The sequence below is a fragment of the Pseudoalteromonas sp. SR41-8 genome (genome assembly GCF_014163915.1).
In the GTDB taxonomy this organism is placed as follows: domain Bacteria; phylum Pseudomonadota; class Gammaproteobacteria; order Enterobacterales; family Alteromonadaceae; genus Pseudoalteromonas; species Pseudoalteromonas rhizosphaerae.
The window spans coordinates 230686-288356 of the sequence record NZ_JACJEE010000002.1 but is presented as its reverse complement, the minus strand read 5'-3'; the positions used below and the strand labels follow the sequence as shown (position 1 = coordinate 288356).

Sequence of the window (57671 nt, the reverse complement as noted above, 5' to 3'; positions counted from 1 at the left end):
AGACAAAAAATTAGAAAACTACGCAATTAAGATGAAAGAGATTGCCATAGAAACTGAAACTTTATTGCATAAATCAGAACCCTGATCACCTAAACTATCTATCTGTAAAAGCTACACTCTAGTCAGAAATCTTTTCTCCAGCCAAACTGAACGAGCGTTTAAATAGCGCTCATTGGTGTACTTTGTATGCTATAAAAGACTATAACTGGCTGTTTTAAAGCCAAATTAATCATGGCACGCACCATGCAATATTAAAAGTAATCGGTAATTTAAAGGTTATATTTTTTATTTTGTAAAGGAGCTATTAAATGATTAAATCAATTTCACTTTCTGCTATCTCATTAGCATTGTTAGGTTTTAATACTGCAGCTAGCGCAGAGACAACAAACATGGATTACCCTCGCGTATATACCGGTATTGGTTACGGCCAATACTCATTCCAATTTGAAGATTCTGAAAACGACATCGATTTTGACGACGACTCACAGATGCTCAAAGGCTATGTTGGTTCACAATTTAATAAGTATTTGAGTTTAGAACTGGCCTATCAAAACTTTGATGAAGTAAGTGATATAGATAGTTACGCTGAGGTAGATGGTATCTCCCTTGCTGCACGATTAGCAGCACCAATAACAGAAAGCTTTTCTGTCTACGCTAAAGGTGGTTGGTTAGAATGGGACGCCGAGGTCACCAGTGATATTCCAGCCCTTGGTGAAATATCAGCCGATCAAAGTGGTGGCGATATATTCTACGGTGCAGGTATTGAATATGCATTTACCAGTAATATGCAAATACGCTTTGAGTACGAGCGTTACGAATTAGAAGACGATATTGATCCAGATATGGACGTGGCATCAGTATCTGTACAATATATGTTTTAAGGAATGCTTAACCTGTTCTGAGGTTATTTAGCAGTAAAAGGCAGCTTCGAGCTGCCTTTTTTGTTGTTAGCGGTTAGAATATCGTATCTTTAACAGTAATTGAGTTTCATGAGCGATTTTCAACTAACGGCTATTGGCCATATTCAATCTCCTTATAAACAAAAGTTCGCCATTCCTCGCCAACCGCGTTTAGTTCCACAAGCAAAAGCTAAGTTGGTATTTGTTGCTGATTTTAACCGTGAAGAATTTGTTCGTGGTTTAGATGAATTTAGCCATATTTGGTTATTGTTTCGCTTTCATGAAACTGCTGATAAAGGCTACTCAGCCATGGTTAGACCACCGCGTTTAGGCGGTAATGAGCGCAAAGGCGTATTTGCCACACGCGCGACCTTTAGACCCAATGCCATAGGCATGAGTGCCGTCAAGCTTGAAGGCATAGAGTATAAAAATGGCCAGCTGTGTTTATTATTGGCAGGCATAGATTTACTTGATGGCACCCCGATTTTAGACATCAAACCATATTTACCTTATTCAGATGCCATGGTTGATGCCACTGCAGGCTTTGCTGACACGCGCCCAGAAACGCAAATGACCGTTGAGTTTAGCCCGCAAGTGCAGGCGTTTATTGAACAGCAAACCAACTTCCCAGAGTTGCATGACTTTATTAGTAATGTACTTAAGCAAGATCCTCGCCCTGCCTATAAAAAGCAAAAAGAGGGTGAACAAAGTTATGGAATGACCTTGTATGATTTTAATATCCGTTGGCAAGTAAACGACGAGCATAACTATGTCACTAGCATAGAAAAAAGTTAGAAAAACACACTTAGCGCTTTAGTGTAAAAGCAACCGCTGCTAAACTGAGTGCCCAATTGAAATAATAATTTTATAACTATCGGAATAAACATGCGTACCAGTCAATATATACTCGCAACACTTAAAGAAACGCCATCAGATGCTGAAATTGTATCGCATCAATTAATGTTAAGAGCGGGCATGATCCGTCGCGTCGCGTCGGGCCTATATACTTGGTTACCCTCTGGATTACGCGTGTTACGAAAAGTCGAAAACATTGTGCGTGAAGAAATGGACAAATCAGGTGCAATCGAAATGTTGATGCCTGTTATTCAACCTGCGGATCTATGGGAAGAGTCTGGCCGTTGGGAGCAGTTTGGCCCAGAACTTATGCGTTTTACTGACCGTCACAATCGTACTTTCGCGTTAGGACCAACCCATGAAGAAGTGATCACCGACTTTGTTCGTAAAGAAGTAAGTTCGTATAAACAATTACCGCTTACTTTGTATCAAGTACAAACAAAAGTGCGCGACGAACGTCGTCCTCGTTTTGGGGTTATGCGCGCGCGTGAATTTACTATGAAAGATGCCTATTCATTTCATTTAAGTGAAGAATGTTTAGATGCAACTTATCAAGTAATGCACAAAGCATACTGTAATATATTCGATCGCTTAGGCCTTGATTACCGTCCTGTTATTGCTGATACCGGCTCTATCGGTGGTAGTGTATCTCATGAATTTCATGTGTTAGCTGAATCAGGTGAAGATGCTATCGCCTTTAGTGATAAAAGTGACTATGCAGCAAACATCGAAAAAGCAGAAGCATTAGCGCCAAGTGAAGCGCGCCCTGCTGCCGCAAAAGAATTAAAAGTATTCCCAACACCTGATGCGAAAACTATCGACGAGCTAAAGAAACACTATGGTGTAAAACCTCATCGCAGTGTTAAAACACTGATTGTTTACGGCGCGCCAAATGAAGATGGTCAACGTGGTTTAGTTGCATTAGTAATACGTGGCGATCATGAGCTTAACGAACTTAAAGCTGAAAAACATCCATTAGTAGATTCTCCACTGGAAATGGCAAACGAGGCTGACATAATTGCAGCCATTGGTGCTAAACCGGGTTCATTAGGCCCTGTTGGCTTAACAATGCCAATTTTAGTAGACCGTACAGCCAACGTAATGGCTGATTTTGTAGCTGGTGCTAACAAAGATGACGAGCATTACAGCGGTATTAACTGGGATCGCGATGTAACTGAGTATGAAGTTGCTGATCTACGTAATATTGTCGAAGGTGATCCTAGTCCATGTGGTAATGGTACTTTACATATTAAACGCGGTATCGAAGTTGGCCATATCTTCCAGCTTGGTACTAAGTACTCAGAAGCGATGAAAGCGGGAGTATTAAACGAAAGCGGTAAGAACCAAATAATGACTATGGGTTGTTATGGTATTGGTGTATCGCGTATTGTCGCAGCGGCTATTGAGCAAAATAATGATCAATACGGCATTATTTGGCCACAGCCAATCGCCCCGTTCGATTTAGCCATTGTGCCAATGAATATGCATAAATCGCATCGTATACCGGATATCGCTAATAACCTTTACGACGGTTTAAAAGCCGCAGGCTTAGACGTGTTATTTGATGACCGTAAAGAGCGCCCAGGTGTGATGTTTAACGACATGGAATTACTCGGTGTACCTTTCACGTTGGTAATTGGTGAGCGTAATCTTGATGAAAACAAGGTTGAGTTGAAAAATCGCCGTACTGGTGAAAAATTAATGATAGATATTGATACCGCTGTTGAAGCAATCAAAGCGGCCATGAACGCTTAATCATCAGCACCCTCTGTAACAAAAAACCGCGTAATGCGGTTTTTTTGTTTTTGCACGATTATTAATTGTCATAGATGTTTCGTCAAACAGTCTTATAAACGTCATTCAAGTTGCTTAACTTTGTTGTTATTACACCGTGAGTAACCTCCTATGCACGACATCGAAAAAAGTGATAAAAAGTACTACCCAGCTGTTTGGATCTCCGATGTACATTTAGGCTATAAAGATTGTCGAGCAGATTACCTACTCGACTTTTTAAATAGTATTGAGTGCGATACCCTTTATCTAGTGGGTGACATCGTCGATTTATGGTCTATGAAGCGAAATTTTTATTGGCACCCTAGTCACTATCAAGTATTAGCTTGTATTCAAGCCAAAGCAGTTCAAGGTACTCGAGTGATTTATATTCCCGGCAATCACGATGAAACATTCCGACACTACGTCAATAACAGCCTATTTGGTATTGAAGTCCACCAGCAGTTTATTCACACAACCAAAGCCAACAAACGATTTCTTCTGGTTCACGGTGATGATTTTGACTCAGCAACTAGGTATAACAAACTGATCAGTATTGCCGGTGATACAGGTTATGACTTTTTACTGTTTTTAAATCGCTGGACTAATCGTATTCGACGCCTATATGGTGGTAACTATTGGTCACTTGCTGCTTGGATAAAAGCCCGCGTTCATAAAGCGCGTGAAGCAATAGAGGCATTTGAAAATGCTGCTATTCATGAGGCTAAAAAGCAAGGCGTAGACGGTATTATTTGCGGTCATATTCATCACCCACAACTCAAAGTCGTTGATGGGATTGTTTACTGTAATGATGGCGATTGGATAGAAAGTTGTACCGCAGTAGTAGAGCAAGAAAATGGTCGTATCGAATTGCTACACTGGTCTGACACTCAAACAGTGATTAATTCTGCTGATATTACCAAACTTAATCAAAATCTTGGTGGACCAAAGGCTAAACCTGAAAAATCAGTAGCTTAAAATTTAGACTGTGTGGTTTATTTTAACCACATAGCTAATTTATCTTTCAAAACTTTTGGCTTTATGGGTTTGGTAATATAATCATTCATACCAGCTGTAATACAACGCTCTCTGTCACCTGCCATAGCGCTGGCTGTCATAGCGATAATAGGCACTTTTGCATAGTCAGCACCAGCTTTGCTGCTGCGAATTGCAGAGGTTGTGTCATAGCCATTGAGGCTTGGCATTTGGCAATCCATTAAAAGCAGATCAAATAAAGGTGTGTGCTCTGTATTTAATATTTCTAGCGCATCTAGGCCATCGCTGGCACATACAATAGTGACACCGGTATTTTTTAATATTGCTTTGGCAACTTCAAGGTTGATCATATTATCATCAACCAATAATACCTTAAAGTTTGATAAATCGTATTCAACATATTCTGTTTGCTCACTACCTTGGCTAGCAACCAAAAAACTATTATTAACACCAAACAAACTTGCTAACTTATAGCTAAATTGATCTTGAGTAAGCGGCTTATTTAGCACATGGCAATTTTCAGGTACCTGCTCTTTGGCTTTTTTACTAAGCAGTAAATCACGCAAGATTAATACATATTTTTTATTCTGCTTATTACATAAATTAATCAGTGTTTGTAAGTATGGGTGATCATTATCAACAACCAGTAAATCAACTTTTAACTCTTGATATTGTGCTTGGTAGTCAAATCGTTGAATATTATTGGCCGCTACTTGGCAATTTTTAATCAATAAATTAGTGACATTGTTATATACACTGTCGCTATCTATCAGCACGCCAACCTGAATATCTTTTGCCAACTCAACGGCAGTATTAAGTCTTTTCTCAGCTGCAATATGTAATTGCACTTGCGCTGTAAAACAGCTTCCCTTGCCCTTTTCACTGGTTACACTAATATCACCGCCCATCAATTGTGCCAGCTTACGACAAATTGATAAACCAAGCCCTGTGCCTCCAAAGTGGCGAGTGGTACTGGTGTCCTCTTGAGTAAAGGCCTCAAACAGCTTATTGATATTTTTTTCAGCAATGCCGATGCCTGAGTCTTCAATAACAAAGCTCATTAATAACTTTTCTTCAGTAAGATACTGACACCCAACAGTCAAACTGACTTCACCTTGATGAGTAAATTTGAATGCATTATTAAGTAAGTTTATTAATATTTGTTTTAATCGGTGGCTATCTCCGACTAACATACGGTCAATAACTTTATCAGTATACAAAAACACTTCTAAGCCTTTACGCTGTGCTTGCAGTGCCATTGAGGTGATCATATCACTGCATACAGTAATCACATCAAAACTGTGATTATCAATATCAAGTTTACCAGCTTCGATTTTTGAAAAATCCAAGATGTCATTAATCAATGTCATTAATGAGTTAGCGCTGCTATTGGCCAGATCTAAATATTGCTGTTGCTGCTGCGTTAGCGTGTCCTCTTTGAGCATTTCCAGCATCCCTAATACACCATTCATAGGCGTACGTATTTCATGGGAAATATTAGCAATAAAATCACTTTTAGTTTTACTGGCTGCCAAAGCTTGTTCAATCGCACTTTCAAGTTCAGTTGTGCGTTGTTGCACTTTTTGCTCTAACGTACTATTGAGTTTTTCAAGCTCAACTTGGGTCTGTTTAAGTGAATTAATGTTTCGTAAAATCGCTGCTACTTGGTAGCGCTGGGTAAAGATATCAAACACGCTAGTAAGTGTAATTGAGAAAAAGTGTTGTTGATCTTGCGGGCCAATAAATACGCCTTCAAATGATGGTTTTGATCCCTGTGCTATTGTTTCATCAATACATGACTTATCACCTTCTGCTAGCGAAAATAATTGCGTAAACTGGGTGTGATCAATAATGATATCAAAGCACTGTAATGCTGTTTTATTAGCATTACTGATAAGGCCATCCTCTTGTACTGTTAAAATTGCATCGAGAGAATTTTCAATAATCTTGTTATTACGCTCCTTCAAGGTGTGAAGCTCTAATTTGCGGTTTATATACCTTTGGTATAACCACACTAATAACCACAAAGCAGTGAAAAGTGAAATAATTACCAACACAAAATGATCACGGCGCTTAGCAACGTCTGTTAACAAAATATCGGTATTAATTGATACCGCAAGTTCAAGGGGCAACATGCTAATGTTATTTTCTAAACTAATACGTTGTTTTAAATAATAATGACTTGGTAAATCATGAAAAGGTAAAGTCGCTTGGCTGCTCATATCTTGGCTTTGACTAAATACACTTGACCAAGTAATGTCTTGACCAAACTCAAAACCAAATCGTAGTTTAGGATCTGGGTGAAATAAAAACTGCTGCTGATCATTTAACAGATAAACATCAACCCCAGCAGATGAACTAAAAGTAACACTATTAAATAACTCGTCAGCAAAATAATTTGTTACTAATACAGCAAATATTGCTCCTTGTTCATTAAATACCGGCTTCGCAACTCGGTAGGTGCTCACGTATGGTATCTGAATTTGACCATGCTCTCGATTATAGTTAATCGGTGATATATAGACAGATTCACTATCTAACCTGCTGGCATTAAGCATGTAATCCCGTTGCCCTTTTTGTTGTAATAAGTCTCCCTCGAGGCGCACCACAACATCATTGATCCTATCAACACGGACAATTTCTTGACCATTATCAGCAAGGGTAATATATCTGGCTTGTAATAGCTGCTGGTCAGTGCGCATAAAGCCACTAAATATTTCAGCTAAGCGCGTTTGCCATATTGCGATGGGCGTATTTAATAGTGGATCAATAAGGTTATTTGCAGCGGCTCGACTAATACCACTGATAGGCGGCGTGACATTTAAAAAGTTGATTGACGAGACACTGTCTTTTAAATGCCCTTTTAATATTTGTGCTTTTGTATCAAGCTCTTGCTGTAGTGTGGTTTGGGCAATCTGGTAAACATCTTTGCGTGCTTTTTGCTCATAAATATATAAAGCAGGAGTTGCGAAGATGAAAAAAAACAGCAAAGCTAATAAAGAAAGTTTATTACTGCGAAATAAATTAGAAAATGTCAGAGGGTAGCGCATCAAAATTGCCAGTTTGCTTTCAAAACAAACTATATTATAGAGCAATTAAAAAAGTTATCTTTGAGCTTTTTATCGATTCTTAGTTTTAACCATGAAACTATAAATAAGTAATAAAAAATGACGAGCTAGCCCGTCATTTTTTATTATTTAACTGAGAGTATTGTAACAACTACGCCCAGCCTACTTCTTTACAACTTGTTACCTAAATAAGACTTCTTCTTTATTAAACCATTTAACACAAAATGCTAATAGTGCACCGGCAACAATCACGGTCGCTAAAAAGATTAGTCCAAGTAACGTGTAATCAATCGTACCTTTGATAATTTCTTTAATCGCTAAAGCCACATTAGTAACCGGAATAAATGCAGTTTTAGCTGTTAGCTCAACATTCGGTAATAAAGCAACAATGATAGGAAATATCACCCCCATGCTCAGTGGTGTCATATAATTTTGTGCTTCTTTAAAACTACGCGCATAAATCGATATTGCTAACGCAAGAGAAGAAAAAATCGCCGCTACGGGTAATAAAATAATAAAAATGAGTGCCAGATCTAATACGCGTAATGAACTAAATGCTGTTTTTATAACATCCAAATCAATGAAAGAAATCGCGATACTGATCCATACGCCCATACTCAACACGGTTATCGTTGTGGTGGCGATTGACGCTGCAAGTAAAGTAATAAATTTACCTAATACAAGTTGCGTACGGGTGATTGGTGTCAGTAATAACGTTTCTAATGTGCCGCGTTCTTTCTCACCTGCACCTAAATCAATTGCTGGGTATGTTGCTCCCATCAATACTAATGGGATCAGTAAGTAAGGAATAAAGCCGCCTATTTTCTCACCTAAATTTTCTCGTTTATCAGCGGTATCAACTTTTACAACTTTGATTGGATCAATAATCGCACTTTGTTGCTCAACTGAAACACCATAACTCAATAGTTTTTCAGCTCTTAGCTTATTACCAAATTCTTTAGCAAGCTCTTTTACTCTGTCGAATAAAAAGTTAATCGCTTTGGCATCGTTATAAACCACTTGCCACTGGCTCTGTTTTGCGTCATCAAGGTTTTGTTTGGCATCTGCGGGTAAGAAAATACCCATATCAATGGTGCCAGCTTTAACGGCCTCAGTAAGCTCTGCAACTGTATTAAAGGTGTGTTCACCTTTGTATAATTGAAAACTTTTATGGTAAAAAACTTTATCTGTGAATGATTGCGCATATTCGCCATTGATAATGGCATAGGTATGAACTTTTTGTTCGGCTTCAAGTGTTGCTTGAGAACTAATAAATGCCATCACCGCAAATAATAATGGAAAGATAGCAACTGGCAATGCGACAATAAAAATGAGTGTTTTTTTATCACGTAATAGCTCTTTTAATTCCTTTTTAAATACTTCAAACATTATTTTTCTCCGTCAAAATATTCATAAACGCTTGATTTAGTTCGTCGCTTTTACCCACTTTTTTAAATTCGTCAAGACTGCCGTCAAAACAACTGATACCTTCGTTGATCACCGCAACGCGGTCACACAGTAGCGCTACTTCATCTAAATGATGGGTTGAAAATATAACAGGAGTCCCTTGCGCTTTAAGCCGTTTGATAAACTCGATCACCGTTTGAGTGGTCATTATGTCTAATCCAGTGGTCGGCTCATCAAGTACTACGACTGCCGGGTGGTGCACAACTGCGCGGGCTATATTGGCTTTTTGTTTCATACCCGTTGATAAATTATCAGCACGTTTATCAATAAAGCTATGCATGTCGAGTAAATCAAATAACTCTTCACACCGTGACCTAATCGCGTCTTTACTCATACCGTGCAGTTTTGCAAAATATTCGATATTTTCTTTTACCGTTAAACGGCCATATAAACCGGTACTGCCAGATAGAAAACCAATAGACTTACGACCAAATAGTGGTTTTTTTATGATGTCTTCACCAGCAATAATTATTTGCCCTTCATCGGGTTTTAACGCTGTCGAGATCATTCTTAGCGTGGTGGTTTTTCCTGCACCATTAGGGCCGAGTAAGCCCAGCACTTCGCCTTTATTACAATGAAAGCTGACATCTCGCACCGAATGAAAATAATCTTTATCTTCACGGGGATCTATTTTATCGACTTTGTTTTTTTTATGGTCTTTAGTTAGCTTAAATTTCTTTTTAAGCCCCGTAACTTCTATCATGTTCGTGTCCTTCGTTTTGGTCTAAAGTAATCTGTATTACTATAAAACTCGGGGTTATTATTATCATACCAGCCTGGTACGCCTAGCAGTGGTAATGGTGAGAGCTGGCTATTGTCCCTTAAACAGTTATCGACGCTAATCATCTCATAAAGGGTTTGATCAATATACTGATACTGCTGGGCTAAATCTTTACAAAATATGTCACTCGGTACTTTTACAAATAATGCTTTACCTGTCAGACCAATATACGGCTTTGTTAGCATTTCATAATTAGCGTGGCCGAACATAAATGGCGCAATGGTTTTCCCCCACAACGCTCTTTGCTCAATAAATGCCTGCTGCCATTGATGATTTTTAAGTAACGCAGGCCAAACATCATCACTTACAGCAAGTACAACCCCACATTCATCAAACAAGGTTAAGGCATTGCGGTGTTTTGAGCGTACTTTAGTGCCGTGAAGTGTGATCTCTTCAACATGGCGTTGATTGATTAATGCTTTAGTTTTAGGAAATAAACACCAGATAAGTCCACCAAATAAGTCATGCCAATTTTGTTGTCGCGTTGGTACTTTACCGGTATCAAAAATGATTTGCTCATAATAGCGCTCTTCCTCACTAAAGCAGGCGTCATCAACAAAGCGAATTGTTTGCTGATTTGCATTTTTAGCATCTAAAAATGATGAAAACCACGCACATTGCGGCCAGTCGGATAAACCATTTAAAGAAAACAGTGTATTTAAATGGCTAAATGCACCATTTTCTAAACTGGGGCTATGCCATTGTTCGTAAGGGGTAAAACGCTTCATGAGTATCTTTAGCTTTACAATTATTATGGTTGGAGTTTACCGCAAAAACTGGTTCTCTTTAATAGAAGTTCTTATACTGAGCTCACTTAAAACAAAAAAAGAGCGACTATGAAACGTTATTTTTCTCTGACACTCCTTGCAACTGCGGTACTTGCAGGATGTGCAACAACAAGTCTCACCTCTGATGATGTTAGCAAAGGGTATTATTCAATCAATGCCCAACAACTCGCAGAGCATGTCAAAGTGCTTGCCTCCGATGAATTTGGAGGCCGCGCTCCATCTTCAAAAGGTGAAGAACTCACACTAGCTTACCTTACTGAAGAATTTAAAAAACTAGGTTATCAACCAGGTAATGGCGACAGCTTCTTACAAGAAGTTCCGTTGGTGTCTCTTGAAGCAGATCCAAACATGGTGTTAACTATCGGCGGCAAAGATTACCAGTATAAAAAAGACATGGTAATGGGCAGCAGTCGCATTAGCGAACGCCAAAGTATTAAAGACTCTGAACTGGTATTTGTTGGTTATGGTGTTAATGCCCCAGAATATAATTGGAATGATTACGCAGGTTTAGATGTTAAGGGTAAAACTGTGGTGATCTTAGTCAACGACCCTGGTTTTGCCACTAAAGATCCTGCTTTGTTTACCGGTGATGCCATGACTTACTATGGCCGTTGGACTTACAAATACGAAGAAGCCAGCCGTCAAGGTGCTGCTGGGGCTATCATCGTTCATGAAACTGCACCGGCCTCCTACCCTTGGTCTGTGGTTGAAAACTCATGGAGCGGCGAGCAGTTTGGTTTTCAAAAAGAAAACAATAATATGGACAGAGTCGCTGTTGAAGGTTGGGTAACCACAGAGGTTGCTAACGAGCTTTTCACTAAAGCAGGTTTAGATTTTGCCAGTGCGAAAGCCAATGCAGCAAAAGGCGCTTATCATGTTGATATGGGCGATTTAACAGCGTCTGTTGCGGTTAAAAACACCATCAAAAAATCAATTTCATATAACTTCATTGCGACTTTACCCGGTAGTGAAAAACCAGATGAGCATATTATATACTCAGCACACTGGGATCACTTAGGTACTGATAAAAACCGTAAAGGCGACCAAATCTACAATGGAGCACATGATAACGCGACAGGCACTGCAGGCTTAATTGAAGTAGCTGAAGCGTTTGCAAGCTTACCAAAGCACCCTAGCCGCTCAATGACTTTTTTGGCAGTGACAGCTGAAGAGCAAGGTTTATTAGGATCTAAGTATTATGCTGCACACCCAGTGATAGCAGCAAATAAGACAGTCGCTAATATTAATATGGATAGCTTGAACTTGTTAGGCAAAGTAAAAGATATCAGCGTGGTTGGTATTGGTAAATCAGAAATGGACTCGCTATTAGCACAGGCAGCTAATGCACAAGGACGCACTGTCTCGGGCGATCCTAAACCATCTTCAGGCGGGTACTATCGCTCTGATCATTTTGCTTTCGCCAACATGGGTATTCCAGCGATGTATGCTGGTGGTGGCAGTGAAGCACTTGACGAAGATACGGCTAATTATCGTAAACGAATGAGCTTAGTGCTACGTGGTTGTTACCATCAACCATGTGACAGATACCGTGACGAATGGGATCTATCGGGAGCTGTACAAGACTTACAACTGTTTTATCAAGTAGGTTTTGACATTTCTGAGCAACCACAATGGCCAAAATGGAATGCGAACTCAGAATTCCAAAGAAAATAATACAAATGATATTGATTTTCATTTAATTTAAATCTAAAGTGCAACTTAGATAGTTTTTAGGTTGCACTTATGTTTTCACTTTCACTGCCCAAAATTAGTTTTCCAGCGTCCACACATTTTATTACCAGTAATAAACGGCTGATATTACCGCTATTGTTGTTGTGTTGTTTAGCTTATGCTCCTTTGCGAGCAATGACATTGACGGCAATGAGTGATGCGTTTTTTCAAGTTAGTATATTTGTTGCCGCCACTTTATTTATCTATTACTACGCCATCGATCGGTTGCCTCACTTAGAGCTTGGCTATTTAAGTCAAAAATCACCCTTGTTAGAAATTAGTTTTGCTTCATTACTCGGTGCTTTACCTGGCTGCGGAGGCGCCATCATAGTAGTGACACAATTTACCAAAGGACAAGCGAGCTTTGGCTCTATCGTTGCTGTATTAACAGCGACCATGGGTGATGCTGCATTTTTACTATTAGCAACTAAGCCGCTCGAAGGCTTACTTATTATGATTATTGGCCTGAGCGTTGGTATTATCAGCGGCTCCTTAGTCAATGCATTTCATAAGCAAGATTATCTTCGCCCAGCAAAAAATGATTATGCTGATGAGTGCTTAAATCAGCCTAGTAAGGCAATTATAGTCAGTAAATCAATTTGGCAAATTATTATGATGCCCAGTCTTATTGTGGCAATAATGATTGCTTTCAATACTGACTTTTCAGCCTTTGACGCTCTACTTGCTGAATCAATAACCTTATTTGGCGCTATTATGGCGCTATTGGCTGTTACCACTTGGGCGCTGTCGTCTAAAGGTCAAAGCTATCAACAAGTAACTTCAGAAGAAGAAACTATAACGCCCCCTTCAAAGCTATATAAAGTTTTGCAAGACACCCACTTTGTCACCGCATGGGTAGTTGCCTCGTTTATGCTATTTGAGTTATTAGTAACATTTGCCGGTGTGGATTTAAAAGCCTGGTTTACTCACTATGCATACTTAGCGCCTTTAATTGCCGTTTTGATTGGTTTTTTACCTGGCTGTGGACCACAAATAGTGGTAACTACATTATATATTCAAGGCATCATTCCCTTTAGTGCCTTAGCTGCGAATGCAATATCAAATGACGGCGATGCCCTTTTCCCTGCAATCGCAATGGCACCACGTGCCGCATTTGTGGCAACAATATATTCGGCAATTCCCGCTTTACTCGTTGGCTATGGCTTATATTTATTTGAGGTGTAAGTCACTGATATAAAAAAGCTCAGCGACTGCTGAGCTTTTCATTATACCAATCGTGTTAAGTTACTGACCATTTATAGCGACAGATAAATACAGTGATAACAAGGCATAAATTTTGACATGTAGTTGTTCTACTTGAAAAATTATAACGCAGTTAGCGCTTTATTTAGCTCGCTAGAATGGTTAAATATTTAAGTCAATTGGTATTATTCATTATTTAATTAAACAGTAGCGGATTCTAGAGCAACTTCTTTTGGATTTGGGCCATGATCGTTCTCCCCTTCTTGCGAATTTTGTGCATAGAAAACAATTAAAACAATCCAACCGATTACTGGTACTAACCAAAGTAACTGCCACCAACCTGAACGATTCGTATCATGAAGACGACGAGCACCAGCACTTAGACCTGGGATCAATAGCGCGAGGCTATAGATAGTGCCAATAAACATTGTACCTAATAAGCTATCAACTGCATTACATACAATTGAGAAAATCGTATTAAATAATACGAACATCCAGTAAGCTTTACGACGGCTACGACCTGAAAAATCCGCGTAGCTGCGCAACGCATTCATATAATGTTCCATTGTATTTCCTTAGTGTTATTTTTTATATTCCCTAATAGGGCCTTTATTACTTTTCAGTAACCCTTGTATATTAATTAAAAACAACTATTTGTAAAAGAAAAACCAGCATTAAGCTGGTTTTAAAATAGGTAATATTTTAAAAGTAATTAAAAAGTATTAACTCATTGCCATCATCATTTTGGCTGGGTTTTCTAAATACGATTTCCACAAGTTATTGAATCGCGCTATCGTAGCGCCATCAATCACTCGGTGATCGCCTGACCAACTAACTTGCATAATTGCAGCAGACACCACTTGCCCTTTGGCATCAAAACGCGGTAGATGTTGTAATTTACCCAATGCCACAATCGCCACTTCTGGTTTGTTGATAATTGGCGTCGCAACTGTTCCGCCAATCGCGCCAATATTAGAAATGCTAATTGTGCCGCCTTTGAGATCGTCAGGGCTAACACGTCCTTCACGGGCAGCATCCGTCAATCGCGTTACTTCATTGGCTACATCAACAATACTCTTTGTTTGACATTGTTTGATATTTGGCACTAACAAACCAATTTTAGAGTCAACTGCCATACCGATATTGTGATCATCAAAGTAGCTAAGCTCAGTGCATTCATCATTTATTTTCGAGTTTAATACCGGAAATTCTTTCATAGCCAGCGATAAGGCCTTGATGAAAAATGGCATCATTGTCAATTTAACGCCTTGTTGCTTATATTGCTCTTTTAAATCACTGCGCAAAGCAATCAAAGTTGTTAAATCAATCTCATCACAAAATGTAAAATGTGGGATCGTCGTTACCGAAGCAACCATTTGTTTAGCCATTGCTGCTTTGATGCCTTTAATTGGCTCAATGCGCATGCCGCCAGTGTCGCTAGCTGTGGTTTTCGTAACGTCAGGCTTCGTTTGCAGTGGTGATGTATCAATACTATTTGGCACTTCCCCTTTCACAAACTGTTCAATGTCCTCTTTGTAAATACGGCCATTCTTACCACTGCCTGGGACTGTGGTTAGATCAACATCAAGTTCACGTGCTTTGCGTCTTACTGCCGGTGATGCGACCGCCTTTTTATTAATTACAGGGGCTGTCACTGACTTTTCAACTACTGCTGGTTTTTGCTCTACCGCTTTGGTTTGTGCTTTCACTAATGCATCATTGATATCGACAACGTTTGCTTGAGTGCCTGCAATCGACATTTGAAAAAGTGGACTGTGTACTTGTGCAACATCCCCTTTAGCATAATAAAGTTTTACCACTGTGCCGGTATATTTAGCTGGAATTTGTACGAGTGCTTTATCTGTCATTACATCACAAACGGCTTGGTCTTCTTCTATCAAATCGCCTTCGCTGACTAACCACTCAACAATTTCACACTCAACAATTCCTTCACCAATATCGGGAAGGATAAAATCCTCAACGACTTCAGAGTGAGTATTTGTTTGCGTGTGCTCTATTACGCTGGTTGTTTCTGGTTGAGTATGATCGGCTGTAGTCTCACCAGCTACATCCATTGCAAACAGCGGGGCATGCACTAAAGCAATATCCCCTTTAGCATAATAGAGCTTACTGATCACACCATCATGAACCGCAGGAATTTGCACCAGTGCTTTGTCTGTCATTACATCACAAATCGGTTGATCTTCAGCTACGGTGTCGCCTTCGGCTACTAACCATTCAACAACTTCACATTCAACGATGCCTTCACCGATATCCGGTAAAATAAAATCTTTTGCCATGATGACTCCTAAAATTCGACCGATTGCTTGATTGCTGCGAGCACTTTCAACGCATCAGGTACATATTCTTTTTCAAGCGCTAATGGATACGGAGTATCTAAGCCGCAAACACGTAAGATAGGTGATTCTAAATGCAAAAAACATTCTTGTTGGATTGTCGCCGCAATTTCTGCACCAAAACCATTAGTGATTGGTGCTTCATGGCTAACAATAAGTCGCCCTGTTTTTGTCACTGAGTTAACAATCGTTTCCATATCCCATGGTAAAATACTGCGTAGATCAATCACTTCACAACTAATACCCTGCTCACTTGCACGTTTTGCAGCATCTTCGATGATTTCCATCTGTGCGCCCCAAGCAAGTAGTGTTACATCCGTACCTTCACTAACTATTTCAGCTTTACCAAGTTCAATGCTGTAATCTTGTTCAGGAACTTCACCCGTCGATGCACGATATAAACGTTTAGGCTCAAAGAAAATAACTGGATTATCATCTTTAATTGCAGCACGTAATAAGCCCTTTGCTTGGTAAGGGTTGCGAGGGACAACAATCTTAAGTCCCGGGGTATGTGCAAAATAAGCTTCAGGTGATTGCGAATGATATAAACCACCGGCAATACCACCACCGTAAGGAGTACGGATAGTCAGGTTGCCAACATTAAACTCGTTACCGCTACGATAACGAAATTTAGCAGACTCATTTACTATTTGGTCAAAGGCTGGAAAGATATAATCGGCAAATTGAATTTCAGCAAGTGCTGGTGCGCCAAACGCTGCTAAGCCATTAGCAAAACCCATGATCCCTTGTTCGGTTAATGGTGTATTAAATACACGGTGCTGACCATATTTCTCTTGTAGTCCAGACGTTGCGCGAAATACGCCGCCAAAATAGCCAACATCTTCACCAAAGATACACGCTTGCGGATGTTCAGCCATGGTTATATCAAGGGCTGAATTAATCGCATGTAACATATTCATTTTAGCCATTACTTAATTCTCCCTGCAGTCACTGGGTAAGCATCGGGGTGTTGCTTGATATGCGTTTTCAATTGCTCGTATTGACGTTGCAAAGAAGGGATCGGTGTATCATATACATCCGACACCAACTCTTCTAACGCCGGTTTTGAAATCACTTCAGCGCGTTTTAATGCGGCTAGGATATCTTCACGAATTTGCTCTTTGGCTTTATTGTCTTCTTCTTCATTAAGCCAGTTTTGCTTAATTAACCATTTGCGAAAACGTTCGATTGGACAAGATTGATAATTTGCTTCTTCGTCTTTTGAACGATAGCCACTAGGATCATCTGATGTAGAATGCGCGCCAAGGCGATATGCAATCGATTCAATTAAAATCGGCTCACCTGTTTTAGTGGCAAGTTCACGGGCTTTTTTAGTTGCGGCATAAACAGCAAGTGCATCAGCACCATCAACACGAATCGTTTTAATACCGTAACCTACGCCACGAGAAGCGATGCCGTCGCCCTTAAATTGCTCATCCGCAGGAGTTGAAATCGCATAGCCGTTATTGCGAGCAAAAAATATAACCGGTGACTTATGCACTGCGGCCATATTTAAACCAGCATGGAAGTCTCCTTCTGAAGCAGCTCCTTCGCCAAAGTAGCAGATAGTTATGTTATCTATCGTTGAGCTTAGTTCACCTGATTTTGCATCTATGTGTTTAATTTTCTGGCCGTACGCGTAACCTGTTGCTTGCGGTATTTGAGTGCCTAGCGGCGATGAGATAGTCATGTAATTAAGTGCACTTGAACCGTAGTGAATTGGCATTTGGCGACCTTTACCTAAATCCAACTCATTTGAAAACATTTGATTCATAAACTGATCAAGTGTGAAGCCACGATAATGAAGTGCAGCCTGCTCACGGTATTGCGCCATGATCATATCGTCTTGATCAAGTGCCGCAGCAGACGCTGTCACTGCCGCCTCTTCGCCTAAACATTGCATGTAAAAGCTTACCCGGCCTTGGCGTTGAGCAGCTTGCATACGCTCATCAAGTGCACGAATAAAACGCATTGTTTCATATAACCGCAGCGCAGTACTTTCATCAATATCGGGGGCTGTTGCACCGTCGTGGATATCGCCATCCTCGTTTAAAATACTCAAGGTCGGAATATTTAAGGCATGACCGTCAATAAATGAGAGATCATGACTAATATTCAGCGATACGTTATTTGGATTGCTCATAACCTACCTTCTTTTGTTGTCGTAAACAGTACAAGTCAGTTGTTATTATTGGCTGTGCTCTGCAGGATAAACTTTGCAGAAACTGTACTGTATTTAAATTAAAGCTGCTAACACTTTACGTTAACGTAAAGTGTTATTCAACTAATCATAGACGAAACAAAGTTAATTGGCGACAGTGGCATTGGAAAGTTAACTATACAAAAGCATAAAGTATATACAATCATATAGTTAATGATTTGAGCTGACCTGCAAAGCAACAAATTAAATAATATTATCAGTCAGTTGTAATGGTATTACCGTTAATAATGCACGTTGTCCAAGGGCAACATCGGCATTAGGAAATATAATTGCTTCGCCTTCAACATCTGCGTAATAACAGGTCTGACCATCCGTTGCGAGTAAATCACCTTTGCTAAACCCGGTAAAATTCTCGGCATCATCCGAAAAAGGAAACGAAAAATCGTGTTCAGTGCGATTGATTGATCGGTGCACAGCAAATAACTCAAAGTCACTTGCATCAAATTCTTTATATATCACTTCTTTTTGGCTAATTAATGCGATTAGGGTCGCTTTGGTTTTCGCAAAACGACTCATATCATTTTCACCAAACGGTTTTACTTGACCAAGTTCAACGGTAAATGAATCTGCACCATGAACAAAAGAAGAATAGTAACTAAAAGTGGTGGCTGGTGATTTCATCATTAGCACCGTATTTACTCCACAGCTTAATAAAAACTGTAGTTGCGACTTTTTCCACGGTTTACCATGTAAAAAGGGATACACAGCAAATTTATCATTTTTTGAACCACGAATAGCAGTATGCAAATCGTAATGACAGCGCTCTCGCTGCTGACCGCCGCGTTGATAAAAGTCACTAACATATTGTTCAAGCTTGGCCGCTCGTGTGCGCTCATTATTCATCTTTACACCTTCGACAGTGTGATGACCATTAAATAAACGGTTTAGATTTTCTTCTACAAAACGCTTATCAATATTAATTGATTGCGGGTTACCAAAAATAAACAGTACACGCTGTGCTAGTTGTAAATCGCCTAAGATAATACGCTTAATTAATTCATCGCAAATTTCAATAGGTGCTGTTTCATTACCATGGATCGCACTTGAAAGTACCACATCGATTGTAGTTGCGCATTTTGGTTGAAACTCTATAACGCCAGTGTCATGAATAGTTACAGTGGTACCATTACTTAAAGTAAAAGCACTCGGTGCTAAGTGCCATTCATTATTACGGCTGAGAGTTAAAAAATCGCCTTGCTGTTGTAATTCGTTTAAATACTCTGAGTTGGCTGTCATAATCCAAATGCCTTCATATTATTATGCAAATGAGAAACAAAAACGGCTGAATAAATCAGCCGTTATAAAATTGTCTAAGCGTTATTAACTAATCACTGAATCAACCAACTTCTTGGCTTCTTTTTCTAATAGCGCTAAATGTTCTTCACCTTTGAATGATTCAAGGTAAATTTTATAAATGTCTTCAGTCCCTGATGGACGCGCTGCAAACCAGCCGTTTTCAGTAACTACTTTTAAACCACCAATAGCGGCATTATTACCAGGCGCATGAGTTAGCTTTTGTAAAATAGGCTCGCCCGCAAGTGTATCTGCCGTAACATCTTTCGCACTTAGCCCTTTAAGTCGCTCTTTTTGGGCAGAACTTGCAGGTGCATCTATACGTTTGTATATAGGCGCACCAAATTCGAGCTCAAGCTCTTTATAAAGTGCTGATGGAGTTTTTCCTGTTACAGCTAAAATTTCCGCGGCTAATAAACCCATGATGAAACCGTCTTTGTCGGTATTCCATACTGTACCGTCAAAACGAAGGAATGATGCCCCGGCACTTTCTTCACCGCCAAACGCGAGTGTTCCAGTACTTAGCCCTTCGACAAACCATTTAAAACCAACAGGTACTTCTTGCACTTGACGATTATTACGGGCAACTACTCGGTCAATCATCGCACTTGAAACAAGTGTCTTGCCAATTTCAACGTCTTTGGACCAATCACGATGATTTAATAAGTAATCAATGGCAACCGCTAAAAAGTGATTAGGATTCATTAAGCCGTCAGGAGTTACAATACCATGGCGATCATAGTCTGGATCATTGCCAATGCTTATATCAAAATCATCTTTAAGGGCGATTAAGTTTGCCATCGCATAAGGTGATGAGCAATCCATACGAATTTTGCCATCTTTATCAAGTGGCATAAATGCAAAGCGCGGATCGACACTTTCATTGACGATTGTTAAATCTAAAGCAAATTTTTCGGCGATAATAGGCCAAAAGTTGATCCCTGAACCACCGAGCGGATCAATACCCACTTTAATATTTGCATTTGCAATCGCTTTTACATCAACAACATTAATCAAATCTTCAATATAAGGAGTCATTAAATCTTGGTATTTAATAAAACCTGAACGGGCAGCTTTTGCAAATGGGAATAGCTCAACCTCAACTAAATCTTCTAGTAGTAGTTGATTTGCTCTGTCTTCTATCCACTTAGTAACGTCAGTATCTGCCGGCCCGCCATTAGGTGGGTTATATTTAAAACCGCCGTCTTCTGGAGGATTATGTGAAGGTGTAACAACAATACCGTCAGCTAATTCATGAGGATGTAATTTGTTATGACACACGACCGCGTGGCTAATCACCGGTGTAGGTGTAAAATCGTCGTTTTCTTGCGTGATCACTTGTACTTCGTTAGCAACAAGCACTTCAATCGCTGAATTGTAAGCCGCCTCACTTAACGCGTGCGTATCCTTACCTAAGAATAGCGGTCCAAAAATATTATTTTGTTTTCGGTAATCACAAATTGCTTGAGTAATGGCGAGAATGTGAGATTCATTGAATTTCACATCATATGAACAACCTCGGTGCCCTGAAGTACCAAAAGCAACACAATGTTCAAGGTTTTGCTCTAGATCGGGTTCATTTAAATAATAAGCAGACACTAATTTTGGTACATTTACTAAATCTGATTGTGTTGCAGGTTTCCCTGCACCGGAATGAATCGCCATTACATTTCCTTTATAAGTAGTCTCGAATTTTTTCAGCTTGTTCAGCACTATAGCCTAAGCCAAGTGCCACTTCGTGTAGCATCATTTTCTTACGGGTAGTATTTGAGTTGGTCATTACCCAGTATTCACTGTCGGTAATGTTTTTTGGATTCATACTGCTGCCACTGTTTACTAACGCTTCTTTGCTGGTTGCGAAGTAAACGCGATCACGCCCTTGCACATCCAATACCGCTGAAAAATCAGTTTTATGAGTTCTATGTAAAGCAGATAAAATAAACAAAAAGCGCCCTACTACGCCTTTTTGCATGGCCAACTCTTCTTTATTGAGTATATTAAAAACACTGGCATGCGCTTGTGTCAATGGTGTGACAGCGGCTGACTTTTTATTCTCGGTCGATGAGGTGTGTTCAGTTGTTTGAGTCGTCTTTGCAACCTCATGCGTGACGGGCTGTTCTGGTTTTTCTTGCGCGGCTAAATCATTTTCGCCGTGAATATTTAATAAACGACGTAAAATAGTTGAGGCGCTTTCGCCTATACTTTGAGTGTTACTTGCAATGTATTGATATAACTCGTCGTCTATGTCAATTTTTTTCATGTTATTCCTGTCGTTACGGGTCACATTTTTTTCATCCATGCTGATTATACCCAAACCTGATTTAATTCTCTATGTTTTGCAATTTGTTATTTCACTAGGCAAACTAGGCACACTTTTATGAGATTGTTTTTGGAAACTGTGATGCTGTTAAATTACAAACAAACTGGCCAAGGGCCGCATGTAATTTTGATCCATGGATTGTTTGGTTCACTGGAAAATTTAAATGTTATAGCCAATGCATTGGCAGAAAATTTTACAGTAACGAATCTTGATTTACGTAACCATGGCCGTTCACCACACAGTGATATTATGGATTACCCGGCAATGGCTGACGACGTACTCGCCTTAATGGACCATTTAAGTATTGATAAAGCCCATTTAGTCGGTCATTCTATGGGCGGGAAAGTTGCTATGCAAATAGCACATATTAATCCAAGCTCAGTAAATAAGCTCGTAGTATTAGATATCGCTCCTGTTGCATATCAAAGTCGTCATGATGATATCATTGCGGCATTAAAGCTGGTAAAAAGCCATGCTATTAATGACCGCAAAGAAGCGGATAAATTAATGACGCAGCTAATACCTGAATTAGGTGTTCGCCAGTTTTTGCTAAAAAGCTATGCGAAAAACGAACTTGGTGAACTGCAGTGGCGCTTTAATTTGACTACCCTAAGTGAAAAATATCGCAATATTTTAGCAAATATTAAAGCAAATGATTCTTGTTTATGCGATACTTTATTTATCAAAGGGAACGATTCTGATTATATATTGCCTGAATATCGTGAAGCTATTATGGCTCAATTTAGCAACGCAAAAGCAAAAATTATTCATGGCGCAGGTCATTGGTTGCATGCCCAAAAACCAATGGCGGTTAATAAGTCTATCAATGATTTTTTAATGGCTTAATAAAGCAAAATTTAATCACGTATTTTTGACTTAGCGCACTAAATTATTACAATTTTATATGCTATAGTACGCGCCGTTTAATTTAAAGGTTATACGTTGATGGTCAGTCAGTTAATTAACGAATTTGATACCCTTGGGTTGTACTTTGGCTTAGCCGGTGTGTTCTTTTTTATCGGTATGGCTATCCAAGACGTACTAAAAAAAGGTAATGTGCCTAAATTTGGCCGTTATGTAGTATGGCTTGTGCTATTTTTAGGGTGTTCTGGTTTTATCGCTAAAGGACTTATTCAAGTTTTTTGGCAAGGTGCGGGTGTGGGTTAACCATGGCTAAGTCTGAAACAGATAGAACAACGCTCGATTTATTTGAATACGAAAAACGCCCCGGCAGACCAAAAACGAATCCCCTACCAAGGGAGGTTCAGTTAAAGGTAAATAAACGTAATCAAATAAAAAGAGATAAAGCACGTGGTTTAAAGCGTGTCGAATTTAAAGTTTCATCGCAGTTATATCAAGCGTTAAGCGATATGGCCGATGCACAAAATATTAGCCGCAGTGCGCTGATTGAAACTATTTTACAAGAAAGATTGGCTATTGATAGATAAAAGGTTTTAAATCCATGGCAAGTGTAGGTATTTTTTTCGGAAGTGACACAGGTAACACAGAACACGTAGCTAAAATGATCCAAAAAGAATTGGGTAAAAAGTTAGTGGCTGTGCATGATATTGCTAAAAGTTCAAAAGAACAGATCGCAGAATTTGATTTAATCTTATTTGGCATTCCTACTTGGTATTATGGTGAAGCACAATGTGATTGGGATGACTTTTTCCCTGAATTAGAAGAAGTTGATTTTGAAGGCAAGCTTGTGGCTATTTTTGGCTGTGGCGATCAAGAAGACTACGCTGAATACTTCCTTGATGCGATGGGTATGATCAATGACATCGTTACTGAGCGTGGCGCTATTGTTGTGGGTCATTGGCCAACACAAGGGTATGATTTTGAAGCCTCGAAAGGCATGGCTGATGACAACCATTTTGTTGGTTTAGGCATTGATGAAGACCGTCAACCAGAGCTTACTGAACAACGTGTAAAAGCATGGTCAGCACAAGTTTATGAAGAAATGTGTTTAAGTGAACTTGCTGATTAAATGCACTTTATTGCTAGTAATCGTATAAAATAGTGACGTTCGTTTTCCTATTACACATTTTATAAGTATTTCTAGCAATTGATCTTTGCACTTAATGACTAGGCACGTTATTCTTATCGTTGCTAATGTGTCGTGTACATCTTTGTAAGGTGTCTAGTATAACCAAATATAATTGAGACAGATTTAATGACTGATCATAACTTGGAATTAAAAAAAGCCGGCTTAAAAGTAACTTTGCCGCGTATTAAAATTTTAGAGATTTTACAATCTCCAGATAACCAACACATCAGCGCTGAAGATGTTTACAAAATTCTTTTGGACCTAGGTGAAGAAATTGGCCTTGCTACTGTGTACCGCGTACTTAACCAATTTGATGATGCGGGTATTGTTAGCCGTCACCATTTTGAAGGCGGTAAGTCTGTATTTGAACTCTCTGGTAGCACACACCATGATCACCTAGTATGTTTAAAATGTGGTAAAGTTGTTGAATTTGAAGATGAAATGATTGAACGTCGTCAACTTGAAATTTCAGAAGAAAATGGTATTAAATTAACCAACCACTCTCTTTATTTGTATGGCGAGTGTACTGACACTGCAGCATGTAAAGCATTTGCTGATAGTCAATAATTTATTAGCTGAATAAAAAAAACCTGCAAATTGCAGGTTTTTTTATGTCTGTTACTTTTATCCCCTCGCCTTTGAGCGAAGGGATAAAAAACTACTGCTGTGTTTTAGTCCAAGAATCACGTAAACCAACTGTTTGGTTAAATACAATGTTCTCTGACTTAGTATCACGGCTGAAGTACCCTGTACGTTCAAATTGAAAACCTTGTGCAGGCTCTGCATTAGCAAGTGATGGCTCAAGTTTTGCGTTTGCTAAAACCACTAATGAATCAGGATTTAAAGTTGTTGCAAAGTCTTCAGCTGCTGCAGGATTTGGTACGCTGAATAACCGATCATATAAACGAACTTCTGCGGTGATTGACTCACTGGCTGACACCCAGTGGATAACGCCCTTCACTTTACGTCCATCAGTTGGATTTTTGCCCAGCGTTTGTGGATCATAGCTACAAAAAATCGTGGTTATTTCGCCATTTTCGTCTTTTTCAACACGCTCTGCTTTAATAACATAAGCACCACGTAATCGAACTTCTTTATCAAGTACTAAGCGCTTGAATTTGTTATTTGCTTCTTCTTTGAAGTCTTCACGTTCAATATAAATTTCACGGGTGAACGGAACATCACGACGACCCATACTTTCATCATTTGGATGATTTGCAATTGATAAGGTTTCAACGGTATCAACAGCATAGTTTTCAATGATGATTTTAACCGGATCGAGAACGGCCATGGCACGTGGAGCATGTTCGTTTAAGTCTTCACGGATACAGGCTTCAAGCATGCCCATTTCAACCATGTTTTCTTGTTTGGTTACGCCAATACGTAAGCAAAATTCACGAATTGATGCTGGTGTATAACCACGACGGCGAAGACCTGCAATGGTAGGCATACGCGGATCATCCCACCCTTCAACATACTCATTGACCACTAAATCATTTAGCTTACGCTTTGACATTATAGTGTATTCAAGGTTTAACCTTGAAAACTCAATTTGTTGTGGATGACATTCAAGACTGATGTTATCTAACACCCAATCATATAAACGGCGGTTATCTTGAAATTCAAGTGTACACAATGAATGGGTAATGCCCTCTAGCGCATCTGAGATACAGTGCGTAAAGTCATACATTGGGTAAATACACCATTTATCACCGGTTTGATGATGATGAGCAAAACGCACACGATAAATAATAGGATCACGCAGCACCATAAATGAGCTGGCCATATCGATTTTTGCGCGTAATACACACTCGCCTTCTTTAAATTCACCAGCACGCATTTTTTCAAATAGTGCTAAGTTTTCTGAAGGACTAATATCACGGGTTGGACTATTTTTACCAGGCTCTTTTAACGTGCCGCGATATTCACGCGCTTGATCAGCTGTTAAAAAGCACACATAGGCTAAGCCTTTATTAATAAGCTCTACAGCATAGTCATACAAAGTATCAAAATAATTTGACGAATACTTTATTTCACCATCCCAGTTAAAACCTAACCACTGAACATCTTCTTTGATTGAATTAACGTAGTTAATATCTTCTTTTTCAGGGTTAGTATCATCAAAACGTAAATTACATTGACCACTGTAGTCTTGCGCAATACCAAAATTTAAACAAATTGATTTAGCATGACCAATATGTAAAAAACCATTTGGCTCTGGTGGAAAACGAGTATGTGTAGACGCATGTTTACCTGATGCTAAATCTTCATCAATACGGGTTCTTATAAAGTTACTTGGGCGATTCTCAATTTCCGCCATAGGAATACAATCCTCACAATAGTGCATGGTGACAAAACTACTGCATTATACCCAAACCACCCCAAGATGCGAGTTTCAGTTGGAATTAAAAGCGATTTAGGCAAGGCATTGATTGCAAATAATAGTGGTTCTATTGGTAAAATCAATAACGCAGTATAAATCGCTTTTAAACCAACCCGTTGGGCGTTTCGCAGGCACTTACTCTCATCGTTGTTACTTCTTAAAAGGGACTGCCATTGTTGCAAAGTAACGCCTTGATATTAAGCCCCTGTGAAACGCTGAATTCTGCATATTGAGGTGGTTTGGGTATATTATAAAAACAAACTTTAACATACAGTAATAGATGCGGGTTTATTACATATTGTGTGCTTAGCGGAAAATACTAGCTAAAGAACCACGCCTGGGTTGTTATTTAATCTCTTAATGACGATAAATTGTTCTAGCGCAATAAAACAGTCATTCAACCAAGCTACAGTGACGTCATTAAAGTAATTCTTTTAAGGAGAAAATAATGGCTTCACTTTCACAGCATCGCGTTTATATCCCAACTACTGCACGCGCAAACCAATATATCTTAGCGGAGTTCGTACCCAGTGCCGATTTATACGCACGTTTTAGTAATATACAGCAATGTTATGAACGTTTAGCACGACAGCTATTCTCTTCATGTGATGAATACGAGCTACACAATGTACATTTGATAGCAAACGATAAGCTCCCCGTTGTTAGGTTTCATGAAGAGTCGTATTGTTTACAAACAGAAAAACAAATTTTATTCTTTTATAACCCGCGTTACCATGAAGCGCATAAATGCATTTACGACAGCAGCAAACCCAGTAAAAAAATTCGCTTACTCTTCCTTGCTACTGGTGAAGACTTGCGTGCAAATGCTGCCATATTCCATACTCGGGTTAAAAAAGTACTCGAATACCTACAAAGCACATTATTGATCGATGAAGCAGCAATAAAAGTGCGTGATCATCAACATTTAACCTATGACTTGTTCGCCAAAGCGAAAGGATGTAAAGAAAGCTACGGTTATAAACTCAGAGGACTCTACCCTCGCTACCAAAGCCGCCATTGTACACTCCCTGCAGAACATAATGAGATGACCTATACGACATTTGCGATCCCAATAACACGTACTATTAAAACTCAGTTTCATCATTTACTTAATAAGCCAACATTCACAGAGTTTTACCAGCACTTTTATGACGCATTTATTAAGCAATGCGCCGCCAAAAATTTACATTTAGCGGCGATGATAGCAAATGGTACGATGCCAATAATTAGAAACAGTAAGACTGATAACAACGATGGCAATCATGAATTGCAAAAGCTAAGTTTTTCAACCGACGATCAAAAAACGCAATATAGTCATTATTGGCATGATGAAAAACTAGTAGATTCACTGCATTTTGTTATTGTTGCCAGTGAAAAAGACGAACAAGGAATTGGCCACGGTCGGTTTATGAATCAAGTTGAAAGTGTGATCCGTACACTCATCGAACCATTATCTATTAATATAGAGCGCCAAGATATCACTGTGCGATTTTTTCAACATATCAATCATTATCTATAATAGCGAGCTTGTCGATAATGAACCCCTTAAGCTAAGTTCAGGTTAACTACAGACCTTATCCCTGCCAGTATTTTTAGCATGGTAAAGGTTTGTGTCAGCAACTTTTAATAACGTATTAAGGGCGAGTCCTGGCTGCATTTGTGCTACACCAGCACTGCTTGTTAAAGTGATTTTTTTATCGGTCAAGCTTAACGATTTTAAACAAATGCATAAGTTACCGATAAAATCATGCCCTTGTGCAAGTGTTAAGTTTGGCATTACCACAATAAACTCTTCACCACCAAAGCGAGCAAATTGATACTCAGTATCAGCTAACTGCTCTGTAAGTAACGCGCTAAAAGCAATTAGGGCTTGATCACCGATATCATGACCATATTGATCATTTACTTGTTTAAAATGATCAATATCTAAAATTGAAACTGAAAAGTTTTGTTGCTTCCCGATAAGTTGCGCTGCAATAAAATCGAGAATATAGCGACGGTTATGAGCTCCAGTGAGTGGATCTGTATTTGCTCTGCGTTGGCTTCGTAAATATGCTTTGCGTTGATTTAATGCGAAAATTGTAATGCTTAATATCGCTAATATACCAATAACAGAATAGGCTGCTTGTAACTGTCCTTCTTTAGCTAACTTATCTAAAGTAATTTGTTGGTATTTTAATTTCTCTTCAGCCAACTGCAATTTGATATCTTGTTGAGTAGATTCAAATCGTGAGCGTGCTTCTTGCTCGAGTTTCTGCTGCGTTGTTTCTTTTGCTTGCTCTGTAAGCTTAATCAATAACTTCAGTGCATTAGTAGCCTCTGCAAAACGACCTAATTGTTCTAGGCTTTGCGCCTTTAAGCTGAGTGTATTCCGGCTGTAACGGTTATTAAGCGGCCTATCGTAATCAGTCAACAATAACTCTGATGCTTGAATATATTCAAGTGCTTGCTCTGGTTGCTGTAATGCTAAGAAAGTTTTAGCAAATCCATTATTTAACGCAATTATATGCGCTGGATTTACAATCACTTTATTAACATAACTTTTAGCCAAGTATAGTAGTTGCAACGCTTGCGAATATTTTTTTTGCTTCAGAGCGACATTTGCTTTACCAGCTGGCGCTAAAAAAAGATAGCGCGGTGCTTTTACCATTGCTGATAACATTATCATTTCTTCATAACAAGCCGCCGCTGAATCAAGTTTTTCGGCGCGCTCATATGTCATGCATAAGATATAGATAACAGGCAAACCATTGACAACATTGCCGTTTTTACTGGCGAGATCGCGTGCTAAAACTGCATATTGCTCACCTTTCTCAAATAGTGACATGGTCGAATAATATGCAGCTAAACTATCATAAACATAAAGCATGGTAGTTGATGACATATTCGCAGTTTTGGCTTCAATGTAGGCATTTTCGATAATTTCTATTGCTTTAGGGTATTCCTCTTGCCAGAGCAACAGAGCCCCTTCAATTTACTCAGCTTGTACCAACATCTCTAAATCGTTTGCTTGAATAAAGGCATTTTGTGCTAAGCGGATTTGTTTAATACTTTCAGGTAACAGCCCTTCTTCTAAAGAAAAAACACTCCGATACATTAACCAATAACCTTGGATCCAATCATCGTCTTTAGGCAGTTGTTGTTGGGCAAGTTCAAAGTAACTTTGTGAACGTGCGATATCACCTTTAAATAAATACAGCCGCGCTAACAAAGTATTATTATAAGCGTGTTCAGTGGTAGAAATACGCTGAGCTGCTTGTGTAATAACTAATTCTTCGATCAACTGATTTGGTTCAGCTAATGCGCGTTGTTCGGTTACTAAAAATGCGGTACGAAATGAAGTAGATGAAAATAAATTGAAAGAGCAACAAAAGCATACAAGGTAGACTGTAAAATAAATTATTCGCATTACTGCTAGATCTTCCAATGATAAAAAGCAATCGCACATTATAACGGCAGTTTTGATTATTACCAGTAGAGTTTATTGAAACAAGCTATTGATTTTTATTATTAAATAAACAGCTAGAGATTCGGAAATTTATCATTATCTAGACATAATACTTTATAAATAATGGCAAAAAAAAGGCTCACTAAGTGAGCCTTTTTTCAAAACATAACAGGTTATTACCAGCCAGTTTTTTCTTTAAGTGCTTTACCGATATCAGCAAGTGAACGTACAGTTTTTACGCCCGCAGCTTCTAATGCAGCAAATTTCTCATCAGCAGTACCTTTACCGCCAGCGATGATTGCGCCAGCATGACCCATACGCTTACCTTCTGGTGCAGTAACACCAGCAATGTAAGAAACAACAGGCTTAGTAACGTTAGCTTTGATGTACTCTGCAGCTTCTTCTTCTGCAGTACCACCGATTTCACCGATCATTACGATCGCTTCAGTTTGTGGATCTTTTTCGAACATTTCTAAAACGTCGATAAAGTTAGTACCAGGAATTGGGTCGCCACCAATACCAACACAGGTAGACTGACCGAAACCTGCATCTGTAGTTTGTTTAACAGCTTCGTACGTTAAAGTACCAGAGCGAGAAACAATACCTACTTTACCAGGTTTGTGGATGTGACCAGGCATGATACCAATCTTAGTCTCACCAGGAGTGATAACACCTGGACAGTTAGGACCGATCATACGAGTACCTGTTTGATCTAGTTTAACTTTAACGTCAACCATATCAAGTGTAGGGATACCTTCAGTGATACAAACGATTAGCTCGATGCCCGCATCGATTGCTTCTAAGATAGCATCTTTACAAAAAGGTGCTGGTACATAGATAACTGATGCAGTTGCACCTGTTGCTTCTACAGCATCACGTACAGTGTTAAATACTGGAAGACCAAGGTGCGTTTGACCGCCTTTACCTGGGCTTACACCACCAACCATTTGTGTACCGTACTCAAGCGCTTGCTCTGAGTGGAAAGTACCTTGGCCACCGGTGAAACCTTGACAGATAACTTTTGTATCTTTATTGATTAATACAGACATTATTTGCCCTCCGCAGCAGCAACAACTTTTTCAGCCGCGTCTGTTAGTGATTCAGCAGCAATGATATCTAGACCAGAATTCTTAAGAACTTCACGACCTAGCTCAGCGTTAGTACCTTCTAAACGTACAACTACAGGTACGTTTACGCCAACTTCTTTAACTGCGCCAATGATGCCTTCAGCGATCATGTCACAACGAACGATACCACCAAAGATGTTAACTAAAACAGCTTTAACGTTGTCATCTGAAAGAATGATTTTGAATGCTTCAGATACACGTTCTTTAGTCGCGCCGCCGCCAACATCTAGGAAGTTTGCAGGCTTACCACCGTGTAGGTTTACGATGTCCATAGTACCCATTGCTAGGCCTGCACCGTTAACCATACAACCAACGTTACCGTCTAATGCAACGTAGTTAAGTTCAAAACTTGCTGCATGTGCTTCACGTGCATCTTCTTGTGATGGATCGTGGAAATCACGCATTTTAGGTTGACGGTAAAGTGCATTACCATCGATACCGATTTTGCCGTCAAGACAGTGAAGGTTACCTTCATCAGTGATAACAAGCGGGTTGATTTCAAGTAGTGCGAAATCGAAATCAGTAAACATTTTACCAAGACCCATGAAGATCTGTACGAACTGTTTCATTTGTACTGGGTTAAGACCCAATTTAAAACCTAGTTCACGTGCTTGGTAAGCTTGAGGACCTACTAATGGGTCGATCTCTGCTTTGTGGATAAGCTCTGGTGTTTCTTCAGCAACAGTTTCAATTTCAACACCGCCTTCAGTAGACGCCATGAAAACAACTTTGCGAGATGCACGGTCAACAACTGCACCTAAGTACAATTCGTTGGCGATATCAGTACAGCTTTCTACTAAAATTTTAGCAACTGGCTGACCATTCTCATCTGTTTGGTAAGTAACTAGGTTTTTACCTAACCAGTTAGCTGCAAACGCTTTAACTTCGTCGATAGTTTTAACTAGCTTTACACCGCCAGCTTTACCACGTCCACCTGCGTGAACCTGAGTTTTAACAACCCACATATCACCGCCGATTTTCTCAGCAGCTGCTGCAGCTTCTTCAGGTGTATCGCAAGCGAAACCTTGAGAAACTGGTAAACCATATTCGGCAAAAAGTTGTTTTGCCTGATACTCATGCAAATTCATGATGCTTTATCCAATTTTTTATACTAAAAGAGCTGACTATTTTTATAAATAGACAGCTATCCCAAATTGCGCACCTAGTATAGATCCCAAGGCTTAACATGAAAACCCCAGTACGACCAAAGGCGCAAAAAAAAAGCTGTGAATATGACTCACAGCTTATATTTTATACTACTGAATTAAACATCCAGTAATAAACGAGTTGGATCTTCAAGTAACTCTTTAATTGTTACTAAGAAGCCAACAGATTCTTTACCATCTATTTGGCGATGATCATAAGATAATGCCAAATACATCATAGGAAGAATTTCAACTTTACCATTCACAGCCATTGGACGATCTTGGATTTTATGCATACCCAAAATTGAAGACTGCGGTAAGTTGATAATAGGTGTTGATAGTAACGAACCGAACACACCACCGTTAGTGATAGTGAAGTTACCACCAGTCATGTCGTCAAGTGTTAACTTACCATCACGACCTTTAAGTGCTAATTCACGAATACCTTTTTCGATTTCAGCAACAGATAGCTTATCGCAATCTTTTAGTACTGGAGTCACTAGGCCACGTGGCGTAGAAACTGCAATGCTGATATCAAAATAGTTGTGGTATACGATATCATCGCCATCAATTGATGCATTTACGTCAGGGAAACGTTTTAGTGCTTCAGTAACTGCTTTTACGTAAAAAGACATGAAACCTAAACGGATACCGTGACGTTTCTCGAACACTTCTTGATACTGCTTACGAAGATCCATGATTGGTTTCATGTTAACTTCGTTAAATGTCGTTAACATTGCAGTAGAGTTTTTCGCTTCAAGAAGACGATTAGCAATGGTTTTACGTAAACGTGTCATAGGAACGCGTTTTTGTGTACGGTCACCCATTGGTGCCGCTGGCGCTGCTTCAGCTTTCGCCGCAGGAGCTGGTGACTTCAAGAATTGATCAACATCTTCTTTTGTCACACGACCATTTTTACCAGAGCCTTTAATTTTAGAAGCATCTAGGCCTTTTTCTGCGATTAAACGACGCACTGACGGTGTTAACACGTCTGAACTATCGCTAGAATCAGCAGCTGGAGCTTGTTCTTTTGCTGCAGGGGCTGCAGCTGGTGCGCCACCGGCTTTAACTTTACCGATAACTTGGTCACCCAGTACTGTATCGCCTTCTGCGTGAATAATTTCACCCATTACGCCATCTTCTTGAGCAACAACTTCAAGAACAACTTTATCAGTTTCGATATCAACTAGGTTTTGATCGCGTGTTACTGCGTCACCTGGTTGCACATGCCAAGTAGCTACTGTCGCGTCTGCGACTGATTCTGGAAGTACAGGTACTTTAATGTCCACTTCTTTACCTTCTGATGCTGGTGCTGATTGCGCCGCTGGCGCGTTTTCTTGTTTGTCTGAAGCTGGTGCAGCTTCGCTCTTTGCGTCTTCAGTTGGCGTAGCTGCATCAGCCTCACCAATGATACCGATCACTTGGTCGCCAAGTACGGTTGCACCTTCTTCTTGTGAAATTTCAGTGATCACACCGTCATGTGGTGCAACAACTTCTAAAACAACTTTGTCTGTTTCGATATCTACTAAGTTCTGATCACGGCTTACTTTGTCGCCAACACTTACATGCCATGTAGCAACGGAAGCATCAGCAACCGACTCAGGAAGAACAGGAACTTTAATTTCTGTGCTCATTGCTTATCCTTTATTTTCAATAGTAAGCGCGTCTGCGACAAGCGCTTGTTGTTCTTTAGTATGCACTGACATATAACCACACGCTGGAGAAGCAGAGGCTTTACGACCTGCATATTTAAGCTTCGCACCTTGTGGGATTGCATCTACAAAGTGGTGTTGTGAACAATACCAAGCACCTTGGTTTTGCGGCTCTTCTTGACACCAAACAAAGTCTTTCACATGTTGATAACGCGCCATAATGGCTTCCATTTCATCATGTGGGAATGGGTATAACTGTTCAACACGCACAATAGCAACATTCTCTTGCTCAAGCTTACGACGCTCTTGTAATAGCTCGTAGTAAACCTTACCACTACAAAATACTACGCGTTCTACTTTCTTAGCATCAATATCATCGATTTCATCGATCATATTATGGAATACACCTTCTGCAAGCTCTTCAAGCGACGACGTTGCAAGTGGATGACGTAACAATGATTTAGGTGTCATAACAATCAGTGGGCGACGCAGTGGTCTTACTGATTGACGACGTAACATTGCATATACTTGTGCCGGTGTTGAAGGCACACATACTTGCATGTTGTGATCAGCACATAGCTGTAAGAAACGCTCTAAACGTGCTGAACTGTGTTCAGGACCTTGCCCTTCATAACCATGTGGCAATAAAATGGTCAGTCCACATAAGCGGCCCCATTTTTGCTCACCTGAACTTAAGAATTGGTCAAATACAACTTGTGCGCCGTTAGCAAAATCACCAAACTGTGCTTCCCACAGTACTAGTGATGTTGGCTCTGCTGTCGCATAACCATATTCAAACGCCACAACCGCTTCTTCTGAAAGCACTGAGTCAAATACTTGGAAAGTACCTTGATCTTCACTTAAGTGCTGTAAAGGCGTGTAAGTGGCCCCATCAGTTTGACTATGTACAACTGCATGGCGGTGGAAGAAAGTACCACGACCTGAATCTTGGCCTGTTAAACGAATATCAGTACCTTCAGTTGCGATCGTTGCATAAGCAAGTGTTTCTGCCATACCCCAATCAAGTGGTTTCTCACCGTTAGCCATTAATTTGCGATCATCGTAAATCTTTTTAACGCGAGACTGAGCTTTATATTGCTCAGGGTAACTTGCTATTTTGTTACCTAGTTCTTTTAATTTTTCAACTGGAACGCTGGCATCGTAATCCACACTCCATTCATGGCCAACATACTTAGCCCAATCAGATGAGTGTGATGTTTCTGGTTGAATTTCTTCAACAACACAATTGCCTTCGTCTAAACCATTACGGTAGTCATCAGCCAGTGCTTTAATTTCATCTTCAGTAAACGAGCCTTCAGCCATTAACTGATCTGCGTAGATCAAACGTGGCACTGGGTGTTTTTTGATTTTTTGGTACATGATCGGTTGAGTCGCATTCGGCTCATCCGCTTCATTATGGCCGTGACGACGATAACAAACTAAATCAATAACCACATCACGTTTAAATTGATTTCTGAAATCAAGTGCGATTTGCGTAACAAATGCAACCGCTTCAGGGTCATCTGAATTAACGTGGAAAATAGGCGATTGCACCATTTTTGCGATGTCTGTACAGTAATCTGTTGAACGTACATCGTATTGTTTGCTTGTAGTAAAACCAACTTGGTTGTTCACTACAATGCGAATACTACCACCACAACTAAACGCATTTGTTTGCGATAAGTTAAAGGTTTCTTGAACAACACCTTGGCCTGCCACTGCCGAGTCACCATGAATGGTGATAGGTAGTGCTTTAATACCTGAACTGTCACCCAAACGGTCTAAACGTGCACGAACCGAGCCCATAACTACTGGGTTTACGATTTCAAGATGCGATGGGTTAAAGGCAAGAGCCATATGAACTTTGCCACCTTTAGTAGCAAAATCCGAAGAGTAACCCATGTGGTATTTAACATCACCTGAGCTTAATGTTTCTTTATGCTTGCCAGCAAACTCATCAAATAGTTCTGATGGGTTTTTACCAAGTACATTGACAAGAACATTTAAGCGACCACGGTGAGCCATACCAATAACCGCTTCTTGTTGGCCACTTTCGCCAGCACGGTGAATAAGCTCTTTAAGCATTGGTACTAATGCATCACCACCTTCAAGTGAGAAACGTTTAGCACCGGGGAACTTAGCCCCTAAATATTTTTCAAGACCATCCGCTGCGGTTAATCCTTTAAGGATACGCAACTTTTCATCTTTACTGAATGTTGGACGTGATTGCACTGACTCTAAACGTTGCTGTAACCAACGCTTTTCTTCAGTTGATGTGATGTGCATATACTCAGCGCCAACAGAACCACAGTATGTGGTCATTAGAGCTTGATATAACTCACCTAAAGGCATGGTATCGCGGCCTACGGCAAACGATCCCACGTTAAATTCACGGTCAAAATCAGCTTTAGATAATTCATGATATTCAAGCTCTAAGTCTCGAACACGTTCACGTTGCCAAATGCCCAATGGATCTAGGTTGGCATTTTGATGACCACGGAAACGGAAAGCATTTATAAGCTGGAGAACTTTGACTTGTTTAGGGTCACTGCTTCCACCTTCTGCTACCACTACTTCTCTATGCTTGTTTTTCGCAAGCGCCGCAAACTGTGCACGAACTTCTGAATGCTTAACTTCAACATCCACACCATCAACTTTTGGTAATTGTTCGAACACTTCTCGCCATTCTTCTGGCACAGAAGTCGCATTGTCTAAATACGCTTCATAAAGCTCTTCTATATAAGCAACGTTGCCGCCGTTTAAATGTGAAGATTCTAGCCATGCCTTCATCACACCTTCGTGCATTTATAAGCCCTTTTCTTTAGCGCAGAAATTAATTGTAATAACAAGATGGCCAATTCACATTAGCCATCTTACATTTATCAAGATTATTAAACCGAACGGCTTATTAACATTGATTTGATTTGTCCGATTGCCTTAGTTGGATTAAGACCCTTAGGACAAACGCTAACACAGTTCATGATACTGTGACAACGGAACACGCTGAATGCATCGTCTAAATCAGCTAAACGCTCTTCAGTTGCCGTATCGCGGCTATCAGCCAAGAAACGGTAAGCATGAAGAAGACCAGCTGGACCTATGAACTTGTCTGGATTCCACCAAAACGAAGGACACGATGTTGAACAACATGCACATAGAATACACTCATACAAGCCATCTAACTTATCACGTTCTTCGATTGATTGAAGACGTTCACCCGCCGCTGGCGTGTCATTAATTAAGTATGGTTTAACTTTTTCGTATTGAGTGTAGAACTGACTCATGTCAATAACAAGGTCACGTACCACAGGTAAACCTGGTAATGGACGTATTACAATTTTACCTTTGCCATTTTTTTGTAGCGTAGATAAAGGAGTAATACATGCTAAACCATTTTTACCATTCATGTTAACACCGTCAGAACCACATACACCTTCACGGCATGAGCGACGGAATGATAACGTTGGATCTTGCTCTTTTAATAATAAAAGTGCATCCAAAACCATCATGTCGTGGCCTTCTTCCGTTTGCAAAGTATATTCTTGCATACGTGGGGCGTTATCAACATCTGGATTATAACGATAAACAGAAAATTGTACTTGTGCCATCGTCTCGCTCCTAGTAGGTACGTGCTTTAGGTGGAAATGCTTCGCGCAGTTTAGGCGCATAGTTAACATCACGTTTGCTCATTTCATCCGTTACCGGATTGAAAACAGAGTGACATAGCCAGTTTTCGTCATCACGATCTGGGAAGTCAAAGCGAGAGTGTGCACCACGGCTTTCTGTACGGAAGTTTGCAGCGACTGCAGTTGAGTACGCTGTTTCCATCATGTTATCTAGCTCTAGACATTCGATACGTGCAGTGTTGAAGTCTAATGATTTATCATCAAGACGCGCATGCTGCAGACGTTCACGAATTTCTTTAAGTTCTTTAAGACCTGCTGCCATTGACTCACCTTCACGGAATACCGAGAAGTTAAGTTGCATACATTGCTGTAGATCTTTCTTGATTTGGACTGGATCTTCGCCTTGACCAATTGTTGAGTTTTCCCAACGATTAAAGCGAGCAAGTGACGCTTCTAAATCTGACTCAGAGGCATCTTTAGATACTTCAACATCATTTAGGTATGTACCTAAGAAGTTACCAGCTGCACGACCAAATACCACTAAATCAAGCAATGAGTTACCACCTAAGCGGTTTGCACCGTGTACAGATACACAGGCAATCTCACCAACTGCAAATAAGCCTTCAACTACTTTCTCATTGCCTTGGGCATCGATTTGTAGTACTTGCCCATTTACATTGGTTGGTACGCCACCCATCATATAATGGCAAGTAGGAATTACTGGAATTGGCTCTTTAGCAGGGTCAACGTGAGCAAATGTTTTAGCAAGATCACATACACCAGGAAGACGTAGATTAAGCGTTTCTTCACCTAAGTGATCAAGCTTAAGCTTAATGTGTGGACCCCAAGGACCATCACAACCACGACCTTCACGGATTTCTGTCATCATTGAACGAGCAACAACATCGCGTGACGCTAAATCTTTTGCATTCGGTGCATAACGTTCCATGAAACGCTCGCCATCTTTATTTAAAAGATAACCACCTTCACCACGACAACCTTCTGTTACTAGCGTACCCGCACCAGCAATACCGGTTGGGTGAAATTGCCACATTTCCATGTCTTGCATAGAAATGCCGGCACGAGTTGCCATACCAACACCGTCACCAGTATTGATGTGTGCATTAGTCGTTGATGCGAAGATACGACCTGCGCCACCCGTTGCTAGTACAACAGCTTTAGATTTAAAGTAAACAACTTCGCCGGTTTCGATATCGATTGCAGTACAACCAACAACATTACCATCATCGTTTTTAACTAAATCTAATGCATACCATTCAGAAAATACATTGGTTTTGTTTTTAACGTTTTGCTGGTAAAGAAGGTGTAATAACGCATGACCAGTACGGTCAGCTGCAGCCGCAGTCCGTGCAGCTTGCTCACCACCAAAATTCTTCGATTGACCACCGAAAGGACGTTGGTAAACACGGCCATTTTCAAAACGAGAAAATGGTAGACCCATGTTTTCTAATTCAGTAATTGCTTCTGGGCCTGTTTTACACATATATTCGATAGCGTCTTGGTCACCGATGAAATCGGAACCTTTAACAGTATCGTACATGTGCCATTCCCAGTTATCTTCATGTGAGTTACCCAAAGCAACCGTAATACCACCTTGTGCAGACACAGTGTGAGAACGGGTTGGGAATACTTTAGAGATAAGCGCACAGGTTTTACCTGATTCAGTGATTGCAAGTGCTGCGCGCATACCCGCACCACCTGCGCCAATCACAACGGCATCAAATTCACGAACAGAATATTTCACTTAAACACCCCATAAAACGATTAGACCAATAGCTACGTATGCAACGGCCATAAGGTTTAATACAAACCCTAAAACAGCGCGTAATGTTGCATTTTTCACGTAATCAGTCAGTACTTGCCAAAGGCCAATACGGGTATGAACCATAATGCAAACGAGGGTAATTAACGTAAACCCTTTCATTGCGAGGTTTGAAAACAGGCCTTGCCATGCTTCAAAAGTAACTTCTGGTGTACATAAGAAGTAGCCGATAATAAAAATCGCATACGCGGTAATTACTAGTGCCGTGGTACGTAATGAGACATAATCTTGTACACCATCACGCTTTAGAGTTGCTTGATTTAAAACCATATCCACACCCCTGCTAGAACAGAAGCCACAACGCCAAGTGCCATAGCAATTTTAGCGCTGAGGTTACCTGATTCAAGTTCTTCCCAATGTCCCATATCCATAATGATATGACGAATACCGCCGATAAGGTGGTATGCCAATACGGAAATGGTGCCCCAAGCTATAAATTTGGCAATGAATCCGCTAAACAGACCCTTGACGAATTCAAAACCTTCAGCAGAAGAAAGAGACTCAGACCAAGCCCAAATGACAAACGTTAAAGCAAAAAATAACGCAACACCGGTGACGCGGTGAAAAATTGATGCTTTAGCCGTTGCCGGCATTGATATAGTTGTTAGATCTAGATTTACAGGTCTTTGCTTTTTCACAGTTACTTGCCCATCTTGCCCACTAGGAGCTCATCTACTTGTTTTTCTTAACCCACCAGAAAACGATTTTTCTGATGGAACTATCTAAGTAAAGCTTTTTGTTACGACTAAAATTCACATTTTTGCAAAGATTAGCTGTAAAAATAACGTTTACCTACAGACAATACGGTATAAAACCTTCGATAGTATATATAGCCAAAGGTCTTTTTACAATTCTTGTTTAGTTAGAGCTATTTGCGAATTAGCCAATGGTATAATATTTAATCCCGTCAGAATATTTATTATACATTTGTGCATAATGTTTATAAAAATTGACTTTAACCCCCTCTTTCACGTTAAAATGAAAAGGATGTGCTTAAACAGATTCAGAACATAACAATCAGAGTTGTTATCTTAATAGGAGATAAATAGATGGCGGATAAGAAAGCCACAGTCCATATTGATGGTCTAGATCCAATCGAACTTCCAATTTACCAAGGTACTGCTGGTCAGGATGTAATCGATGTACGTACGTTAGGTGCTCACGGTCATTTCACATATGATCCAGGTTTCATGTCGACTGGTTCTTGCGAATCTTCAATTACATATATCGACGGTGGCAAAGGGATATTACTTCACCGTGGTTACCCAATTGAACAACTAGCCGAAGACTCAGATTATGTTGAGTTGTGTTATTTACTGTTAAACGGTGAATTACCAACTAAAGAGCAATATACTGATTTTGCATCACAAATCACACATAGCACGATGCTTGATGAGAAAATTGCAAACTTCTTCCAAGGCTTCCGTTTTGATGCCCATCCAATGGCTATGCTATGTGGTGTAGTTGGTGCATTATCATCTTTTTATCATGAAGATCTTGATATTACTGATGCAACACAACGTAAAACAAGTGCTGTAAAATTAATTGCTAAGCTTCCAACTATCGCAGCGATGGCTTATAAATACAACGTAGGTCAACCATTCGTTTACCCACGCAATGATTTAAGCTATGCAGAAAACTTCTTACATATGATGTTCTCTGTACCAGCTGAAGAATATAAAGTTAATCCAGTGACTGCTAAAGCAATGGATAAAATCTTTATGCTTCACGCTGATCACGAGCAAAATGCATCAACGTCTACAGTACGCTTAGCTGGTTCTTCTGGTGCTAACCCATATGCATGTATTGCCGCAGGTATCGCATCACTTTGGGGCCCTGCACATGGCGGTGCTAACGAAGCATGTTTAAACATGTTAGAAGAAATTGGCTCTGTTGATCGCATCGACGAATACGTTGCTAAAGCAAAAGATAAGTCGGACCCATTCCGTCTTATGGGCTTTGGACACCGTGTTTACAAAAACTTCGATCCGCGTGCAACTGTAATGCGTCAAACGTGTCACGAAGTACTTGCTGAGCTTAATATTCAAGATCCGTTGCTGGATATTGCAATGAAACTTGAGCAAATTGCATTAGAAGACCCATACTTTGTTGAGAAGAAACTTTACCCTAACGTAGACTTCTACTCAGGTATTATCTTAAAAGCAATTGGTATCCCAACAAGCATGTTCACTGTGATCTTCGCAATGGCACGTACTGTTGGTTGGATCACACACTGGGACGAGATGTTATCGCAACCTGGTCATAAGATCAGCCGTCCACGTCAGCTATATACTGGTCACACACACCGTGATTACGTAGCGACAGACAAGCGTTAATTTTAGTTAATGCTAAAAAGGGCCGCATTTGCGGCCTTTTTTGTATCTAGTCCTTGAGAAATATCACAAAGCCATTACAATTCCGATTCAGTTTTTAATTCGGCTTTGGTGTGCTTGGTGTTGAAAAGTTATGTTTAATATAGAAAAAATTCGCGCAGACTTTCCTGCCCTAAAACAACTCATCAACGGGCAACCGCTGGTCTATCTTGATTCGGCTGCAACCACCCAAAAACCACTGTCAGTTATCAGCGCGACTGAGCAATTTTACGCACGCAATAATGCTAATGTTCATCGTGGCCGCCATACCTTAAGCGAACAAGCAACCCATGCCTATGAACAAGCAAGACAGACCGTTGCCAATTATTTTAATATCGACGCAAATGAATTAGTTTGGACCAAAGGAGCTACTGAGGCAATAAACTTAGTGGCGAATGGCTTAACTGAGCAGCTTGATAATGATTCAACCATCATCATTTCAGCCTTAGAGCATCATGCTAATATTGTGCCATGGCAACAGTTAGCAAAGCGCACGGGAGCAAAGCTACTGGCACTTCCGTTACAAAAAAATGGCTGCTTTGATGTTCAAGCATGTGTTGAATTCATCAGTCAGCATAAGCCATCTGTACTTGCTATCACTCACGCGTCTAATGCGCTTGGTAATATCACAGATCTTGACCCAATATTACATGCCGCAAAACGCCATGACGCAATTACCTTAGTGGATGGCGCGCAGGCTGCGCTACATTTACAGCCAAATTTACCTCAACTCGGTTGTGATTTTTATGTTTTTTCGGCTCATAAAATGCTCGGCCCAACCGGATTAGGTGGATTATATGGTCGCTATGATCGGTTAAATAGTTTAGCTGTGTATCAAACTGGTGGCGAAATGATTGAAACTGTTACATTAGCAAAAACAATATTTCGTCAGGCACCAGCAAAGTTTGAAGCAGGTACACCAAACATTGCTGCAGTGATCGCTTTTGCAGCTGCAATCGATTATCTAACCAGTTTAAATAAGACTAATGTATATACTCATGAACAAGTAATTTTTAATTATGCGGCAGAAAAACTGCAATCCATCGCAGGAATTACCGTTTATAGCAACCTTGAGAACAATATTGGCACCCTTTGTTTCAATTATAAAGACGAGCACCCTTTCGATATAGCAACACTTTTAGATGGTTATGGTATAGCAGTGCGCAGCGGTCATCATTGTGCGCAGCCATTAACGCAACATTTAGGTATTAATGGCAGTGTTAGAGCCAGCTTTGCATTTTATAATAACCATAGCGATGTTGATTTATTTATCGCAGCTTTGCAAAATTGCTTAGAGTTATTAGACTAATTATGGATAAGACATGATTAAAACGTTTAAAGAAATTGCTTTATCGCTTGAGAGCTCGCCATCATGGCAACAAAAATACCGTGAAATAATGCTACTAGGTAAACAATTACCAGCTATGCCGGCTGTTTTAAAAACCAGTGATGCCCTTGTGCCTGGCTGTGAGAGTAAAGTTTGGCTGTATTTGGATTTTGATCTTGAAGAAAATTGCTTGGTTATTATTGGTGACTCAGATACCCGTATAGTAAAAGGGTTATTAGCGATTATTCTGTCGCTTTATAATGGTTTAACCCCTGAACAAGCTATTAACACTGACGCATTTGCACAGTTTAATCATTTAGGGCTTATCCAGCACCTTAGTCCTTCCAGAGGCAACGGTATTAAAGCCATGGTTGAGCGTATTCAAACCATGGCAGAACAGAAAAACTAACTTTTCACGGTACGTGCGCAGCGATCTAAATATTTACGTATTGATTTTGCTGCGACAAAAAAACCAAAACTTCCGGTTACCATAGTCGCTGAACCAAAACCGTTGTTACAATCCATATTCATGGAGCCATCAGCCCCCTGTTTAGCATGACAAACGCTGCCATCAGTACTTGGATATACCAATTGCTCAGTTGAATAAACACAATCGATGTTGAATTTTCGCTTTGGATTGCTACTAAAGTTGTACTGTTTGCGCAAAATATATCGCACTTTTGCCAGTAATGGATCATGGGTGGTCTTTGCCACATCACCAAAAGTAATTTGACTCGGATCAGTTTGACCGCCAGCACCACCGGTGGTGATCACCGGTATTTTGTTACGTTTACAATGCGCTATTAATGCCGCTTTTTCTTTTACTGCATCAATGCAATCTATGACATAGTCAAAGCCACTTATATGCTCACGAATATTATCTAAAGTAATAAAATCATCGACAACACTGACCTCACACAGTGGATTGATCAATTCACAGCGGGCCTTCATTGCGACAACCTTTGCTTCACCCACAGTGCCTGTTAATGCATGTATTTGCCGATTCACGTTGGTTGCACAAATATCATCAAGATCAATTAAGGTTATTTTACCAACTCCAGTACGTGCTAGAGCCTCTGCCGCCCACGAGCCCACGCCACCAATACCAATAACACAAAAGTGGGCTTGTTGTAGCCATTCAAATTCAGTGTTGCCATATAATCTTTTGATACCACCAAAACGGATATCGGTTACTTTTTCACTCATTTACCAATCCAGTTGCCATGGTGTTTGCCAAGGCTGAAAATTTTCATGTTCAATTAATGTTGTAAACTCATCATCGTAATGCGGTAACAAACTAAATTGCTGTAGTTTACCTTGCCACACAAAGCTTAGTGCAAAAGCATGTAAATAGGTGCGCTCAGCAGCAGTACCACCGTATATTACATCACCTAAAATCGGCGCAGAAAGGCTTTTTAGCGCGACCCGTAATTGGTGCGTTTTACCCGAGTAAGGCTTTAAGATAAATGCCCGTCTATTGGCTTTAAAATTAATAGAATAAAAGCGAGTTATAGCTGGGTTTTCTTTACTTGTTAATAGCTTATAGGTACTACGGCGTGATTTAGCCATATCCCCTTTGATCCAACCTTGCTTTTTCTTCGGTTTGCAATCACTTATCGCCAAATAAAACTTATTAACTTGATGAGCGGTAAATAAAACGGTCAACTTTGCAGCCGCTTCACTACTGCGTGCTAAAATTATTAGCCCTGACGTCACTTTATCAAGGCGATGCACAGCATATAACTTTTCTGCGAGTTGGTGCTCAGCGAGTACTACAAACCCAGGCCCTTCTTCACTATGGAAATTAAGCCCGGCAGGTTTTTCTATAATATAAAAATCAAGGTGCTTTGCTATAACCTTGAGTAATATGAACGTGTTCACCACTTAATGACTTTGCAGTATAGCAATTACACGCGCTAAATCATCAGGCGTATCAACCCCTGCTTGCGGTGTTATTTTTGCCTGTTCTATTTTTATTTTATAGCCATGATATAAAACACGTAATTGCTCAAGAGATTCAAGTTGCTCTAATGGGGATGGCGTCAGTGAGATGTATTGTTTAATAAAACCAGCGCGGTATGCATAAATACCCACATGACGTTGAAAATCTTGTGTGTCTAATCCGTTATTCTCACCAGTGTACATATGACTACGATCATAGGGAATGCTGGCACGAGAAAAGTACAGTGCATTTTTATTTACATCGCTGACGACTTTAACTGCATTGGGATTAAAGATCTCATCGACATTCTCAATGGCGGCACTCAAGGTCGCCATTGGCGCACTTGAATTAGCAAGTAAAGCTGCAACTTGCGAGACATTTTCAGCGGCTAATAAAGGCTCATCACCTTGCACATTCACTACAATAATATCGTTATTAAGTGATAATAAATCAACAACTTCAGCTAGCCGTTCAGTGCCTGACTGATGATCATCTCGAGTCATTAAGACATTATTAGTAAAGCCTTTGACAACATCAAAAACCTGTTGATGATCGGTGGCTATTACGACCTTACTAGCCCCTGACGCCATCGCCTTTTCATAAACATGTTGAATCATAGGTTTGCCACAAATATCAGCAAGGGGTTTACCTGGTAGACGACTCGATGCAAAGCGCGCTGGAATAACGACTACGAATTCCACTTTTCAATCTCTTCTAAGCTCAATTCACGCGCTTCATTTTCTAGTAATACAGGAATATCATCTCGAATAGGGTAAGCAAGTTTTGCAGCTGTGCTGATCAATTCACTGTTTTCTTTGTCTAAACGTAATTTGCCTTTACACACTGGGCAAGCAATTATTTCAAGTAATTTTGTATCAAAGGCCATCTAGGATCCCTTTTTCTCTCAGTAATAAGTTAAGTTTAGATACCACCCCAGGGGATGGCTCTGCGTCAACAGGTAAAAAATACCACGTTGGTTTTGCAAATGAATGACATTTTACCGCATCTTTCTCCGTCATAAACACTATTTCATCATTAAATTTTATGAAATCTTGTGCTGTATAACCATAATGATCTCGAAAATGATGACAACTTAGCAATGTAATGCCTTGTTGACGTAAGCTATTTTCAAAACGTTGTGGATTACCAATGGCGCTCACTGCGTGACCGGTCAAAAGCGGGACTTGAGTGGCTATATTAGTGGCAACATTTACTAAATCAGCACTTTTTAGCTGATAATTAAACGTGGCATTCCCCCCATTTTCAATAACTAAGTCAACTGATTTTAAACGTTTTTGTGTTTCTCTCAGTGGCCCCGCAGGCATTAATAAGCCATTGCCAAAACGCCGTTCACTATCAACAATACAGCACTCTATTGTTCTGGCCATTTTATAATGTTGCATACCATCATCTGAAATAATCACATCAAGCTGATATTGCGCAATTAATTGTTTTATATTCGCTTGTCGATCTGGGCCTACAACTACAGGGCAGTCAAGCCTGCGCTGAATAAGTACGGGCTCATCACCTGCCTGAGTCGTGTCGGTATGCTCAGTCACAGTAAGTGGATAGCTATCACTATTACCGCCATAGCCTCGACTAATAATGCCAACCCTTAAGCCACGCTGCTGTAAGTAATTCGCAAGCCAGATCACAAAGGGGGTTTTCCCATTACCACCAACGCTAATATTACCTACCACGATAACTGGCACAGGGCTTTGGTATGTCTTCATTAAACCTAGCTTATACGCTAATTTACGCAGATCACTCATAAACCAAAATAATACACTCAGTGGTAAAAGTAATATGGTAATAAAGCTTATTTCTCGATACCAACTTTGTTCTATTTTACTCACCCGTGATCACCAAATTGCATCTTGCAAAGCGCTGCATACGTGCCATCATTAGCCAGTAAGCTGATGTGATCACCACTTTCTATCACTTGACCATTATCAATAACATAGATGTGGTCGCTTTGTTCTATTGTTGATAATCGGTGAGCAATCACAATAGAGGTTTTATTTTTCATTAATGCTTCTAAAGCTTGCTGGATCAGTTTTTCAGACTCTGTATCTAATGCAGAAGTTGCTTCATCTAAAATCAAAATTGGTGCATCTTTTAAGATTGCTCTTGCAATCGCTATACGCTGGCGTTGCCCGCCAGATAACATAACGCCATTTTCACCGACCATGGTATTTAGACCGTCGGGTAAATCTTTCACAAACTCCCACACATGTGCTTGTTTTGCCACATTCAAGACCTCGTCATCACTAAGTGGACGTGCAATACCATAACTGATGTTATTGGCAATGGTGTCATTAAACAACACTACTTGCTGTGATACTAGAGCAAATTGGCGACGTAAATCTGTTAACTTATAATCCGCCAGTGGCACGCCATCGAGTAAAATCTCGCTTGGCGGTTGTAAGTCATAATAACGTGGTAATAAGTTTGAAATAGTTGATTTACCAGAACCTGAACGCCCAACTAACGCAATACTCTCGCCCGCTTTTATAGTGAGCGATAAGTTTTTTAATACAGCTTCTGCTTTCGTTGGGTAATTAAAGGTGACATTTTTAACTTCAATCATACCTTTTACTTTATCTACACTAATTGTACCAACGTCTTTTTCGGCCTCTTGGTCAAGCACTAAAAAAATGCTTTGCGCTGCGGATATGCCACGCTGTAAATCGCTATTTACATTAGCTAATTGCTTTAAAGGGCGTAATAACATCATCATCGATGAAATAAGCACCACAAAATCCCCAGAGCTCACTGTATCAATCATTGATGGCATAGAAACCACCCAGAGAATAACTGCCATTGCACTTGCAGCCAAAATTTGAATCACAGACACACTAAGTGCTTTAGTGGCATCCATTTTGATACGCTGCTGACGATTATGATTATTAATTTTTGCAAATTGGGTTATTTCTTGCTGTTGACCGCCAAAGCCATGAATCACTTTATGGCCACTGAGCATTTGCTCTGAGCTACGGGTAACTTGCCCCATTGCCGATTGAATATTTTTAGAGATAAGACGAAAACGTTTTGATACAACGGAAACAATAACTGCCACCAGGGGGATTATGATCAAAAAGATTAATGACAGCTTCCAACTTGTATAAAACATAACAGCCAGTAAAAACACCACAAATGCGCCTTCTCTGACTACTATAAGCATTGCTTTGGTGATCGCTTGCTGCACTTGCTCGGTATCGAACGTTATTTTTGAAATTAAATCCCCAGTTGAATTTTGATCATGAAAGGCAACGGGTAAATGTAAAATATGCTCAAATAATTGCTGACGTAACGAGCGGACAACTTGTGAACCCACATAACTTAAACAATAAGACGAGATATAGTTAAAAATACCCCGGCCAAACACTAACGCGATGACAACAAATGGTGCGTATTTTAATACTTCAGCGTTGCGTTGATTTAAGCCCTGATCTATAAATGGCTTCATTAGTTGGATAAATAAAGCATCCATAGCTGAGTAGCCAATCATGCCAATCACAGCAAAAATGGCAACGCTTTTATAATCCCCCACATACGTCAATAAACGCTTATAAATTTGTGATGTAGTTTGGTCCATAGTACTCTCTTATTCATAATCTGTGGCTATTGTAGCCTCCAGTTGCACAAAACTAAACTCAATCTTTTAGAAACCAATAACTTTCATCTTCACGAGCTAGGTTTACTGTGTAGTGATGTTGATAAAACTCAATTTTAACCTGCCCTTTTTCAGCTGTTGTATATTGTAAAGCGTGCTGCTTAGCATAACGTGCTAAAACTTCTGTACGTGGAAATTGCCACTGCCCTTTATATGCCGTTGAATGAATAACAACCTCAGGAGCAACCGCATGAATAAATGCATCACTTGATGAGGTATTACTACCATGGTGAGGACTCAATAATACCGTACTTTTAAGCACACCTTGCTGCTGGATTAGTTGTGCTTCTCTTTTTGTTGAAATATCACCAGGAAGCAAAACACTGAACCTGCCATCACTGATATGCACTACACAAGAGTTATCATTGTCAGTTATTAAATGCTGTGCCGGCTCGCTCACGGTAATGATTAAGTCATAAAAACTATATTCGCCCGCTCTGCAAACTTGCTCTGGGCCAGTTGGTTGTAGCAATTTAAAAGTATGCTGGTAACCATGCTCTAACCAATGGGTAAGCCCTCCGGCATGGTCTTTATCCATGTGGCTAATAAGCGAAACTTCAACATCAATACCGTTTCTTTTTAAATAGGGTATTAAGGTGCTATTGACCCGCGTAAATGTATTAAAATAAATTGGGCCAAGATCATAAATAAAACCTTTGTCTTGATTACTGACTAACACCATGGTGCCATGACCCACATCGAATACATTAAGCTGCCAGCGCGGTTTGGTCAGTAAATAGTGATCGAGTACAACCAGTAGTAATGGTATGCATGCCAACAAACGCCAGGGCAAAAAACACACAATTATTGCTGCAATATAGCTACTAACAAGCAATTGCTGGCTAAAATTTGTGGTATCAAACCAACGAAAATTCTGTGGGATCAACAATAAGAGCTGATAAATATGCTGTAATAATGAATCAAACACACTAATCAACCCGCTAATATCAATAAATACACTGATTGCGGAAAATAATACTAAGCAAGGCATGATAATAAAACCAAGTAATGGGATAGCCACTAAATTAACAACTAAGCCAATTACGCTGACCCCATTGAAATAATAAAGCGATAGCGGTAATAAACCAATAAACAAAGCAAACTGTAGGGTAATGAGTGTTTTTATGATGGCTAAAAAGCCGGAGCTGGTTATGGTTATGACACTAAAAACCCAAAAGATAATTGCTACCGCAGTGAATGAAAAATAAAGTCCTGGATTAAGTAAACTAAATGGGTCGATGAGCAATACACATACTAATGCAAACAAGATAAATCGCCAGCGCAGTGCCTGTTTAGCAAAGTAATAAATAACTAAATAACATCCTAACATGATCAAAGCGCGAGTTGCCGATACGATAAAACCACTTAAGTACACATAACTAAAAGCAAGCACAAATCCACCTAAACTATAAATAAGCGACAAATTGATCTGCTGTACTGTTGGTTTAACCACAAAAATAAAAAAACTTATTAAGTAGCGGGTTATAAAAAAACCGATACTAAACATCAAGCCAATATGTAATCCAGAAATGGCTAATAAATGGCTAATACCAAATTGTTGTAATTCTTGCTTTTGTGAAAAACTCATAGCACTGCGGTCGCCAGTCAGTAGCGGATAATACAGCCAATTTAGCGAGTTATGTTGGTAGGTGTGTTTGATAAAATTACGGTATTTTTCAATTAGGTCAGCTTCATAGTTATTAGAGATTTCGATAATACTACCAACTTGCTTGCCTTTAAAAAATAGTCGCTCACTAAATGCGTAACGCTCTTTATCAAACACATCATAATTTTTTTGGCTGCGATATTTTTCTAATTCAAGCCACGTTTTAACATGATCACCCACCTTAAGTAACTGGTCGTTATTAAAAGTCAGCAATGCAAAAGGAGGCTTAATATTTGATAGAGGTTGATTATCTATCTTATTGAGCTGAACTTTTAAATAATAGTGATCACGCTGAGAAATAACCTCAACAATCGTAATATTACTTAGATATGGTTTATTTTCATCCAAAGCCAAGCTGGAAATTGCGTAGAAGCTGGTAAAATGTACCCATACACACAAAATTCCACAAATAAAACCTAACAATACACTGTAAAACGGCTTAAAATAGAGACTCGCAATTAACAGAGATAACGCGAAAACTGTAAATACAAGGGTCTGATAATAAAAAACGGTTATAATACAACCAACGACAAACCCAACGCTTAACCAAACAGATGTAAATGGTTGCTTTAAATGGCTAAAAAAACGATCCAACGGTTTTTACCCGATCACAATAAAGTTAAACATCATAAATATTTAAAAATTTTTGGTCGTTTACTCCACGATGCCAATCTATGGCATTTAAATCGTCGTTCAGCTCGTGGGGCATTTTCCGTCGGTTTATTCTTTGCTTTCATTCCGGTTCCTTTTCAGATGGTGCTTGCTGCTGCATTGGCAATTCCGTTACGAGTAAATCTTCCTATTTCTGTCGCAGTAGTTTGGATCACTAATCCGCTAACCATGCCACCTATCTTTTATTGTTCGTATTTAATTGGCACATTAGTGTTAGGACAGCCGGAACAACATTTTGCATTTCAACCAAGTTGGCAATGGTTTATGGAAAGCTTAACAACTATTGGCCCTGCTTTTTTAGTTGGCTCTTTGATCAGTGCTTGTATCGCATCAGTAATAGGCTACTTCGGTGTTGATTTACTATGGCGTCGTTCAGTGCGTAAAGCATGGTTAAATCGTCATAAAAAATAACTGTTTCTAATTTAAAGTATAGACAAAAAAAACCCTGCTTAGCAAAGCAGGGTTTTTTTTCAATACTAAGTGACCGTTAATGCTGGATCACCCAGTAATAATTTCAAAAACTAACGAAATATACGACGTAGACCAACTAGAGGAAGTAATAATAACGTATACCAAGGGAAACTAGACGATTGACGCTCATATGTGTCAGTTTCAGGATCAGAGCAGCTATCAATAGTCCCATTAATAGGAGATAACTTCACTGGCACAGCAATACTTTCGTATTCTATCTCACCATTAATATCACGAACAATACCACCTAATGAATCAGTTTTTTCTACTGTTTTAGTAGCAACACCAAAAATTTCATTTTTATTGTTAATCACTTTCGCTTCTGCAACGACATAACCATAACGAGTTTCACCGTCTGCTTCATAGCAAGGCAGTAAATCATTTATGTTTGTAATCGCATCTTCACCAATCTTGTACAGGAAACCTTCTCGGCGACGCGCACCAACATTAAATACGTCAGTTTCACCTTCACCAACAATATAACCATTATCATTAATATCATTGGCAACTGAAGTAGAACTATTAAAGAAATCTTTTGGGAATACAGTACTGCTGCTGGCAATATCATGATAGAAAAACTTAAGACGATCAGCGCCTTCAATTCTTTTTATACCATAGCCAACAATAATGTTATTTTCATTAATGGCTACTGACTTACCACCAGTCCAATCATCTTCTTGATTGAGGATTTCAACAACGTTACCGTCTTTGTAATAAACAGGTAATGCTCTGATTGTTGACGATCTATCATTATCACGAATGTCAGAGTAACCAGCAACAATGCCATTACTATTAACAGCGAGTGCATTACTTATAAATGCAAACCCGTCATCCTCTTCTGGCGTAAGGCCTAAACCAAGCGGTTCAGTTTTAGTAATATTTAAGTTTGTATCAAGTGTCCACTTAATAGCACGGCTATCAAACAGTCGTGATGATGTACTTCTATGCAAATTTTCAATACAAACACTGACAGGTTCATCTTCACCATCACAGTTATCATCAATATTTTCTTGTCTATCAACTGGGATCCCCGTTGATACTTGCCCGACAACAATATATCCTGTATTGGTTTTAACTATACCGTTGGCTGAACTTAAGCCGCCATGTTCAGCATATTCTGGCACTAATGGCACATTTAAACCGGATGGTGATATAACAACGCCACGGGAGATAAAATCACGCACAAATTGTGTTTCTTCTTCAGTTTCACCATCAGGAAGAAAACTGGTTTTTTCATAAGGCGCACTGCCCCAACCTACCGTAATACCGTCTTCTGCTACTGCATTATAGTTATTGCTAACTGATCGTGTTAGGCCATCATAATCAACTGATGCAACATCAAAAAGAACTTGTTCTTGCGCTATACCGTCCAAAATATTGTAACCGATGATATTAGCCAATTTTTGATATTCTGGGTTGTTAGCTTGTGCTGATAAAAATGAAAGCATAAAACTATGTGCGTCTGGGTTAGTCGCCGCTGCATTATTGTTTTCAATATCATCTAAGGTAAAGGTAATTTCTTTATCAATTAACTCAAAGTAGTTTTCTTGGTTGCTATATGCATTTTTAATTAAGTTATCTGTAAAATCGATGTAACTCACATCTATGGGTAAGTTATATAAGCCGTTAGACTGCCCGATAATATAGCCGCTTTCGCTGACATCTTTTACGTAATTATGCTTGGCTTCGTCTAAAGAACTCAGCTCTGTCAACTGATATGTTGCACTGATTGCTGATGTACTCATCGTAGCTAGAATACTAGCCGCGAGTAATTTATATTTCATTTTAGTCCTTACTACTGATTCTTTAAATCTTCAAGTTCTTCCCAGCGCTCCAGAGCGGCTTCAAGGTCAGACTCAAGTTGTGCTAAATGGTTCAATTCTTTGGTTGTCGCACTGGCATCTTGTTTAAAGAAATCAGCGTCATTAACCACAACTTGCTGCGCTTCTAATGCTTGTTCAAGTTGTTCCAGCTTACTGGGTAATTGTTCTAATTCAAGTTTTAATTTGTAAGAGAGTTTATTACTTTTGTTATCTGCTTTAGCCACAGGAGCTGGTGCAACGACTGCTTCTTTTTTAGCAGGTGTAGTTAGCTGTTTTTTTTGTTCCTGTGATAAATAATTAGCATAGGCTTCATAATCACTGTAACCACCGACAATATCTGTAATTACCCCATTACCTTCAAATGCCCAAACACTGGTACAGGTATTATCAATAAACTCACGGTCATGGCTTACAATTAACACGGTTCCCTGATACTGATTAATAATATCCTCTAACAGCTCGAGGGTTTCTATATCTAAATCATTGGTCGGCTCATCAAGCACAAGAATATTTGATGGTTTTAAAAATAGTTTAGCTAATAATAAGCGATTTTTTTCACCGCCAGAGAGTGCTTTAACCGGTGTACGTGCACGCGCAGGCGGGAATAAAAAGTCTTGTAAATAACCGAGTACATGACGTGAGCGTCCGCCCATCATTACTTCTTGCTTACCTTCGGCAACGTTATCTTGTACGGTGGCTTCTTCATCAAGCTTTTGGCGGTATTGATCAAAGTAAGCAAACTCTAAGTTCACCCCTTGCTTAACAATCCCTGCATCAGCTTCAATATCACCAAATAGCAGTTTTAATAAAGTCGTCTTACCAATACCATTAGGGCCAACTAAGCCAATACGATCGCCACGCATAACTAAAGTAGAGAAGTCATTGGCAATTACTTTGTCTTTATTAAATGCATGATTTAGATGTTTAGCTTCAAATACTAATTTTCCTGAACGGTCTGCCGTTTCAATATTGAAGTCAGTTTTACCCACTTGATCAACACGCTGTTTGCGTTCATTACGTAGCTGTTTAAGCTCGCGGACACGGCCTTCATTACGCGTTCGACGTGCTTTTACACCTTGGCGGATCCACGTTTCTTCTTCTGCTAAGCGTTTGTCAAATAATGCGTTTTGCGTTTCTTCTACTTTTAAATCATGGGCTTTTTGCTCTAAATAAGTAGCATAATCGCCAGGGTATGAAATCAGCTTACCGCGATCTAAGTCTAAGATCCGCGTCGCCACTGCACGAATAAACGCACGGTCGTGAGAAATAAAGACAATACCGCCTTTAAACTCTTTTAAGAATTGTTCAAGCCACATTACACTTTCCATATCTAAATGGTTAGTAGGCTCATCAAGTAATAATAAATCCGGCTCACTGACAAGTGCCCGTGCAAGGGCAACTTTGCGTAACCAGCCACCAGAAAGTGATTCAAGTTTGGCTTCTGGTGCTAATTCTAACTGTGTTAATACAAGTTGAATTCTACTATCAAAACGCCAACCATCTGCAGCTTCGAGTTGATTTGATAAACGTTCAAGTTTATTAAGTAGTTTATCTGTGCAGTCAGTTTGTAACTCAGTGCTGACGTGATGAAAATCAATTAATAAATTTGCAATCTCAGGCATACCTTGAGCAACATAATCAAACACCGAGCCACTAGCTCCTTTTGGTGGATCTTGCTCTAGACGAGATATTTTAATACTACCTAACTGATTTATTTCACCATCATCTAAAATAACTTGGCCATCAAGGACTTTTAGTAACGTTGATTTACCCGCACCATTACGACCAACCACACACACACGCTCACCAGTTTCGATGACGGCATCAGCGTTGTCTAACAGTGGATGCGTACCATACGCGAGTTGAGCTTTAGAAATTCTAATTAAATCCATACTATCTGTTTACTCTTATTCTGTTTGCGTAAAAAACTGACGCACATCTTGCGCAGTGAAAGGCCAAAATAATTGCGGGCCTTGATCGCTTTTTAAAACGGGTATACTGGTCTGATATTCTGTAATTAATTCTTCATCACTCATAATATCAACAAGCTGTAAGAGATCATCACCCAACAACGGCGTGATCAAGCCCTGCGCTTGCTCACATAAATGACAGCCATCGGTATGATACAAAATCCACTTAGCCATGGGTTATCAACCAGCTATTATGTATTTTTTTATTGCGTTTAAAGTCAGGAGAAATCGTCTGCTCTGAAATATTAACAGCTTTTAAGCCTAAGCCAATCAAGCCCACTTCATCCATGGTGAAGCCACGCATATTATTCGAGAAAATCAACGTGCCAGATGGACTGAGAATTTTTTTAACCCATGTCAGTAATTTAATATGATCATTTTGTACATCAAAAGCATCTTTCATGCGTTTTGAATTTGAAAACGTTGGCGGATCTAAAAAGATCAAATCGTATTGGCTTGTGGCATGCTCAAGCCACTTCAAACAATCAGCCTGTTCAAAACGATAACGGGTATTACTGATATTGTTCAGGTCAAAGTTATCTTGGCCCCATTTTAAATAGGTTTTCGATAGATCAACCGTGGTTATCGCTTTAGCGCCACCCAGAGCTGCATGTACAGAGGCTGTCCCTGTGTAGGCAAATAAATTCAAGAAGCGTTTATCTTTGGCATTTTCTTGGATATAACGACGAGCAAGACGGTGGTCTAAAAACAAGCCAGTATCTAAGTAATCAAATAAATTGACTTTAAACTTCGCGCCAAACTCCTCAACTACTTGAGTACGATTTTGCTTAGCCATTGGTGTGTATTGCTCTTCACCTTTTTGCTTTTTACGTACTTTTACAGCAATATTTCCAGGTGCGATATTGAGCTGCTGTGAGGTTAACGAAATCACGTCTTGTAAACGTTTATGCGCTGTTACATCGTCAATTTCTTTCGGCGCAGCGTACTCAAATATTACCGCTGAATCACCATAAATATCAACGGCTACATTGTATTCAGGAATGTCAGCATCGTAGACACGATAGGCCTGCACATCATTTTGTTTGAGCCAATTTTTCAAGCCTTGCTTATTCTTTTTAACCCGATTAGCAAACGACATTGAACCTTCAAAGTTCAATGCAGGCTTATCTTCAGTTGTTTGGCTGACTTGTTTGTCATCAAGTTGATATAAATTAAGTACCACATCAAGTGGACCATTTTTAAATTTATAACGCTTGAGTTTCACCAGCTTTAATAATTTAAATAAACTCTCATCCATGCCTAGTAGGGCAAGTTTCCAGTTATTAAAATGTTTTTTAAAGCCTGTACCTAAAGCACTGTGTAAACTTACCAACTCAGCCATCGAACCAATACGTTCACCATATGGTAAATTTGAAATAACCACACCTGGTAATTTTGCCACTGAGGTAAGCTTAGTTGCATCGCTTTGTTTAAACTTGATCACATCACCTAGATCAGCTCTACGAGCATTATCTACTGCTTTGCTTAGTACATTAGCGTCATTGTCATGACCAATAAGCCATAATTTAGGATCTGTAATTTGTGCTGTAAGCTGCTCTTTTAACTCTTTGTATTTAGCAATACGGAAACTTGGTAAGCGCTCAAATGCAAATCCCTCACGGAATAAACCCGGCGCTTCATTACGCGCCATGCCAGCAGCTTCAATCAAAATAGTGCCAGCACCACAGCAGGGATCAAATAGCGGCTGTTGAACATTGTCAAGCCAACCACTGCGTTTGATCAGTGCTGCCGCTAAATGCTCTTTAATAGGTGCCTTACCTTGACCTTCTCGATAACCACGTTCAGATAAACGCGGTCCTGAATAATCGATATACATGGCCACACCTTGACGCGATAAACGCGCAACAACGCGTACATTGGCATCTTGTTTATCAACGTTTGGCCGCTGTTCAAATAAATCATTAAAATAATCAACAATCGCATCTTTGATCACTAAACCTGAGAACTGGGTATTTTTAAGTGAGTCGTTGGTACCATTAAAGTCGACTGCAAAAGTTTGCGTTGGACCAAACCATTCCTGCCAAGGCTGTGAGCGAGCAAAATTGTAAAGGCTTTCTTTATTATTTACGCCCTCTTTCTCTTCGATCAACATCAGCACTCGTGTCGCGAAGCGGCTCATTAAACAGACCTTTTGTGCTAATGTAGTGTCGGCGTCAAAACGCACAGAACCGACTGTTTGTTTGGTCACCGTAGCGCCAATGTCAGTAAGTTCATCAACCAATAAATTTTCGATTCCGATAGAAGTAAGTGCGATAAAATGCAAAGTAATAACCCTTAATAGCTAATTGCGCGGGATTATAACATAGGTTGGGCGACAAACACGCGATAAACAAAGGAACTACAAAAAATATGCTTAGGCTGTTTTACTGTTTTGTGCGTGGTTATAAATTGGATGGACACGATTGTTAAGTATACGAATAGCTTCAAATTGATTAAGGCTTAAGTTTTCATCAAGCTTAAAATGCTCAGATAGACAAATGCATAAAGAGGCTTCTTTACAGTGGTCAACAATCAAAAACTCACCACTTTGTTCGCTAGTTTGCAATTTTATAACTGCTTCTATACTGGGCTCATTGCCTTTGTAGGGTTCGAAAAACCAACTTTTTGCCAGCATTGGCTTTAAATAAAATTTAGCTGCTGTCGCATTGAGCGCAATTTGACATAGCTGCGCGCCATTCCATAGATTAAATCCAGCAAGATATTGGTAA

Annotated in this window: 51 protein-coding genes (2 of these 51 only partly in view); 17 read left to right on the top strand and 34 right to left on the bottom strand. The window is 39.7% G+C overall.

Annotated elements, in window-relative coordinates; genetic code table 11:
* The 5 genes from H5162_RS02870 to H5162_RS02850 all read left to right on the top strand — a co-directional run.
* Positions 1 to 85: the final stretch of an acyl-CoA thioesterase gene (locus H5162_RS02870; RefSeq protein WP_145233918.1), read on the top strand. It extends 386 nt beyond the left edge of the window; only the last 85 of its 471 coding nucleotides appear in the window; the start codon falls outside the window, past its left edge; its stop codon occupies positions 83 to 85.
* 223 nt (positions 86 to 308) lie between these two features.
* On the top strand, positions 309 to 881 hold the full coding sequence (locus tag H5162_RS02865) for an outer membrane beta-barrel protein (protein ID WP_145233916.1): 573 nt from the start codon (positions 309 to 311) through the stop codon (positions 879 to 881).
* A gap of 108 nt (positions 882 to 989) precedes the next feature.
* The gene (tsaA, locus tag H5162_RS02860; RefSeq protein ID WP_182758806.1) at positions 990 to 1694 is read left to right on the top strand and encodes a tRNA (N6-threonylcarbamoyladenosine(37)-N6)-methyltransferase TrmO; all 705 of its coding nucleotides are present in this window, start codon (positions 990 to 992) and stop codon (positions 1692 to 1694) included.
* A gap of 90 nt (positions 1695 to 1784) precedes the next feature.
* Complete coding sequence (locus H5162_RS02855; protein WP_149981092.1) at positions 1785 to 3509, top strand: proline--tRNA ligase; 1725 nt, start codon at positions 1785 to 1787, stop codon at positions 3507 to 3509.
* Between the two features lie 150 nt (positions 3510 to 3659).
* On the top strand, positions 3660 to 4502 hold the full coding sequence (locus H5162_RS02850) for a UDP-2,3-diacylglucosamine diphosphatase (protein ID WP_182734736.1): 843 nt from the start codon (positions 3660 to 3662) through the stop codon (positions 4500 to 4502).
* A gap of 17 nt (positions 4503 to 4519) precedes the next feature.
* Here the strand turns inward: H5162_RS02850 and H5162_RS02845 are convergent, their stop codons facing one another.
* From H5162_RS02845 to H5162_RS02830, 4 genes are all read right to left on the bottom strand, one after another.
* Positions 4520 to 7570: an ATP-binding protein gene (locus tag H5162_RS02845; protein WP_182777585.1), complete on the bottom strand. Its 3051-nt coding sequence runs from the start codon at positions 7568 to 7570 to the stop codon at positions 4520 to 4522.
* 198 nt (positions 7571 to 7768) lie between these two features.
* The gene (locus tag H5162_RS02840) at positions 7769 to 8977 is read right to left on the bottom strand and encodes an ABC transporter permease (protein WP_182734739.1); all 1209 of its coding nucleotides are present in this window, start codon (positions 8975 to 8977) and stop codon (positions 7769 to 7771) included.
* Positions 8970 to 9758: an ATP-binding cassette domain-containing protein gene (locus H5162_RS02835; protein ID WP_182734741.1), complete on the bottom strand. Its 789-nt coding sequence runs from the start codon at positions 9756 to 9758 to the stop codon at positions 8970 to 8972. Before H5162_RS02835 ends, H5162_RS02840 begins: the two co-directional genes overlap by 8 nt.
* On the bottom strand, positions 9755 to 10564 hold the full coding sequence (locus H5162_RS02830) for a DUF3025 domain-containing protein (protein ID WP_145233905.1): 810 nt from the start codon (positions 10562 to 10564) through the stop codon (positions 9755 to 9757). The genes H5162_RS02835 and H5162_RS02830 overlap by 4 nt, the downstream gene beginning before the upstream one ends.
* 108 nt (positions 10565 to 10672) lie before the next feature.
* Between H5162_RS02830 and H5162_RS02825 the strand changes: the two genes are divergently transcribed.
* Both H5162_RS02825 and H5162_RS02820 read left to right on the top strand, forming a co-directional pair.
* The gene (locus tag H5162_RS02825; protein ID WP_182734743.1) at positions 10673 to 12298 is read left to right on the top strand and encodes a M28 family metallopeptidase; all 1626 of its coding nucleotides are present in this window, start codon (positions 10673 to 10675) and stop codon (positions 12296 to 12298) included.
* Positions 12299 to 12367: 69 nt separating this feature from the next.
* A complete protein-coding gene (locus tag H5162_RS02820) occupies positions 12368 to 13540 on the top strand; it encodes a putative manganese transporter (RefSeq protein ID WP_182777583.1) in 1173 nt (390 codons plus the stop codon).
* A 218-nt stretch (positions 13541 to 13758) separates the two neighbouring features.
* Here H5162_RS02820 and H5162_RS02815 read toward each other — a convergent pair whose 3' ends face one another.
* The 7 genes from H5162_RS02815 to seqA form a co-directional block, all read right to left on the bottom strand.
* Entirely contained in the window at positions 13759 to 14124 is a 366-nt protein-coding gene (locus H5162_RS02815; protein WP_182730938.1) for a DUF805 domain-containing protein, read from the bottom strand.
* Between the two features lie 156 nt (positions 14125 to 14280).
* Positions 14281 to 15858, bottom strand: coding sequence for a dihydrolipoyllysine-residue acetyltransferase (locus tag H5162_RS02810; protein WP_149981084.1), 1578 nt, complete (start codon positions 15856 to 15858; stop codon positions 14281 to 14283).
* A gap of 8 nt (positions 15859 to 15866) precedes the next feature.
* Positions 15867 to 16844, bottom strand: coding sequence for an alpha-ketoacid dehydrogenase subunit beta (locus H5162_RS02805; RefSeq protein ID WP_145233893.1), 978 nt, complete (start codon positions 16842 to 16844; stop codon positions 15867 to 15869).
* A complete protein-coding gene (locus H5162_RS02800; RefSeq protein ID WP_182777581.1) occupies positions 16844 to 18058 on the bottom strand; it encodes a thiamine pyrophosphate-dependent dehydrogenase E1 component subunit alpha in 1215 nt (404 codons plus the stop codon). The genes H5162_RS02805 and H5162_RS02800 overlap by 1 nt, the downstream gene beginning before the upstream one ends.
* A gap of 261 nt (positions 18059 to 18319) precedes the next feature.
* Positions 18320 to 19372, bottom strand: coding sequence for a succinylglutamate desuccinylase (gene astE, locus H5162_RS02795; RefSeq protein WP_145233889.1), 1053 nt, complete (start codon positions 19370 to 19372; stop codon positions 18320 to 18322).
* Between the two features lie 84 nt (positions 19373 to 19456).
* A complete protein-coding gene (gene pgm, locus H5162_RS02790) occupies positions 19457 to 21094 on the bottom strand; it encodes a phosphoglucomutase (alpha-D-glucose-1,6-bisphosphate-dependent) (protein WP_182777579.1) in 1638 nt (545 codons plus the stop codon).
* A 10-nt stretch (positions 21095 to 21104) separates the two neighbouring features.
* Positions 21105 to 21689 carry a replication initiation negative regulator SeqA gene (gene seqA / locus H5162_RS02785; protein WP_182717858.1) on the bottom strand — a complete coding sequence of 195 codons (585 nt, stop codon included), beginning with the start codon at positions 21687 to 21689 and terminating at the stop codon, positions 21105 to 21107.
* A gap of 141 nt (positions 21690 to 21830) precedes the next feature.
* On the opposite strand from seqA, the gene H5162_RS02780 reads away from it, so the two are divergent.
* From H5162_RS02780 to fur, 5 genes are all read left to right on the top strand, one after another.
* Positions 21831 to 22595 carry an alpha/beta fold hydrolase gene (locus H5162_RS02780; RefSeq protein ID WP_145234106.1) on the top strand — a complete coding sequence of 255 codons (765 nt, stop codon included), beginning with the start codon at positions 21831 to 21833 and terminating at the stop codon, positions 22593 to 22595.
* Between the two features lie 99 nt (positions 22596 to 22694).
* Entirely contained in the window at positions 22695 to 22916 is a 222-nt protein-coding gene (locus H5162_RS02775; protein WP_054204660.1) for a DUF2788 domain-containing protein, read from the top strand.
* A 2-nt stretch (positions 22917 to 22918) separates the two neighbouring features.
* On the top strand, positions 22919 to 23197 hold the full coding sequence (ybfE, locus tag H5162_RS02770) for a LexA regulated protein (protein WP_016709654.1): 279 nt from the start codon (positions 22919 to 22921) through the stop codon (positions 23195 to 23197).
* A gap of 14 nt (positions 23198 to 23211) precedes the next feature.
* Entirely contained in the window at positions 23212 to 23739 is a 528-nt protein-coding gene (gene fldA, locus H5162_RS02765; RefSeq protein WP_145233882.1) for a flavodoxin FldA, read from the top strand.
* A gap of 186 nt (positions 23740 to 23925) precedes the next feature.
* Positions 23926 to 24366, top strand: a complete 441-nt coding sequence (gene fur, locus H5162_RS02760; RefSeq protein WP_145233880.1) for a ferric iron uptake transcriptional regulator — start codon at positions 23926 to 23928, stop codon at positions 24364 to 24366.
* A 91-nt stretch (positions 24367 to 24457) separates the two neighbouring features.
* Here the strand turns inward: fur and glnS are convergent, their stop codons facing one another.
* Positions 24458 to 26119 carry a glutamine--tRNA ligase gene (gene glnS / locus H5162_RS02755; protein ID WP_182777577.1) on the bottom strand — a complete coding sequence of 554 codons (1662 nt, stop codon included), beginning with the start codon at positions 26117 to 26119 and terminating at the stop codon, positions 24458 to 24460.
* Between the two features lie 511 nt (positions 26120 to 26630).
* On the opposite strand from glnS, the gene H5162_RS02750 reads away from it, so the two are divergent.
* Entirely contained in the window at positions 26631 to 27701 is a 1071-nt protein-coding gene (locus H5162_RS02750) for a DUF3083 family protein (protein WP_145233874.1), read from the top strand.
* Between the two features lie 42 nt (positions 27702 to 27743).
* Here the strand turns inward: H5162_RS02750 and H5162_RS02745 are convergent, their stop codons facing one another.
* From H5162_RS02745 to sdhC, 10 genes are all read right to left on the bottom strand, one after another.
* On the bottom strand, positions 27744 to 29141 hold the full coding sequence (locus H5162_RS02745; protein WP_182777575.1) for a diguanylate cyclase: 1398 nt from the start codon (positions 29139 to 29141) through the stop codon (positions 27744 to 27746).
* A 15-nt stretch (positions 29142 to 29156) separates the two neighbouring features.
* Positions 29157 to 29591, bottom strand: coding sequence for a hypothetical protein (locus tag H5162_RS02740; RefSeq protein ID WP_182777573.1), 435 nt, complete (start codon positions 29589 to 29591; stop codon positions 29157 to 29159).
* 215 nt (positions 29592 to 29806) lie between these two features.
* Positions 29807 to 30679 carry a succinate--CoA ligase subunit alpha gene (sucD, locus tag H5162_RS02735; protein ID WP_145233870.1) on the bottom strand — a complete coding sequence of 291 codons (873 nt, stop codon included), beginning with the start codon at positions 30677 to 30679 and terminating at the stop codon, positions 29807 to 29809.
* Positions 30679 to 31845 carry an ADP-forming succinate--CoA ligase subunit beta gene (gene sucC, locus H5162_RS02730; protein ID WP_145233868.1) on the bottom strand — a complete coding sequence of 389 codons (1167 nt, stop codon included), beginning with the start codon at positions 31843 to 31845 and terminating at the stop codon, positions 30679 to 30681. The genes sucD and sucC overlap by 1 nt, the downstream gene beginning before the upstream one ends.
* 176 nt (positions 31846 to 32021) lie before the next feature.
* A complete protein-coding gene (gene odhB, locus H5162_RS02725; RefSeq protein WP_145233866.1) occupies positions 32022 to 33536 on the bottom strand; it encodes a 2-oxoglutarate dehydrogenase complex dihydrolipoyllysine-residue succinyltransferase in 1515 nt (504 codons plus the stop codon).
* A gap of 3 nt (positions 33537 to 33539) precedes the next feature.
* Positions 33540 to 36359: a 2-oxoglutarate dehydrogenase E1 component gene (gene sucA, locus H5162_RS02720; protein WP_145233864.1), complete on the bottom strand. Its 2820-nt coding sequence runs from the start codon at positions 36357 to 36359 to the stop codon at positions 33540 to 33542.
* A gap of 86 nt (positions 36360 to 36445) precedes the next feature.
* Positions 36446 to 37162, bottom strand: a complete 717-nt coding sequence (locus tag H5162_RS02715; protein WP_016709644.1) for a succinate dehydrogenase iron-sulfur subunit — start codon at positions 37160 to 37162, stop codon at positions 36446 to 36448.
* A gap of 10 nt (positions 37163 to 37172) precedes the next feature.
* The gene (gene sdhA / locus H5162_RS02710) at positions 37173 to 38945 is read right to left on the bottom strand and encodes a succinate dehydrogenase flavoprotein subunit (protein ID WP_182734755.1); all 1773 of its coding nucleotides are present in this window, start codon (positions 38943 to 38945) and stop codon (positions 37173 to 37175) included.
* Entirely contained in the window at positions 38946 to 39293 is a 348-nt protein-coding gene (gene sdhD, locus H5162_RS02705; RefSeq protein WP_145233859.1) for a succinate dehydrogenase, hydrophobic membrane anchor protein, read from the bottom strand. It abuts the gene before it with no gap.
* A complete protein-coding gene (sdhC, locus tag H5162_RS02700) occupies positions 39284 to 39661 on the bottom strand; it encodes a succinate dehydrogenase, cytochrome b556 subunit (RefSeq protein ID WP_145233857.1) in 378 nt (125 codons plus the stop codon). Before sdhC ends, sdhD begins: the two co-directional genes overlap by 10 nt.
* Before the next feature lie 411 nt (positions 39662 to 40072).
* On the opposite strand from sdhC, the gene H5162_RS02695 reads away from it, so the two are divergent.
* The 3 genes from H5162_RS02695 to H5162_RS02685 all read left to right on the top strand — a co-directional run bounded on the left by H5162_RS02695 (position 40073) and on the right by H5162_RS02685 (position 43131).
* Complete coding sequence (locus H5162_RS02695) at positions 40073 to 41359, top strand: citrate synthase (protein ID WP_145233855.1); 1287 nt, start codon at positions 40073 to 40075, stop codon at positions 41357 to 41359.
* A gap of 130 nt (positions 41360 to 41489) precedes the next feature.
* On the top strand, positions 41490 to 42704 hold the full coding sequence (locus H5162_RS02690) for an aminotransferase class V-fold PLP-dependent enzyme (protein WP_182777571.1): 1215 nt from the start codon (positions 41490 to 41492) through the stop codon (positions 42702 to 42704).
* 13 nt (positions 42705 to 42717) lie between these two features.
* Positions 42718 to 43131, top strand: coding sequence for a SufE family protein (locus tag H5162_RS02685; protein ID WP_149981072.1), 414 nt, complete (start codon positions 42718 to 42720; stop codon positions 43129 to 43131).
* Here the strand turns inward: H5162_RS02685 and tcdA are convergent.
* The 7 genes from tcdA to H5162_RS02650 are packed head-to-tail and all read right to left on the bottom strand — an operon-like array spanning position 43128 to position 50354.
* Complete coding sequence (tcdA, locus tag H5162_RS02680; protein WP_182777569.1) at positions 43128 to 43928, bottom strand: tRNA cyclic N6-threonylcarbamoyladenosine(37) synthase TcdA; 801 nt, start codon at positions 43926 to 43928, stop codon at positions 43128 to 43130. The genes H5162_RS02685 and tcdA overlap by 4 nt on opposite strands.
* Positions 43929 to 44603 (bottom strand): TIGR01621 family pseudouridine synthase, encoded by a 675-nt coding sequence (locus H5162_RS02675; protein WP_310736412.1) that lies wholly within the window; start codon positions 44601 to 44603, stop codon positions 43929 to 43931.
* Positions 44604 to 44606: 3 nt separating this feature from the next.
* On the bottom strand, positions 44607 to 45365 hold the full coding sequence (kdsB, locus tag H5162_RS02670; protein WP_145233845.1) for a 3-deoxy-manno-octulosonate cytidylyltransferase: 759 nt from the start codon (positions 45363 to 45365) through the stop codon (positions 44607 to 44609).
* Positions 45353 to 45550, bottom strand: coding sequence for a Trm112 family protein (locus H5162_RS02665; RefSeq protein ID WP_145233843.1), 198 nt, complete (start codon positions 45548 to 45550; stop codon positions 45353 to 45355). The genes kdsB and H5162_RS02665 overlap by 13 nt, the downstream gene beginning before the upstream one ends.
* Positions 45540 to 46520, bottom strand: a complete 981-nt coding sequence (gene lpxK / locus H5162_RS02660) for a tetraacyldisaccharide 4'-kinase (protein ID WP_182777565.1) — start codon at positions 46518 to 46520, stop codon at positions 45540 to 45542. Before lpxK ends, H5162_RS02665 begins: the two co-directional genes overlap by 11 nt.
* Positions 46517 to 48262 (bottom strand): lipid A export permease/ATP-binding protein MsbA, encoded by a 1746-nt coding sequence (gene msbA / locus H5162_RS02655; protein ID WP_182777563.1) that lies wholly within the window; start codon positions 48260 to 48262, stop codon positions 46517 to 46519. The genes lpxK and msbA overlap by 4 nt, the downstream gene beginning before the upstream one ends.
* 58 nt (positions 48263 to 48320) lie before the next feature.
* The gene (locus tag H5162_RS02650) at positions 48321 to 50354 is read right to left on the bottom strand and encodes a DNA internalization-related competence protein ComEC/Rec2 (RefSeq protein ID WP_310736411.1); all 2034 of its coding nucleotides are present in this window, start codon (positions 50352 to 50354) and stop codon (positions 48321 to 48323) included.
* A 225-nt stretch (positions 50355 to 50579) separates the two neighbouring features.
* Here H5162_RS02650 and H5162_RS02645 point away from each other — a divergent pair, with 225 nt between their 5' ends.
* Positions 50580 to 51089: a DUF2062 domain-containing protein gene (locus H5162_RS02645; protein ID WP_145233835.1), complete on the top strand. Its 510-nt coding sequence runs from the start codon at positions 50580 to 50582 to the stop codon at positions 51087 to 51089.
* Between the two features lie 110 nt (positions 51090 to 51199).
* Here the strand turns inward: H5162_RS02645 and H5162_RS02640 are convergent, their stop codons facing one another.
* The 5 genes from H5162_RS02640 to H5162_RS02620 form a co-directional block, all read right to left on the bottom strand.
* Positions 51200 to 52933, bottom strand: coding sequence for a DUF3466 family protein (locus H5162_RS02640; RefSeq protein WP_145233833.1), 1734 nt, complete (start codon positions 52931 to 52933; stop codon positions 51200 to 51202).
* Between the two features lie 11 nt (positions 52934 to 52944).
* A complete protein-coding gene (locus H5162_RS02635) occupies positions 52945 to 54864 on the bottom strand; it encodes an ABC transporter ATP-binding protein (RefSeq protein WP_145233830.1) in 1920 nt (639 codons plus the stop codon).
* A 15-nt stretch (positions 54865 to 54879) separates the two neighbouring features.
* Complete coding sequence (locus H5162_RS02630) at positions 54880 to 55116, bottom strand: glutaredoxin family protein (RefSeq protein ID WP_182730950.1); 237 nt, start codon at positions 55114 to 55116, stop codon at positions 54880 to 54882.
* Positions 55109 to 57226, bottom strand: coding sequence for a bifunctional 23S rRNA (guanine(2069)-N(7))-methyltransferase RlmK/23S rRNA (guanine(2445)-N(2))-methyltransferase RlmL (gene rlmKL, locus H5162_RS02625; RefSeq protein ID WP_145233826.1), 2118 nt, complete (start codon positions 57224 to 57226; stop codon positions 55109 to 55111). The genes H5162_RS02630 and rlmKL overlap by 8 nt, the downstream gene beginning before the upstream one ends.
* A 90-nt stretch (positions 57227 to 57316) precedes the next feature.
* Positions 57317 to 57671, bottom strand: partial view of a cell division protein ZapC domain-containing protein gene (locus H5162_RS02620; protein ID WP_145233823.1) — the 3' portion only. It continues 176 nt past the right edge of the window; only the last 355 of its 531 coding nucleotides appear in the window; the start codon falls outside the window, past its right edge; its stop codon occupies positions 57317 to 57319.

Bases quoted from the DNA above. Each gene is read 5' to 3' on its own strand.
- H5162_RS02640 (WP_145233833.1), bottom strand. From the start codon at position 52,933: ATGAAATATAAATTACTCGCGGCTAGTATTCTAGCTACGATGAGTACA.
- H5162_RS02820 (WP_182777583.1), top strand. From the start codon at position 12,368: ATGTTTTCACTTTCACTGCCCAAAATTAGTTTTCCAGCGTCCACACAT.
- H5162_RS02845 (WP_182777585.1), bottom strand. From the start codon at position 7,570: ATGCGCTACCCTCTGACATTTTCTAATTTATTTCGCAGTAATAAACTT.
- H5162_RS02775 (WP_054204660.1), top strand. From the start codon at position 22,695: ATGGTCAGTCAGTTAATTAACGAATTTGATACCCTTGGGTTGTACTTT.
- H5162_RS02800 (WP_182777581.1), bottom strand. From the start codon at position 18,058: ATGAGCAATCCAAATAACGTATCGCTGAATATTAGTCATGATCTCTCA.
- H5162_RS02630 (WP_182730950.1), bottom strand. From the start codon at position 55,116: ATGGCTAAGTGGATTTTGTATCATACCGATGGCTGTCATTTATGTGAG.
- H5162_RS02815 (WP_182730938.1), bottom strand. From the start codon at position 14,124: ATGGAACATTATATGAATGCGTTGCGCAGCTACGCGGATTTTTCAGGT.
- H5162_RS02685 (WP_149981072.1), top strand. From the start codon at position 42,718: ATGATTAAAACGTTTAAAGAAATTGCTTTATCGCTTGAGAGCTCGCCA.
- sdhD (WP_145233859.1), bottom strand. From the start codon at position 39,293: ATGGTTTTAAATCAAGCAACTCTAAAGCGTGATGGTGTACAAGATTAT.
- fldA (WP_145233882.1), top strand. From the start codon at position 23,212: ATGGCAAGTGTAGGTATTTTTTTCGGAAGTGACACAGGTAACACAGAA.
- H5162_RS02840 (WP_182734739.1), bottom strand. From the start codon at position 8,977: ATGTTTGAAGTATTTAAAAAGGAATTAAAAGAGCTATTACGTGATAAA.
- odhB (WP_145233866.1), bottom strand. From the start codon at position 33,536: ATGAGCACAGAAATTAAAGTTCCTGTTCTTCCTGAGTCGGTTGCTGAT.
- pgm (WP_182777579.1), bottom strand. From the start codon at position 21,094: ATGGCGATTCATTCCGGTGCAGGGAAACCTGCAACACAATCAGATTTA.
- H5162_RS02825 (WP_182734743.1), top strand. From the start codon at position 10,673: ATGAAACGTTATTTTTCTCTGACACTCCTTGCAACTGCGGTACTTGCA.
- ybfE (WP_016709654.1), top strand. From the start codon at position 22,919: ATGGCTAAGTCTGAAACAGATAGAACAACGCTCGATTTATTTGAATAC.
- H5162_RS02835 (WP_182734741.1), bottom strand. From the start codon at position 9,758: ATGATAGAAGTTACGGGGCTTAAAAAGAAATTTAAGCTAACTAAAGAC.
- H5162_RS02865 (WP_145233916.1), top strand. From the start codon at position 309: ATGATTAAATCAATTTCACTTTCTGCTATCTCATTAGCATTGTTAGGT.
- seqA (WP_182717858.1), bottom strand. From the start codon at position 21,689: ATGAAAAAAATTGACATAGACGACGAGTTATATCAATACATTGCAAGT.
- H5162_RS02695 (WP_145233855.1), top strand. From the start codon at position 40,073: ATGGCGGATAAGAAAGCCACAGTCCATATTGATGGTCTAGATCCAATC.
- H5162_RS02805 (WP_145233893.1), bottom strand. From the start codon at position 16,844: ATGGCTAAAATGAATATGTTACATGCGATTAATTCAGCCCTTGATATA.
- glnS (WP_182777577.1), bottom strand. From the start codon at position 26,119: ATGGCGGAAATTGAGAATCGCCCAAGTAACTTTATAAGAACCCGTATT.
- msbA (WP_182777563.1), bottom strand. From the start codon at position 48,262: ATGGACCAAACTACATCACAAATTTATAAGCGTTTATTGACGTATGTG.
- H5162_RS02665 (WP_145233843.1), bottom strand. From the start codon at position 45,550: ATGGCCTTTGATACAAAATTACTTGAAATAATTGCTTGCCCAGTGTGT.
- H5162_RS02635 (WP_145233830.1), bottom strand. From the start codon at position 54,864: ATGGATTTAATTAGAATTTCTAAAGCTCAACTCGCGTATGGTACGCAT.
- H5162_RS02850 (WP_182734736.1), top strand. From the start codon at position 3,660: ATGCACGACATCGAAAAAAGTGATAAAAAGTACTACCCAGCTGTTTGG.
- H5162_RS02715 (WP_016709644.1), bottom strand. From the start codon at position 37,162: ATGGCACAAGTACAATTTTCTGTTTATCGTTATAATCCAGATGTTGAT.
- H5162_RS02780 (WP_145234106.1), top strand. From the start codon at position 21,831: ATGCTGTTAAATTACAAACAAACTGGCCAAGGGCCGCATGTAATTTTG.
- H5162_RS02855 (WP_149981092.1), top strand. From the start codon at position 1,785: ATGCGTACCAGTCAATATATACTCGCAACACTTAAAGAAACGCCATCA.
- sucD (WP_145233870.1), bottom strand. From the start codon at position 30,679: ATGTCTGTATTAATCAATAAAGATACAAAAGTTATCTGTCAAGGTTTC.
- H5162_RS02690 (WP_182777571.1), top strand. From the start codon at position 41,490: ATGTTTAATATAGAAAAAATTCGCGCAGACTTTCCTGCCCTAAAACAA.
- H5162_RS02830 (WP_145233905.1), bottom strand. From the start codon at position 10,564: ATGAAGCGTTTTACCCCTTACGAACAATGGCATAGCCCCAGTTTAGAA.
- tcdA (WP_182777569.1), bottom strand. From the start codon at position 43,928: ATGAGTGAAAAAGTAACCGATATCCGTTTTGGTGGTATCAAAAGATTA.
- sucA (WP_145233864.1), bottom strand. From the start codon at position 36,359: ATGCACGAAGGTGTGATGAAGGCATGGCTAGAATCTTCACATTTAAAC.
- H5162_RS02740 (WP_182777573.1), bottom strand. From the start codon at position 29,591: ATGCGAATAATTTATTTTACAGTCTACCTTGTATGCTTTTGTTGCTCT.
- H5162_RS02750 (WP_145233874.1), top strand. From the start codon at position 26,631: ATGGCTTCACTTTCACAGCATCGCGTTTATATCCCAACTACTGCACGC.
- fur (WP_145233880.1), top strand. From the start codon at position 23,926: ATGACTGATCATAACTTGGAATTAAAAAAAGCCGGCTTAAAAGTAACT.
- astE (WP_145233889.1), bottom strand. From the start codon at position 19,372: ATGACAGCCAACTCAGAGTATTTAAACGAATTACAACAGCAAGGCGAT.
- H5162_RS02645 (WP_145233835.1), top strand. From the start codon at position 50,580: ATGGCTAAAAAAACGATCCAACGGTTTTTACCCGATCACAATAAAGTT.
- H5162_RS02810 (WP_149981084.1), bottom strand. From the start codon at position 15,858: ATGGCAAAAGATTTTATTTTACCGGATATCGGTGAAGGCATCGTTGAA.
- tsaA (WP_182758806.1), top strand. From the start codon at position 990: ATGAGCGATTTTCAACTAACGGCTATTGGCCATATTCAATCTCCTTAT.
- sucC (WP_145233868.1), bottom strand. From the start codon at position 31,845: ATGAATTTGCATGAGTATCAGGCAAAACAACTTTTTGCCGAATATGGT.